Genomic DNA, 57,671 nt, shown 5'->3' with positions numbered 1-57,671 from the left:
GGCGCCGCTCTCGTGGCAGTCGCCTTGCAGCAAGCGCGCGATCGCGCGGCACGCATCGCCGCCGAGGAACGCGCACGGCTCCTGCTGGAGTCGACCGGGGAAGGGGTGTTCGGGCTCGACCCCGAAGGCGTGACCACTTTCATCAACCCCACCGGCGCACGCCTGTTGGGTTACGACCCCAACGACCTGGTCGGCAAACCCTGTCCCGCCGTCACCCATGACGATCCCGAAGAAGGCGACCGCGACGCAACCGCCTGCCGCATGCTCTCGGTGATGCATACCGGCAAAGACATCGTAGTCAGCGACGAGGTCCTGCAGCGACGCGACGGCACGGCGTTTCCCGTCGAGTATCGCGCAACACCGATCCGCGTCGGTGACTCCGCGATGGGTGTCGTCGTCACCTTCCACGATATTACCGAGCGCAAACGCAGCGAGGAGCAGATCCTGCGACTCGCCTACTACGACAGCCTCACCGGACTGCCCAATCGCGCCCTGTTCAAGAGTCAGCTCGCCAAGCGACTGACCTCGGTCCGGCGCGCCGATAAGGGCTTTGCATTGCATTTTCTCGATCTGGACCGTTTCAAGGAGGTCAACGACACCCTGGGTCATCCCGTGGGCGATCTGCTCTTGAAGGAGGTCGCCCAGCGCCTGTCGGCCCTCGTTCGCGGTATGGACACGATCGCGCGATTCGGCGGCGACGAGTTCGCCGTGATTCAACCGGATGCACAAAGTATCTCCGATGCAGCCACCCTGGCCGCAAAGATCGTCGAGCATCTGGCTCGGCCTTATTCGATCGACGGCCATGCCATCAACTGCGGGGCGAGCGTCGGCGTCGTCTTCGTCCCCAAGCCGGATATCGACCTGGAGACCCTCCTCGGCCGTGCCGATGTCGCCCTCTACAAGGCCAAGAACAACGGACGCGGCAGCTACGCATTCCACACCGACGCCATGACACGGCAGGTCCGCCGCGATGCCGCACTGACGGATCGGATCGACAAGGCCGTGCGCAGCGGCGAGCTCTTCCTGCACTACCAGCCGCAGGTCGAGCTCGCGAGCGGGCGAATCACGGCCGTCGAAGCCCTGGTGCGCTGGCAACATCCGGTGGAAGGGCTCCTGCCGCCGGGCGATTTCGTGCATCTCGCCGAGCGCCGCGGACTCTTCCATATCCTCGGCAGCTGGGTGCTGAGCACCGCCGCACGCGAGGCGCAAGGCTGGCATGACCGAGGTCTCGCTTTCGGTCGGGTCAGCATCAATGTCTCGCCTCAGCAGGTCCGCGCCGGCTGTCTCGCCGATGATGTGCTCGCGACGGCCCAGGAGACGGGTCTCGACCCCGCTCGGCTCGAGCTCGAGCTCACCGAGACCGCGATGATGGAATACGGCGAGCATTATCGAACCCAGATTGCCGTGCTCCGCGACCTCGGCGTTCGGCTCGTTCTCGATGACTTCGGCACGGGCTTCTCGTCCTTGACCTATCTGCGTCGCTCCGCGGTCAGCACGCTCAAGATCGACCGACAATTCGTCCGCGAGCTCGACGACAACCCCGAAGCCGTCGAAACCGTTCAGGCGTTGCTTGCCGTCGCGCATGCACTCAAGCTCGACACGGTGGCCGAGGGTGTCGAAACCCGCAAGCAGGCGGAGCGCTTGGCGGCGATGGGCTGTCGGTGCGGGCAGGGGATTTGGTTCGCGCCTCCAATGGAGGCAAAGGCCATCGAAAGGCACCTGGCGGCGGGATTCATTCGTCCCGGCTCCGAGGCGGCCGAATCCGACAACGACCGACTGCCGACATAGCGCCGAGCGGCCGATACGACAGGACAGGACGACTCAGGCGTGCGGTCGGCTACACGGAAGCCGCCGAGAGATCATCCTCGCGCCGAGGCGGCGCCCCTCTGGCGAGCCGCTCGAGGTCGCGGTCGCGCATCCCGAGCAGATAGAGGATCCCGTCGAGCCCGACGTTTGCGATGGCGTGACGCGCTTGCTGGGTCACGATCGGCTTGGCATGAAAGGCGATCCCGAGGCCCGCGATCGCAAGCATCGGCAGATCGTTCGCACCGTCGCCCACGGCGATGACCTGCTCCAGGCGAATCCCTTCACGGGCCGCAATCTCGCGCAGCAGCTCGGCCTTGCGTGCCCCGTCGATGATCTCGCTCGAGACCGTGCCGGTCAGCTTGCCGTCGCGAAACTCCAGTGTATTGGCATAGACGTCGTCGATCCCGAAGCGACGCTTCAGGTGCTCGGCAAAATAGGTAAAGCCGCCCGAGAGGATAGCGATGCGATAGCCGAGCTGCTTGAGGCTCGCAATGAGCCGATCGGCGCCCTCGGTGATGGGCAGGCGCTCAGCGATCTCGCCGAGCACCGACTCGTCGAGCCCTTCGAGCAGCGCGATACGGCGGCGGAAACTCTCCTTGAAGTCGAGCTCGCCGCGCATCGCGGCCTCGGTGATGGCCGCGACCTCGGGCCCGACACCGGCTGCCGCGGCCAGCTCGTCGATCACCTCGGTTTGGATCAGGGTCGAGTCCATGTCGAAACAGACCAGACGTCGGTTGCGTCGAAAGATGTCGTCCTCCTGCACCGCGACGTCCACATCCAGGATCTGTCCGAGCGCAAGCAAACTCGCGTGCAGCTCGGAGAGATCCGCAACCGCGCCGCGGAGCGAAAGCTCGACACAGGCGAGCGGATGGCGCTCCGGCACACGCCGCGAGAGACGGCCCGTCAACCGCGAGATCCGATCGACGTTCAGACCGTATTCGGCGACCACGGCCGACACCCGCGCGATGTGCTCCGAATCGATCTCGCGACCCAGCAGGGTGAGGATATGCCGCGGCTGCCCCTGCTCGGTGACCCAGTCTTCGTAGGCGTCGGGATCGATCGGCGTAAATCGAAGATCCAGCCCCATGCCGTGGGCGGTGAACAGCAGATCGCGAAACACCGGGCAGGATGCGCTGTCGGCCGGAAGCTCGACCAGAAGACCGAGCGCCAAGGCGTTGTGGATGGTCGACTGGCCGATATCCAATATCGGCACCCGATACCGTGCCAGGATTGCGGTCAAGGCTGCGGTGATGCCCGGACGATCCTCGCCCGAGACGTTGATGAGGACGATCTCGCTCATGCGGTTTCCATTGCGCGTCGATTCTACGGAAGGTTCGGATGGAATCGCCCGGCGCAGTCCGACGCCTCGCCGCGGGCAAGGGCGCGGGACTCGCTCGACTGCACGCCAGCTGCGCCACGCGACCGGCCTCAGCCGCGTTGCGGGACCTCGAGGATGGTTTGGGTCAGATCGATGCAGCCCGTCTTGAAGCCGGTCTCGCAATAGGCCAGGTAGTAGTCCCACATCCGGCGGAAACGCGCATCGTATCCGAGCCGAGCCACCTCGCGGTCCACCGCGTGGAAGGCGAGACGCCAACGTCGCAGGGTTTCGGCATAGTCGAGGCCGAACCACGCGGTCTCGCGAATCAGTAGATCCGCATCCTGCGCCTCGCGTGTCATGCGCTCGGGTGTGGGCAGCATCCCGCCCGGGAAGATGTAGAGCTGCACGAAATCCGGTTGCTTGCGATAGACGGGGAAATCGTCCTCGTTGATGGTGATGACCTGCAGGGCGATTCGACCACCCGGCCGCACCAGCCGCCGCAACGCCTGGTAGTAGGTCGGCCAGAAGGCCTCGCCCACCGCCTCCATCATCTCGATCGAGACCGCGTGGTCGAAGCGACCCTCGACGTCGCGATAATCCTGAAGCCGAAGGTCGACGCGATCGGCAAGACCGGCGGCCTCGACGCGCTCGCGCGCATAGGCGAGCTGCTCGCGCGAGAGGGTCACGCCGGTCACGCGCAGGCCGCGCCGTGCAGCCAGCTCCGCGAAACCGCCCCAACCGCAGCCGATCTCCAGGATATGCTCGCCGGGCTTGGCGTCCAGCGCATCGAGCAAGCGCAGATATTTACGCTCCTGGGCCGATTCCAGACTGTCCCGCGCCGGGTCGGCAAAGAGCGCGGACGAGTAGGTCATACTCGGATCGAGCCAGCGCCGGTAGAAGTCGTTGCCCAGGTCATAGTGGTGGGCAATGTTGCGACGACTGTTGATGGGGTGATTCTCGCGCAGCCGATGGCTCAACCGATCCCACAGCCGCGACCAACGCATCCCGCGCGGCCCCACGCCCAGATGCTCCATGTTGTCGTAGAGGACCTCGAGCAACGCGGCGAGGTCGGGCGTCGTCCAATGCCCTTCCACGTAGGATTCGCCGAATCCCACCTCGCCGCGGGTGAGCAGCCGACCCGCCATCTTGAACGGCGACTGCACCTCCATGACACCTCTCGCGCCCAGGAATCGGCCGCGGTGCAGGGTCGCGCTCCCGTCGGGAAAACGCACCAGAAGCTGGCCGAATGCGAGGTGCCGGCAAAACCCGCCGATCAGGCGGCTCGACCAGCTCGATCGGCGGGACAGGGGTTCTTGGATCAACTCCTCTGCGGACATCAGGACACCTCTTCTAGGGGCGGAGCCGGCTTGGAATGGTAGCGCCCGCCTTTGAGCCAGATCTTCAAAGCCTGCCAATGGATCATCAGAACGACCTTCAGCGTCAGGAAGGGATAGGCGAAGGCGGCGCGCAGCAGCTTGGCGTCCGTGATCGTCTCTGCGATCCCCTTCTGGACGGCCACCAACATCAAGGATCCGTCCTGATATTCGCGGATCACGATCGCGTGCCGATCGCCTTGCCGGGTAAACCGGAAGTGATAGTCGGCGTTCATGTCGACGAAGGGCGAGACGTGGAAGTCCTTGCGATGCGCGTGACGGATCGGCCAGTCCATCGGCGCACCCTTCTCGTGCAACAGATAGCTGTGGGCCTCGCCGAAGGTGTTGTTGACCTCGCACAGCACCGCAACCGGCCTGTCCGAACGATCGAAACAGGTCCAGACACTCAGCGGATTGAAGACGAATCCGAGCACACGCGGGAAACACTGCAGCTCGATACGGGCGATCTCCATCTCCTGCCCGCAGGCGCGCAGTTGCTCGAGCAGCCAGGGCTTGAGCCCACGACCGTCGCGCGGACCGTGGTCGCGATCGTGGAACGAGAAGAGGTTGAAGCGGTTGTACGAGAACCAGCGGCAGTCGCGCGCGACTTCATCGACCCGCTCGACATCCAGCAACATGCTGAAAACGCGATAGACGAAGCGATAGCGCACCGGAAAGAGCCGCCGATGCATGACATCGCCGAAGATAATTCGACCGGCGACGGTGCTCACGAGGGCACCGCCGACATTCTGTTCCGGGCAGTCCCGGTGCCGGCACCCTCCCCGATCTCGGGTGCGGTCGAGGGCGCAGCCGTGTCCCAGGGCGGACGGACATCGAGCCCGCGCGCCACATCCACCGCGGCACACAGGCCGTCCTCGTGGAATCCGTATCCCAGATAAGCCCCGCTGAACCAGATTCGGTCGCGGCCCTGGATCTCGCCGATACGCTGCTGAGCATCGGTGGCGCTTGCGTCGAACATGGGATGCTCGTAGGTCATCTCGGCGAGAATCGACTCGCTGTGCGGCGGGACACGCGGATTCAGACTGACGAAGACATCGCGACCGGGCGGCAGATCCTGAAGGCTGTTCATCCAGTAGGTCACCGTCACCGGACGATCGGCCCCCTCCCCCGGCTGCTGAATATAGTTCCACGACGACCAGACCCGGCGGCGTTTCGGCATCAGCGCGGTGTCGGTGTGCAAAAAGACCTGATTGGTCTGATACCGGAAGTCGCCCAGGATGTCGCGCTCGACCGGCGTCGGGGACTCGATCAAAGAGAGCGCCTCGTCGGCATGGCACCCCATCACGACCGCATCGAAGCGCAAACGCTCGCCGGCCGCGGTCTCGACCTCGACACCCTGCTCGAGACGCCGCACCCGCTTGACCGGGGTGTCGGCCAGACAGCGCCCCCGCAAGCGCGCCAGGATCGCCTGCACATAGGCACGACTGCCGCCGCGCACCGTCTCCCAATCCGGGCGATCGACTAGATCGAGCAGACCGTGGTTGGCGAAGAATCGGGCAAAACTCAGGAAGGGAAAGTCGCGCATGTCTTCGGTGGGGCAGGACCAGATGGCCGCCGCCATGGGGAGCAAGTAGTGGTTGGCGAACCGCTCCGAGTAACGACCGCGCTGCAGGAAATCCCCGACCGTCAGGGTATCGCCGGGGTTGGAGTTGATGAAGTTCTTCGCCGCTGCGTTGAACTGCAGAATCTCCTTGACCATCCACAGAAAGCGCCAATCAAACAGATTCGAGCGCGCCCCGAACAGCGTATTCAGACTGTCCCCGCCGTACTCGATACGCCCGCCCTCCAGGCTGGCCGCGAACGACATACTGGTCGGATAGGTCGCAACATCCAGATGCTTGAACATCGCGGTCAACAACGGATAGTTACGCCGATTGAAGACCATGAATCCGGTATCGACCGGAAAGGCCCCGCGCGGATCCGGGACCTCGAGCGTATTGCTGTGACCACCGACGTACGCATTGCGCTCGAGCAGGGTTACCTCGTAACGCGAATCCAGCAGCCAGGCCGCACCCAGTCCACCAATACCGCCGCCGACGATCCCGATTGTTTTGACTGACATCCGAATTGATCCTTCCGTTTGATCCCGAGTACAGGGCCGACAACAGCACGAAAGCTGTTCATGTTTCGTCCAATATTGAAGCACTGCTCGAACAGCTCAAGAGCCCGAGCGACGGGGAGACGAAAACCTTGAATGGCGACAGGAGCCGCCGAGCTCAGATCGAGCGTCGCTTCGTTCCGCGGATCAGGTCGTCCATCCGCGACTTTGCGTCGGTCCAGCGCTGCGTGCCGACCTCGCCCGCAGCCAAGAGCTCCATCAGGCCGTAAGCCAACGGACGATGATCCCCGGGCAGATCGAAGAGCTTGGTCAGCTTGAACAAGCAGCCGGCCTTTTGATGCTCGAGCGTGCAGGCAAGGGCGTAGAGCGTGAGGGCGGAGGCGGACTCGGGCGCCGACGCGATCAGCGCCAAGGTTTCGTCGAGCGGGTCGGGTGTATCCATTATGCGGGTGTGATCGTTGGTGCGGCGGTCGCTCGAATCCTCGGGATGCCGCCGCGATCGGCGCACCGATTGCCGCGGCAGGGGCGACGAGCCCCTGCACGCGGCGTCCTATTCGCCCGCGATCGTCATCTTGTCGATCAGCCAGGAACCGGTGCGTGTGCTGCCTGAATAATCGTAATCGTTGCCGACCGCCAGCAGGCCCGCGTACATGCGCTTGAGGTTGCCTGCGATGGTGATCTCCTCGACCGGGTGTCGGATCTCGCCGCCCTCCACCCAAAAGCCCGCGGCACCGCGCGAGTAGTCGCCCGTCACCGGATTCACGCCGTGCCCCATCAGCTCGGTGACCATCAGCCCGGTCCCCATCTCGCGCAGCAAGGCGGCGCGATCCAGATCACCCATGACGATGCGCAGGTTGCGCACGCCGCCGGCATTGCCCGTCGTCTGCATGCCGAGCCGGCAGCCAGAATAGGCATCCAGAAGATAGGTCTGCAGAACCCCGTCGGTGATCAGGTCCTTGGCGCGCGTCGCAACACCATCCCCGTCGAACGGCGCACTCGAGAGTCCCCGCGGCAGGTGCGGCTCTTCGTGGATCCGCACGAACTCCGGGAAGATGCGCTCGCCGAGGTGGTCGAGCAGGAAGCTGGTGCGCCGGTAGATGCTGCCGCCCTGGATCGCCGAGACTAGGCTGCGGATCAGTCCCGTCGCGACCTCCGAACGAAACAGGACCGGAACCTGACAGGTCGGGATGCGACGCGACCCGAGCCGCGCAACGGTCCGCTCGGCCGCACGCTCGCCCACCATGCGCGCCGAATCCAGATCGGCCGCCGCCCGAGCGCTGGTCCACCAGTGATCGCGTTGCAGGCTCTCGCCCTCCTGGCCGATCACGGCGCAGCTGAGCCCATGCCGACTGGTCGGGTAGCCGGCGACGAATCCGTGACTGTTGCCGTAGACCTGGATCCCGGTGTGCGTGGAGAGGCTCGCGCCCTCCGAGTTGACGATCCGCGGATCATAGCCGCGGGCCGAGTCCTCGCAGGCCGCCGCGATCTCGATCGCGTCCTCGACCCCCAGATGCCAGGGATGATAGAGATCCAGGTCCGGGATCTCGGCGGCCATCAGCGCCGCGTCGGCGAGGTGCGCGCAAGGATCCTCTTGGGTGTGCTCGGCGATGGCACAGGCCGCCTTCACCGCATCGCGCAGCGCGCCGGTACTCAGGTCGGACGTGCTCGCCGAACCCTTGCGGTTTCCGAAATAGACGGTGATCCCCAGCCCGTTGTCGCGTGTGTGCTCGACCGTCTCGACCTCGCCGAGCCGGACCGAGACCTCAAGCCCGGCACTGCTGCCGACCGATGCCTCGGCGGCCGTCGCGCCGCGTCGTTTTGCCTCCTTGAGGAGGTCCTCGATCGTCTGTTTTAAACGCGCGAGGCGTTCCGCGGTGTCATCGGTGGCGGCAATCGACATGGCAAGTCCTTGGGTGAGAGAGGTTCCGGGCACGGCGTCGGTGATCTGGTCGTGTCGTCGAGAGCGGACCTCCCCGTCAGGCGCTCGTCCCGCCGACGGTCAGACCGTCGATCCGCAAGGTCGGCTGGCCGACCCCGACCGGGACGCTCTGACCCTCCTTTCCGCAGGTCCCGACACCTTGGTCGAGTCGCAGATCGTTGCCGATCATGCTCACGCGGGTCAGCACATCCGGCCCGTTGCCGATGAGGGTCGCACCCTTCACGGGGCGTCCGACCTTGCCGTTCTCGATCAGGTAGGCCTCGCTCGCCGAGAAGACGAACTTGCCCGAGGTGATGTCCACCTGGCCACCGCCGAAATTGACCGCATACAAGCCTTTGTCCACCGAGGCGATGATCTCCTCGGGATCACGCTCGCCGGCGAGCATGTAGGTGTTGGTCATGCGCGGCATCGGCAGGTGCGCGTAGGATTCGCGGCGACCGTTGCCCGTGGAGTGCGTCCCGGTCAGACGCGCGTTGAGCTTGTCCTGCATGTAGGCGCAGAGGATGCCGTCTTCGATCAGGACCGTGTTTTGGGTCATGGTCCCTTCGTCGTCAATGTTCAGCGACCCGCGTCGACCCGGCAAGGTGCCGTCGTCCACGACCGTCACGCCCGGTGCGGCCACCCGCTCGCCGATCCGCCCGGCGAAGGCCGAGCTTCCCTTGCGGTTGAAGTCGCCCTCGAGCCCGTGCCCGATCGCCTCGTGCAGCAGCACGCCCGGCCAGCCGGATCCGAGCACGACCGTCATGGTCCCGGCAGGCGCATCGCCCGCTTCGAGGTTGGTGATGGCCAGACGCACGGCTTCGCGCGCGAAGGACAGCGCGCGGTCTTCAAGCAGAAAATAATCCAGATCGGCTCGGGCTCCGCCCCCGCTCGAACCCTGCTCGCGACGCCCGCCGTCCTCGGCGACGACGCTCACGTTCAGCCTGACCAGTGGACGCACATCGGCCGACAAGGCACCGTCGTCGCCCAGCACCAGAACTGTATCCTGCACGGCAACGACACTGGCGACCACCTCGCGCACACGCGGATCGGCACGCCGTGCCTCGGCATCGACCCGTTGCAGAAGCGCGATCTTGTCCGGATCGGGCAGACTGGCGATCGGATTGGTGGGGTCGTAGAGGCTGCGTTTGTTCGCCACCTCGCCGATGCGCACCTGCTCGCCTTGGCCAATCCGCGCGATGGCTCGGGCGGCATCGGCCGCCTGTGCCAGGGCCGGGAAGCGCAGCTCGTCCGAGTACGCGAAGCCGGTCTTCTCCCCGCTGATCGCCCGCAACCCGGCGCCTTGCTCGATGCTGAAGTTGCCGTCCTTGATGATCCCGTCCTCGAGCACCCAGGATTCGAGCCGGCTGGACTGAAAATAGATATCCGCGGCATCCACGGCGGAGCCGGCCAAGATGCCGAGCAGACGGTCGAGGTCGTGCTCGGTCAATCCCGCAGGCTCGAGGATACTCGTGCGGGCAATCGCAATCGGGTCGGTCATCATCGGGTGTCGTCGGGCTCCGTCGGGGAGACAGGGTCGGGCGCGTATGCACCCGCCGAGCTGTCTGAATGCACCAAAACTGCGGTCTCAAGCGCGGCATTTCAAACGACGGTGGTCGATCGTCGGGAAGTTGCGTCTGACCGAATCCTGATAGTCGTCGTCCAGGGCGCAGCAGATGAAGCCCGATCCTCTCGGCACCTGCGCGAGTACCGTGCCCCAGGGATCGACGATCATACTGTGGCCGTGCGTCTCGCGGCCGTTGATATGGAAGCCGCCTTGCGCGGCCGCGATCACGTAGGCCAGATTCTCGATGGCCCGGGCGCGCACCAGGGTTTCCCAATGGGCCTTCCCCGTGATGGCGGTAAAGGACGAGGGGATCGCCAGGATCTCCATGCCGCTGTCGAGCATCCGGCGAAACATCTCCGGGAAGCGCAGATCGTAGCAGACCGCCACACCCATGCGGCCGAAAGGCGTATCCAGGACGACGGTCTCGTCCCCCGGCTCGATCGTCGCCGACTCCTGGTAACGCTCCCCGCCCTCGGGCAGACAGACGTCGAACAGATGCACCTTGTCGTAACGGCCCACCCGCTCACCGCGATCGTCGAACACCAGGCAGGCGGCCCGCACCTTGCCCGCATCGTGGGCGGCCAACGGGATGGTCCCGCCGACGAGCCAGACGCCCTGCTGCTTGGCCACCCTGGCCAGAAACGCCTGCAAGGGGCCGTCGCCGTCCTCTTCGCGCAGCGCCAGTTGATCCTGATCGCGCTTGCCCATGAAGGCGAAGTTCTCGGGAAGCACGACGAGACTCGCACCCTTGTCCTTCGCCGCCTTGATCAGGCGCTCCGCCTCGAAGAGGTTGGCGTTTACGTTTGGACCGGTCGCCATCTGGACCGCTCCGACCTTCGGTTTTGTCTTCATGGTCTCTACCGCAATCACTGCTGCCCCGGCAGGCGAAGGGGCGGGCCAATCCGATTCGGCCTGCGACACGATCCGATCGGCGACTCGGGGAAAGGGTCGTGGACGCGACATCCGCTCGTACATGCCCGAGCGAGCCAAGGCGCCGCGCCGTCACCCTATCGATTCGGAACGATACCACCCCTGCCGGTCAGCCGAAACAATCCCGCTCGGTCAGGCTTAAACCGCGTCCCCGCCGAGGTTGGGGGTGCACTCTACGTTGGACTCACCCGCAGCTCGGCATCCCGCTCCGGACGCGGTTTAATCCAGGAAGTGATTCGGCGGCGTCGGCGCCTCGACGGGCGAAGGCGCATGCGCGGGCGGGGCATCCACACCGACCGCCGGATCCCATCCGACCCGGCTGACATCCGGATTGCTCCAGGGTCCGGTCACCCGATAGCGGTAACGCCCGAGACGATCGATGGCATTACCGGCAATGCGATCGACCAGATAGACGGCAGCCCCCACGACCGGCCCGCCCGCGACCGCGCTGGCCAGCGCAACGCTCGAGCCGATCCGCGGCTCCACGACGACACTCTGCTCGAAACTCTGATTCACCAGATCGCTCGAGCCGCTGACGATCACCTTGCTCGCCGGGCCATCGATCGTGAAGGCGTCGAGGGTCGCCTTGCCCTCGGCGATCCGAACCCGGCCCCGCATCTCCTCGAAGGCAAAACCCTGACCGTAGAGATCGGTGAAGTCCATCGTCAGACGCCGCTTCAAGGCGCTCAGGTTCAGGAACCCCAGCACCCGCCCGACACCGGGTTCGACATCCAACAACCGGCCCGAGCCCACCTCCACGTCCACGAAGCCGAGTGCCTTCGCCAGTTTGAAGTCGCCGAATCCGCCCGGCCAGCCCAGCATGAGCTGTGCCTGCATCGGTGCGTCCTCGAGCCGGTTCTGTGAATCCAGCGCCTCGAGCAAGATACCCGAATCGAGGGACTCCACGCGCATCGAGACCTCGCTGCGACCACCGCTCTCGGAACGCATCCAAGATGCCTCGCCCTCGGCCGAGACCAACCCCTCGCCGAGCAGCCGGATGCTCGGTAGGCGAAGACCCAGCACATCCGGGCGCAGGTCGAGCTGCAGCGTTCCCAGCGAGGCATCGCCCCACCTCAACCGCGCGATTCGCACGTCGATCGGGGGAAGGCCGCGGAACGGCTCCTCGACGGGCAAGGCCGAAGGCTCGGAGTCACCCTGCATCGGCGCATTCTTAAAGGCAAGGAGATCGAGCCGCTCCAGCGCAACATGCACGGGTACCTCGTCCGTCGCCGGGATCTCGATCTCGCCGGCGAGCTCGTTGGCTCGGACAGCAACGTCCCAGCCCTTACGCAACCCCCCGCTGTCGATCGGCGTCAGGCGCACATCGACCTCGGTCAAGCGAGGCCCGCCCAAGGCGAGACGATCGACCTGCAGATCGGCACCGCGGAACCAGGCGTCTGCGCCGGGCGCGCTGGGCGACTCGCCAACCTGTTTGGCGGGCGAGAGCGCGTCCAGGCGCCCCAGCCAGGCGACTAGGTCGAGATCGGCCAAGCGCCCGTCCAAGAACACCCCCTCACCCTTGGGAGACGGCGCGGACTCGTCCCCGAGACGCACATGGGCACGCATCGCGCGTGCGGGAAATCCACCGAGATCGAGCATCAGATCGCCGGCCACCTCGCCCAGATGGCCGGCGACGCGCAGAGAGCGTCCCGGCACCAGCGCACCGACGAGCTCGAGATCGCGCGTCGCCGAGGCGGGCTTGCCCAATGGCGCCGGCAGGTCGATCGCCAGCCCGTTCAGGCGCGAGGCCAGGCGATAGTCGAGCGGCAGCGCTGCGGCGCGGACGTCGCGATTGCGGATGGTCACGTCGAGATCCCAGTCGATCTCGCCGCTCACGAGCCCCCAGGCCGGGCTCGGAAAGCGCCGCCCGAGCTCCGTCACCGAGGTGCGTGCTCGGGCCTTGATTAGGGTCGCCGAGGCGTCCGCGACACCGGGTTCCAGCGTGACGATCGCGAGGCTCAGCGGCCGGTCCCAGAGCACCGCTTCGAGCGCCTCCGAGCTCAGGCTCTTCTCGGTGAAGGTCACCTCGCCGCCGAGGCGCGAAAGCTCGACCGGGGTACCTCGAATCGCCAAGGTCGCCGGCTTCGGCCAGGACAGACGACCGGCAATGCCCAGTTGCCTGCGTTTGGTGAAGGGCAGGTCGATTTCGAGCCGGAGCCGCGAGTCCCCGGTCACCTCCAGACTTCCGGCGAGCCGGCCCAGATCCTTCGCCAAGGGGGTCTCGGTCAAGGTGCGCAGCCCGTCGGAGAAGGGACCCTCGGTCTCGCCGACGATCCTCATGCCCTGCGCACCCCAGAGCTCGGGGATCTCCCCGCGCGCCCCCACCAGTCGACTGTCGAGGATACGGCCGCGGTCCAGCTCGATGCTCAGAGACTGATCGAGGAAGCGAAGCCGGCCGGCCGCCTCGCGGATCGCGGGCCATTCGGGGAGATAATCGAGGACCGTATCCTCGAGCTCGAGCAGCAGCTCGAAGCGCCCCTCGTGCCCGCGGAATGGATAGGCTGCGAGCGGCCCGCGAAAGATCAGATCGGCCTGCGGGATGTGCCCGGCAACGATGGCGCGCTCCAGCCAGCGCACCAGATCCCGGTGCATGATCCCGACCGGGAGATAGGGGCGCACGCGTGAGCCGTCGCCGTCGTAAAAGCTTGCGCGCAGATCCATCAGTGGGCTGGAACCGTCCGCCGGGAGGTCCAGCGCGAGCCTCGCTCGGCCGGCCAGATCCGCATTCTCGAACGTCAGATTGCGCGCCGTGAGCCGAGCCGTGCCGGTCGCGTCGATCCGCCAGTCGAGCCGAGTGGACAGGCGGTCGAGCGCAAGCGGCTCGCTGAAGAGCGGACGCAGATCCAGCCCGAGACCGGCCGAACCCACGCGCGCTTCGCCTCCCTCGGGGTCGGCGCGCAACCGCACGGCAAGTCCGTCGACCCCCGGCAACGCTCCCGCGTGATCCCAACCGAGCCCTTCCCCGTCGGCGCGGACCGCCCAACGCGGCGGCTGCCCCGCAGACCAGTCGACCTGCACGATCGGATCCTCGACACGTCCGCGCGGCTTGGCCGCGATCAACCCGCGGAGCGACTCGGGCAAGGGCCAAGGGGAGGCGGAGAGCACCGAGGCCAAGGCGGCCAGGTCGAGCGGATCGCTCGTCACTCGCAGGCGCTCGGGCCGCCCCGCCGAGGTCAAGCGCAGATCCAGGTCGAGACGGGGTAGATCGGCGTCGGCGATGCGCCCGGCGAGGTCTGCAATCTGCAAATGCCAGCCCTGCGCACGCGGCACGACCCGGGTGATCGCGCCCAAGCGTGCGACCTTCAGCGGCTCGGCCGACCCAATATCCGAGGGACTGTTCGAAGCGCTGCTCGATCCGTGCGCAGGCTCCACCCGCAGGCCGCTCAGATCGACCCGGATCAGCGCGTCCTCCAGATGCCCGGCGCCGATCCGCGACCAGCTCTCGAGCAGGATACGACCGCCGCGCACGGAGACCGCCGAAAACCCGTTGCCGCGGAGGATCTCGTCGAGTTCGCCGGCATCCAGACCGGCGTAAACGCGGCCGCTCCAAGAGGCCGGCTCGGTCGGCGGGCCGTCCAGATCGGCGATCAGGCGCAGCCGATTCGGTTTGGGATCCCGGCGCGACGACGGCGTTGCATCGCCGATCGGGTGAAGGGCCGCAGTTGCGGCCAAGGTATGGCGGTCGCCGTCGTTGAGGAGGCGCAGGTGCAGGTCCGTCAGACGCAACCCGGTGCGTTCCGGGGCCGGTCGATCGTCGCGCATCAGGATCTCGCCCACCACCAGCTCGACACGGGCCTGCGTGAGCAGAAATTCGAGCGCCCTCGGGTCGCGCCCGCTCAGCGCCTCCAGACCATCGAGCTGGAGACGACCCTCCGAGTCGATACGCCCCGCAAGTCGCGATCCGGCCAAGGTCAGCGCCGTGATCTTCGGCACACCCGCCCGAAGAGAGGCGAGCGGATCGATCGTGATCTCGAAGACATCCAGCGCGAGGACGTCCTTCGACCGTTCGGGATTCGGGCCGGGATCGGGAGCGGACAGCCGCAGGTCGCGCACGACGAGGCGCGGGCCGCGCCAGTCGAGATGCAGCGAGGCCGAGCCCAGGCGCACCCGGTAACCGAGCCGCTCGCCGAGCCTATCGGCGACCCAGCGGTTGTCGGCCTCGGTCAGCGGGAGCGCAACGCGTGCAGCCGTGACGACGAGTGCGACCAGCACCAACCCGGTCGCCGCGAGCAAGACGGCGCTCGAGACGAGACGTCGCATGAAGCGGTTTGTGCGGGTTTGCAGGAAAGACATGCCGAACGGTCGAGGGCGAAGCTCAGATCAGAACCACGTCGTACTGTTCTTGGGTGTAGAGCGCCTCGGCCTGGAGGCGAATCGGGCGACCGATGAAGGCCTCGAGCTCGGCGAGATGGGCCGACTCCTCGTCGAGGAGCCGGTCGATGACCTCCTGGGAGGCCAAGACCAAGAGCGTCTCCACGTCGAACTGACGCGACTCGCGCAGGATCTCGCGAAAGATCTCGTAGCAGGTCGTCTGAGCGGTCTTCACCGAGCCGCGCCCGCCGCAATAGGGGCAAGGCTCGGAGAGCACATGCTCGAGCGACTCGCGGGTGCGCTTGCGGGTCATCTCCACCAGACCCAGCGAGGAGACCTCGGTGATGTGGGTCTTGGCGTGATCCCGCGCGAGACATTTCTCCAAGGCACGCAGCACCTGGCGCTTGTGCTCGTCCTCGGACATGTCGATGAAATCGATGATGATGATGCCGCCGAGGTTGCGCAGCCTCAGCTGTCGACAGATCGCCTGGGCCGCCTCCAGATTGGTCTTGAAGATGGTCTCTTCGAGGTTGCGGTGACCGACGAATGCGCCCGTATTGATGTCGATGGTGGTCATGGCCTCGGTCTGGTCGATCACCAGATGGCCGCCCGACTTGAGCTGAACCTTTCGCTGAAGCGCCTTGCGGATCTCCTCCTCGACCCCGTAGAGATCGAACAGCGGACGCTCGCCCTGATAATAGTCGATGCGCTCCTTGATCTCGGGGATGTACTTGGTCGCGAAGGCCATGGCCTTGTCGACCATCGCCCGCGAGTCAATCCGGACGCGCTCAACCTCGGGCGTCACCAGGTCGCGCAGCGCACGCATGGCCAGAGGCAGATCGTCGTGGACCAGACCGATCTCGGTGGCCGCCGCGCAGCGCTCGCGGATCCCGCGCCAGAGTTTGGCGAGAAAGGCCATGTCCCGAAACAACGACTCCTCGGACACGCCGTCGGCCGCGGTGCGTGCGATGAAGCCGCCCTCGCCCTCGTGGGCATCGACGTAGCGCTGCAGGATATCGCGCAGACGGCGCCGCTCGTCCTCGTCCTCGATCTTCTGCGAGACCCCGGTGCTCGCCAGGGCCGGCATGCAGACCAGGTAGCGGGAGGCCACCGAGATATTGGTCGTCAACCGCGCACCCTTGGAGCCCAGCGGATCCTTCACGACCTGCACCACGAGCCGATCGCCCTCGTGCACCAGCTCGTGGATCTGATCGCTGCGCGGCTCGCCTTGGGGTCCCATGATGTCGGAGGCATGGAGGAAGGCAGCTCGATCCAGGCCGATGTCCACGAATGCCGCCTGCATCCCGGGCAGGACCCGACAGACCCGACCCTTATAGATATTGCCGACCAGACCGCAGCGCTCGGCGCGCTCGATGATGATCTCCTGCACCACGCCGTTCTCGACCACGGCGACCCGGGTTTCCGGCGGCGTGACATTGATCAGGATCTCTTCGCTCACGGGAACATCGCTCGTTGGCCTGTCTTGATATCGTTTTGAGCCTACCCGCGTTCGTCCCGGAAAGACAGGCGGCAGTTGTTTTCAGACGCGAGGCGAGACCGCGATCAACCTCCGCCCGGCACTGACCCGAGCAGATGAATCCCCGCCGCGGAGAGCAGTCGACCGGTCTCGAACAGCGGCAACCCCATCACGCCCGAATAACTGCCTTGCAGGTCCGTAATGAAGAGTGCGCCGATGCCCTGAATGGCATAGGCGCCGGCCTTGTCGCACGGCTCGCCGGTGTCCCAGTAGCTCAGGATCTCGGACTCCTGCAAGGCGCGAAAGGTCACCAGGCTGTCGCTCAGATCGGTCAGCTCGCGCTCGCCGGCGATCAGGGCTACCGCGGTCAGAACCCGATGCGATCGACCGGACAAGGTGCTCAACATGCGCGCTGCGTCGGCCCGGTCCGCGGGCTTCCCGAGGGTCATGTCTCCGAGGACAACCGCCGTGTCCGCAGCCAGCACCGGGAACAGTGTGTCCTCGGAGACGGCTGCTCGGCCCGCACGCGCCTTCTCCAAGGCCACACGCCGGACATAGGTCTCGGGCGACTCGCCCGGCCACCGCGTCTCGTCCGTCTCGGCATCGACGAGGGCCACGCGCACCCCGATCTGCTCCAAGAGCGCAAGCCGCCGCGGCGAGCGCGAGGCGAGATAGAGGTGGTGATCGGTTTCGATGTCGGCTCGGGATTGGGGCACGGTGGTTGAGTTCAAAGGTTGCGGTTGGCTTTCTGCCTCCTGCCTCCTGCTTCCTGCTATCAGCTATCAGCTATCAGCTCTTAGACGGCCAAGCTCACCGCTCACAGCTCACAGCTGGCCGCTTCAGTCTCCGCGATGGTACGGATGCCCCTGCACCAGCGTCCAGGCGCGATAGAGCTGCTCGGCGACGATGACCCGCACCAGCGGGTGCGGAAAGGTCAGCCGGGACAGGGACCAGCGCTGATCGGCCCGCTCCAGACAGGGCTCGGCCAAGCCGTCCGGGCCGCCGACCAGCAAGGCCAGATCGCGACCGCCGGCGAGCCAGGCCCGCAGCTGCTCGGCCAGGGCCTCGGTGCTCCAGGGCTCGCCCGCGCCGTCGAGCGCCACGACCCGCGCGCCTTTCGGGATCGCCTTCATCATGCGGGTGCCTTCATCCGCGCGTGCACGCTCCCCGCCGCTGCCCTTGCCGCGCTGACCCGGCTCGATCTCGACCACGGAGAGCGCGCACTCGGAGGGGAGTCGCTTGGCATATTCCGCGTAACCGGTTTCCACCCAAGCGGGCATTCGCCGCCCGACCGCGATCAGACGAACGCGCATCGGCTCGCGACTGCTCGGAATGACCCGCTATACTCGAACGCCATCTTCATCGATTCTCGAATCATTGCCATCATGCCAGACACACGCAGCCGACTCACCGACCTCGCGAACCGACGCATCCTCATCCTCGACGGCGCCATGGGGACCATGATCCAACGCTGTCAACTCGAAGAGGCCGACTATCGCGGCGAGCGGTTCAAGGATTGGCCTTCGGACCTCAAGGGCAACAACGACCTGCTGTCGCTGACCAAGCCCGAGGTCATCCGCGCCATCCACGAGCAGTACCTGGAGGCCGGCGCCGACATCCTGGAGACCAACACCTTCAACGGGAATCGTCTCTCACAGGCCGACTACGGTCTGCAGGACTATACCGCAGAGATCGTCACCGCCGCGGCCCGGCTGGCCCGGGAGGTGGCCGATGCCTGGACCGCCAAGACGCCCGACAAGCCGCGCTTCGTCGCCGGTGTCCTAGGCCCGACCAGCAAGACCGCCAGCATCTCGCCGGACGTCAACGACCCGGGCGCACGCAACACGAATTTCGACGAGCTGGTCGAGGTCTATGCCGAGGCGACCCGAGCGCTCATCGCCGCGGATGTCGACATCATCCTGATCGAGACCATCTTCGACACGCTCAACGCCAAGGCCGCGGCCTTCGCCGTCGATCAGGTCTTCGAGGAAGACGGCATCATCCTGCCCGTCATGATCTCGGGCACCATTACGGACGCCTCCGGGCGCACCCTCTCGGGTCAAACCGTCGAAGCCTTCTACAACAGCCTTCGTCACGTCAAGCCCTTCGCCATCGGACTCAACTGCGCCTTGGGGCCGGATCTCCTTCGACCGCACGTGGAAGATATGGCCCGTGTCGCCGAGTCCTACACCACCTTTCATCCGAACGCCGGGCTACCCAACGAGATGGGCGGCTACGACATGACGCCGGATCAGATGGCCGAGCAGATCCAAGAATGGGCGCAGTCGGGTTTCCTCAACATCATTGGCGGCTGCTGCGGAAGCACGCCCGATCATATCCGCGCCATCGCGCAGGCCGTGGAAGGGAAAACACCGCGCCGCCCGATCGAAGGCGATCACCGGATGCGTCTGTCCGGGCTCGAGGCATTCAACGCTTGAACGGCGTCGCAGGAAGCGTCGTCGACGCGCCGACCTTGCTCGCCGGGATCGAGGATCCGGACCTGCGACTGTTTGACTGTCGCTTCTCGCTGGCCGATCCGGAGGCGGGACATCGAGCCTATGCGGAGGGCCATCTTCCGGGGGCCGCTTACGCCGATCTCGACGCGCATCTGTCCTCCCGGATCGGTCCGACGACCGGACGACATCCATTGCCCGATCCAGCGCGCCTCGCCGCCTGGCTCGGCGACTGCGGGGTCTCGTCGCGGACGCGCGTGGTCGTCTACGACGATGTGGGCGGCGGATTCGCGGCCAGGCTCTGGTGGCTGCTGCGCTGGATCGGGCACGATCGGGTCGCCCTGCTCGACGGAGGGCTTCAAGCCTGGATCGCCTCATGTGGCGCGCTGACGCGCGAGGTCCCTCATCATGAGCCAGGGGAGCTGACCGCAAGGCCCGACGACACCCGATGGATCACCACCGAGGCACTGGCCGCCGAGCTTGCTGCCGATCTCACCGCGGGCCGGCTGACCCTGATTGACGCACGCGCACCCGAGCGCTTTCAGGGTGACCGAGAGCCCATTGACCCGGTGGCGGGTCACATCCCCGGCGCCATCAATCTGCCGCTGACGGACAACCTGGATACGGACGGCCGGTTCCTCTCGGCGGAGCGTCTGCGCGAACGCTTCACCCGAGCGATCGGCCAGGTCCCCGCGTCATCCATCGTCCACAGCTGCGGCTCGGGCGTGAATGCCTGCCACAACCTCTTGGCGATGGAGCTCGCCGGGCTTCATGGCTCACGACTCTATGCGGGGTCCTGGAGCGAATGGATCCGCTCCCCCGAGCGACCGGTGGCGACGGGGCCGGACGAAGGTGATCTCCGGAACAGGAACGACCATGGAGGGGCGACTTAAGTCGCCTCTACGCCCGCACATGCTTCGATAGCGAAGTCATTGGCCCCCTGCTACGCTTGATCCCAGCACGACGAAGCGATCCCCGGCCATCCGCGACAGCCATGACCGGAGCGCTGCGCACCACCTAGACTTGTCCCGACGGCCACGCCTTTCCCGGAGCAAGCCCCGAGCGGTCCAGAAAATCCGGCTTAATACGCGATCGCAACGGACGCGCACCCGACGTTTGCCCGACTCCCCAGCGAGTCCGAGAGTGAGACGAGGAGCCCACCATGAGAGCGCCGTCGATCAAGACCTTTGTCCTTTGGACACTGCTTATTGCACTGTCGCCGACCGGACCGGCGCAGAGCGCCCCGCCGGATCCGAATCCACCCTTCGAGAGGACCGAAGCCCGCGAGCGTTGCGCCAGCTACGAGCCGACCAAGCAGCCGTTCTTCGGGGAAACTCATCTGCATACGGCCTACTCGTTCGACGCCGTGGAGCTCGACACGCGCAATACTCCGGCGGACGCCTACCGGTACGCGAAGGGCGGTCGCGTGGGTTTGCCGCCTTGGGCCGACACGCGCACGGCCGAGCAGGCCCAGCTCCCGCCGCCGCCGAGTATGCGCACCTACGTCACCGAGCATCCCTACTGCATGCCCGGCGAGCACTGCCAGTTCATGGCCACCCGGACCATCCAGTTTCCCGAAGGACGCGCGCTCGACTTCGCCGCGATCACCGACCACTCGGAGCAGCTCGGCGAGAGCAACATCTGCACCTTCGAGGCGACCGAGACCTGCGCAAGCGATCAGGACTGCGATCCGGCCGTCACCGGGCAGGAATGTGCGTCGGACAACATGTGCCGGCCAGAGGGCTACGACAGTCCACTCTGCAGCATCGCCCGCGACGAGATCTCGCGCCTGCGCCAAGGCGCCGCACCCGGCATCTTCGCGGGACTCGAAAACGTCAGCCAGAACCCGGCACGCCCGGCCTTCTGCGGCCCGGACGGGGCGCTCTGCGCGCGTCAGGCCAAACTGGTTTGGGACAAGATCCGCGACGACGCGGAGGCCGCTTACGACCGCACATCCTCCTGCACCTTCACGTCCTTCATCGCCTACGAATACACCGCGATGGCCGCGAACGGCCGATGCGCGGACGCCGACGCCCTGCCCTGCTGGGATCAGGCGCAGGACAACGCAGTCCCAGACGTTTCCGACGCAGGGTGGTCAGCGTCCGCGGATTGCCCGAGCGGCGCCGCCTGCATCAACAACTTCACCGGCAACTCGGGCGCTGACAACCTGCACCGCAACGTCATCTTCCGCAACGACGACGTGATCGACTCGCCGATCAGCAACGTCGAGAGTCCGCTCGGGTGCGGCTTCGGCGCCGACTGCACCTCGACACCGGGCTCGCCGGTAGCCTCCCCCGCGGTGATGCTCCAGAGTCTGAAGGACGCCTGTATCGAGAATCCGGCGAAGCCCCGCTGCGACGTCCTCACCATCCCGCACAATCCCAACATGAGCCGCGGCAGCATGTTCATCCTGCCGGAGAACACCCCGGACGGGCTGGCCGAGGCGTACCTGCGCAACCAACTGGAGCCGCTCGTCGAGCTCACGCAGATCAAGGGCCAGTCGGAATGCCGCTACAACGCCAAGACCGGCATGGCCTGGACCAATCCGCCGGACGAGCTGTGCGACTTCGAGAACGAAGGCTGGGCGCGGCTCGGCGGGGCGGCGGACGGTTATCTCACCGACGAGATGCAGACCACCGAGAGCATTCCGCCGCGCAGCTACGTGCGCAACACGCTCGCGAGCGGCATCGCATACGCGGCCGAGCAAGGGGTGAATCCCTTCCAGCTCGGGTTCGTCGGCGGGCTCGACAACCACAACGGCACGCCCGGACAGTCCGATGCGCAGCAATACGCAAAGAGCGGGGCGCACGGCGTCCAAAGTTTCGCCACCTCGTCGGAGGCCCTGAACGAGCGCTATTTCCTCGGCCTCGAGACCAACGCGGGCGGTCTGACCGTCGCCTGGGCCGAGGAGAACTCGCGCGATGCGATCTTCACCGCGCTCAAGAACCGCGAAACCTACGCGACCAGCGGGACCCGTCCGATCGTACGGGTGTTCGGCGGTTTCGGCCTGCCTTCGGATATCTGCGAGACGGGCGACTTCGCCGCACGCGGTTACGCCGATGGGGTGCCGATGGGCGGCACGCTGACCCGCGACGGATACGGTGGCGGCACCGTCGAGGCCCCGCGCTTCGCGGTCAGCGCCCTCATGGACCCCGGCTGGTCGGGCCACCCCGGCACGCCGCTGCAGCGGGCGCAGATCATCAAGGGCTGGGTTGACGCCGCAGGGCAGACGCACGAAACGGTGTACGACGTCGCGGGCACGACCGACGACAAGGGCAAGGTCGACCTGCGCACCTGCCGACCGACCGGCGGCGGCTTGAAAAACCTCTGCACCCTCTGGACGGATCCCGATTTCGACCCCGCCCGGCATGCCTTCTACTACGTGCGCGTGCTTGAGAACCCGAGCTGTCGCTGGAACCAATACTATTGCAACGCGCGCGGTGTCGACTGCAGCAAGCCCATGGGAATCTGCCGCGGCCAAGTCCAGGCGCTACACGAGCGCGGCTGCAACAGCGACGTCGATTGTGGCGGCGGCGGTGTCTGTACGCTGCCCGACAGCTACGAGGAGTTCGAATACACACAATGCTGCAGCGGCATCGTACCCCAGACCGTGCAGCAACGTGCCTGGACCTCGCCGATCTGGTATACCCCGTGACCGAGATCGATGGGGCTGCGCCGTCCGCCGTCTGCAGCCAGGAACGGATCGGGCCTGGTTGCACGAAGGAGATTGGCGCATGACCCGGCACCGTCTCGGGCGCTGGCTCCGACACCCGGTTCTCCACTTCGTGCTGATCGGGACTGCCCTCTTCGCCGCGAGCGAGCTATGGCCACCGTCCGAGCCCGAACGTCCACCCGTGCGGCGCAATCCGATCGTCATCTCCGCTGAGCAGATCCGCGTCATGCAGGAGGACTTCGTCCGACGCTGGGGGATCGGCGCTACCCCGGAGCAGATGTCCGCCCTGATCGCGCAAACCCTCGAAGAGGAGATGCTCTATCGCGAGGCACGCGTGCTTGCACTCGACTTTCAGGACGGCAGCGTGCACCGCCGGCTTGTCGAGAAGATGCGCGCGCTCGGCGATCGTCCCGGACGCCCGCCCGAGGAGCTGGTCCGCGAGGCGCGCGCGCTCGGACTCGACGAGGACATCGTCATCCGCCGGCTCCTGATCGAAAAGATGCGCATCCTCTTGGCGCAGGATCCGAGCGCGCCGCCGCTCACCGACACGGATCTGCAGGACTATCTCGACCGTCATCGCGAGCGCTTCCTGCAGCCGGCCGAGCTGACTTTCTCGCATCTCTTCCTGGATGAAAGCCTTCAGGGTGAGGACCTCAAGGACGCCGCGCGGGCGAGCCTCGCGCGAGCGCGCACGCTGCCCCCGGCCGACGCCGTCGCATTGTCCGATCCCTTCCTCCTCGGGCTGCGGTTTCGAGCCTACTCCAAGCCCCGCATCACGGCACGGTTCGGCACGGCATTCGCCGAGCAGGTTTTCGCCCTCGAGCCCGGCGTCTGGTCGGACCCCATCGCCTCGCCATACGGACTGCACCTGGTCTTGGTCGAGGAGAAGTGCGAGCCGCGCCTGCCGGAGCTGGCCGCGGTTAGACGACAGCTCGTGGAGGCCGTCGGGACGGAGCGTGCGACGCAGCGCTTAGCGCAGGGCCTGGCACGCCTGCGGGAACGCTACGCGATTCGCGTCGCGGGGCGAGACGACCTCTCCACGCCCGGCGCAGCCCTGGCAGCGCAGCCGTGAGCTCGACCGCCCGGAGCCACATGCCGCCAATGTCCATATCGGCGATCATCCTGTGGGCGGCGCTTTTGTGGATGGGGGGCGCGGCATCGAGCGTCGTCGCTCATCCGCTCGACCCGGCGCTTCTGGAGATTCGGGAATCGCCGACGGGAACGCTGGACGTGCTCTGGCGATTGCCCGTGTCCCGGATCGCCGATGCTCCCCTGCAGACCATCCTCCCCGAGGGCTGCACGCCCGTGTCCGATCCGGTCGCGAGCCGAGCGGGCTCGCGCATCACGCTGCGCTGGAGCGCCCGGTGCGGCGACGGCGACCTGATCGGCTCGGAAATCGGCGTCGACGGCCTGCGCGAGCGCCGCACCGATGCATTACTGCGCGTCCACCTGGCCGACGGGCGTTTGATCCAAGCAGTCCTGCGCGGCGACGCACCCACGTTCACCCTTCCGCAGAGCGCCGGTCGGCTCGACGTCCTACGCGACTATCTCCTCCTCGGCTTCGAGCACATCCTCGGCGGTCCCGACCACCTGCTCTTCGTACTCGGTCTCGTGCTGCTCGTGCAGGGTTATCGGCGGCTGTTCTGGACCATCACCGCTTTCACCGCCGGGCACAGCGTCACACTCGCGCTCGCCGTGCTGGGTGTGGTCAAGGTTCCGTCGCATCCCGTTGAAACCTTGATCGCACTGACCATCCTCGTTGTCGCCGTGGAGCTGACCCGCGCCGGGCGCGGGCACGAGACCTGGATACAGCGTTTCCCGTGGGCGATGGCATTCGCATTCGGCTTGCTGCATGGACTAGGCTTCGCAGGTGCCCTGACCGAGATCGGCCTGCCGGCACACGAGGTCCCGCTCGCACTGGCTGCCTTCAACATCGGCATCGAGGTCGGGCAGCTTCTTTGCGTCGCGGTGATCCTGACGTTGGCGGCCGGTCTGCGCCGCATTCCTGTGCGCTTGCCGACGGCGGTTCGGCATCTCCCGAGCTACGCCATCGGCTCGTTGGCCGTCTTCTGGGTCTTGGAGCGCACGACGGCGATGTTTTGAGCGGCATCGCATCGCGTGCTTGCGACTGCGGCTCGGTCGCTACCACTCCAGCGGCGGCAGGGCGCGGAAGACCTTTCGCGTGCCCTCGAGCCACTGCCGGGTCAGCGCGTCGAAGTAGACGTCACCCTCGCCGAAGCGGCGCTTCATCGTGACCCGCAGGCTGTCTCGGACGTAGCACAGCAGGTCGATCGGCATGCCGACCGAGAGGTTACTGAGCATCGTCGAGTCGAACGACACCAGTACGCATTTGGTGGCGTCCTCCAGCGTCGCGCCGGAGCCCACGCCCAGGTCGAGGATCGGCTTGCCGTACTTGGCCTCTCCGGTTTGCAGGAAGTTGGTGTCGGTACCGGCCTCGATGAAGTTACCCTCGGCATAGATCCGGAACAGCCGCATCTCCTCGCCGGCGATCTGGCCGCCGAGAATGAAGGACGCGTTGAACTTCAGGCCGCCGGTCTCCAGGAAGGGACCGTCGCGGCGTTCGATGTCGCGCATCGCATCCGACACCAGGTTGGCCACATCGCACATGGAGTCGACACTCCAGATATGCGGCGCCTCGCCGGCGGCGCGCCGACGCAGCAGGGTGATCACCGTCTGCGTGGCGGCCAAGCCGCCCGAGCTGAGCAGCACCAGCACCCGGTCGCCCGCACGATCGAACACCGTCATCTTGCAGAACTTTGAGTAGTTATCTACGCCCGCATGCGTGCGCGAGTCGCTGGCGAAGATCAGGCCCTCGTCGAGCTTGACACCGACGCAGTAGGTCATGGCCCGGCGACCTCGTCCGTCCAGACCTGGAAGCCCTCAGGCGTGTTTGGCCCGAAGTCGGACGCCCGCGAATCCTGGATGCAGAGCGCCGAGATCATCGGCGTCGGGCCGGGCGGGACACTGGCATTCCATTCGAAGCCGATACGAAGCTGCATGTTGGTTGCCGCTGAGTTGGTGGCGAACCGGGATGGTTCGAGCAAACCCGTGTATCGATGCCCGTTTCGCTGCGTTTCCACGTCGTAAGATCAGGGCGGTAACCGGGGGCGGGGCACATCATTGCCCCGGGAGCGGAGGGGTGGCGGCCCGGACGATCGTGCAGGCGCCAAAGCAGTCTAGGCCGAAGCAGTCACCGATGTCACGTCCGGATGAGTCCGTCCGCGGCAACCGCCGCTAGGGCGCCTTCATCTCATGGGCGAAGCGAACAGGCGAGGCCGGCCTCTGAGCGTACCTGACGGCATGATCGCTGCCCTCGCGATCGTCAACCGCAGTGACCCGGCGACCCGAAACAGCGGCGACTTCCGGGCGATCCCCGAGCTTGGGCTCTTGAATCCATGGGATTTCCGCTGACCCGGGCACGAACCGCCCGTGCGTCGCCCTGAGGCGGATAGCCGGCTTCAGCACCAGCTGGTCGCACAGCAAGTCCGGCCGAGCCTCCCAGTCCTCGATGTCGACCCTCAGACCCGGCGCCATGCCAGCGCGGAGCGTTTGACCGGGGCTGCTGCACCGAACGCCAAAATAATGCATGACAAGACCTCATCGCCCCGTTCGCCCTACCCCCAAACCTCTGAGGAAAGCGAGAACCTTCAGCTTGAATGCTTCCTGCTATATTCATATTTACTAAAAACGAATATAGGAGGTGTCTCATGGCGACAACATCCCTGAGCCTAGGGGAGCACTGGGAAGTCTTCATCAAGAACGAGATCGCGACCGGTCGTTATGGCTCGGCAAGCGAGGTGGTACGCGATGCGCTGCGTCACATGCTCATGAGCGAGGGTGGAATCGATGTTATCGGCGTCCCTCGTCAGCGCATGGATGTCCTGAACTACTTCATCGGCCAGCATCCCTGGTCGGCAAGCCGATCCATAATGACAATATTTTTCCGTGACTTGACTGCGTCGGCATCACGCATATTCGCGTCGTGTGACGCTAAAACCGCAGCACGGCCCCGTAAAAATCCTAGGTTCCTCATACCAGGGGTCGACCGAAAATGCTGTATTACAAGACCCTAACTTTCGCACCATCTTGCCAGCAGGAGAACTCATCCCTAAGCTGGAGTCTTCCTCGGAACCTCAAGACGACAGGAGCCGATCGATGGCTGAACCGCAACTCTCGGTGCGCAGCGCCAAGGCACGAGAACTGGCCCATCGGCTGGCGCGCTACGAACGCCGCTCGGTGGCCGAAGTGGTCGAACGGGCGCTGGAGATGTACCAGGCACGGCAGCTCGGACACGAGCCTGCACGTGCCTTCTATGAGAGGCTGGCGCGGGATTGCGCGACCGATGTCGATCTCGAGGCGCTGATCCGCGAGGAACGCAAACCCCATACGGGCATCGACCTGTGATCTTCGCAGACACCAAGGTGGTGTCGGAAACGCTGCGCAAGACGCCCGACAAACACGTCCTCGATTGGCTGATCCGTTTCGACGCCGAGATCGCCTTGCCCACCGTGACCATCGCGGAGATCGCGTTCGGCATCCACAAGATCCGTACGGACCAGCGTGCAGCGCGGCTGACCCGAGGGCTGGAGGACTGGCGTACCCGATTCGCCGACCGAATCTATCCGTTCACCGAAGCCGCCGCCCTCGCATATGGAACGTTCATGGGCGAAGCGAGCAGGCGAGGCCGGCCTCTGAGCGTACCTGCGGCATGATCGCTGCGATCTCGATCGTCAACCGCAGCGCCCTGGCGACCCGGAACATCGCCGACTTCCGGGCGATCCCCGAGCTTGAACTCTTGAATCCATGGGATTTCCGCTGACCCGGACAGGAACTGCCCGTGCGTCGCCAGGAGGCGGATAGCCGGCTTCAGGGCTTAAGTACCGGCTGGTCGCACAGCAAGCCCGGCCGAGCCTTCCAGTCCTCGATGTCGACCCTCAGACCCGGCGCGATGCCAGCGCGGAGCCTCCGACCGAGGCCGCTGCACCGAACGCCAAAATATTGCATTACAAGACTTGACCCCGAGCCCGCACTTCTTTGCACTCACGCTGACGCTAATCACCCGGATAGTAAAAATGCCCGCAACGAGTACACATCCTCGTGAGTTTCCATCGCTCCATCCTGCGTTTGTATTCGCTTGCAGGCCAATGCTTCGCTAGCAACAACACAAATCCTATCACAAAGAATCCGTACAAAAAGATCAACCCTAACCCTTCAAAGAAGCTAAAAACACCTGGATCAAGAAAGCTGGATGTATTGTCGATTATAAAAAACACACCGATGGACAAAAGAACTATTGCTAACGCAGAGAAAGGCAAATCTCGAGGATCTTTGGGCGGGCTTGCTGCCTGGGACAATGCAGTTTGGCTGATCCCCTCCATCGACGCGGAACCCAAACCGACACCCAGGCCGCCTCCAGAAAGACCGACAGCTGCGCCAGTTGAGTCGGCACGGATATGGCTCAAACCCTCGCTCCGCACCACGCTTGCCAGCCTCCACTCGGGGCTTCCGCATAGTGGACAAGACGAATTTCTATCTTTATTGGAACTTTTTGAAATCGGATGACCATTGATTTCAGAGACCGATACATACCACTGATTATTCTTTATGCGGCCTTGACAAAACCCCTCTCTAATCATTGAAATGGCTTTTTCCGGGTCAAGATTTTTGTAGCGCGCGAACTCCTCAACAGGGACATATTCTTGCTCCGCTTTGTTCCTAGTTTGCAGCAGTTTATTTTTTTCTTGAGGCCCGCCAACCTCGTCTCTACTTACGAACCATACGTCATCCTTGACTTGACCCGCATAGAACCCGTCCCGAATCATCTCTATAACTTTCATTTCTGGGATTGACTTGATTTTCGAGAATTCTGCGGCAGGCATATAATCAAGCTGAAATTCATCAACGATCTTGTTTTTAAAGAGAGGCTTTTCATCTTCCTTTTTATTAGCTAACTGTTCAACGCGCAACTTTATATACTGGTATTTGGCTTTACCTTGATCGCCCTCAGCCAATGCCATAACCTTTGCCCAAAGCGCGGGATCTTTATTTTCTCCCTCTATTTCATTAGTTGCCTCTAGGTATAGTTTTTCGTCACTCATGTAATTCGTCTCCTCTGTGCATAGCGTGTCCTGGATCACACGAATGATCTCGCGTATCAGGCCGCACCCTCAGGAGCCAGACACCAAAAAGCCGAACCCCTTGATCTCTAAGGGCAGTCCGGCTTTCGCTGTCGTCGTCCGGTCCATGACCTTAGCTTCCCCCGCAACGTGTTCGAGAAATATAGCACGGGATTTCGGAAATGACCGAATTCAAGGCCCCAACGCCAGCTAGAATTTAATAGACACATGACGCCAATGACTTGGCGAAACCATCCAAGCCAGGGAAAAGACTAGCTGGATTGACGTTCATTCTCGAAAGGTCTTTTCTTATATCGTTATGCAGACTTTTATTTAAACAAATCTTTAGCAAGCGCCCTTCGACTGGGAAAGTACCTAGCAGCATATGCGCGTGTTCGTATTGAGTAACAGAAGCGTTCAATTTTTCAACGCCGCTCGCGAGAGTAGAGAAAATATTATTTTCAAATGTTTCTCTGATATTAAATGGGAAAACAAATAGACCCTGCTGTAGAGAAAGCCTCATGCTTTTTCGGAAGGGCTCAACGGGCATGGCCATCGTTTCTTTCAGGTCACCAAAGAGTGCCTCAACAATTATTTTAGCGGCACCAAAGCCTTCTCTCCCAGCCTCTCCCACGTTGAGTGAAACACTAGTTTGCACGGATTTCTCTAGCTTGCTTCTATTGACACACCAGACCGCTGATTCGTCGTCGGCATCTTGCAGTGCAAAATAACATGCGATATAGAAGGAATATGTAAAATCTAGCAGCCTGGTTGGCCCGCCATGGTGCTGTATAATTGACAGCCATTCCAACACTTCATTATCATGCGGCGGCATAGAAAGAAAGTGGTGCGCCTGCCGCTGGAAAGTCTTCAAAATAGATTTTTCATATTCTTCGATTCGTTCGAAACATACTCCGTGGATTCTCGCAGCCCTCTCAATTGATGTCTCTAAACCATAACTCGCTTTCGATTGCCCTCGGAATATCCATTCGGAATAACGGGAAGCGAAATTCTTCGCCTGCTCCCATGATTCAGGATGAAACTCAATATAGGTCTTGTCTATGACAGTCACTTGCATATAACCAGAAGCTAACTTGTACCAAACCGCAAGCAGCGCCTCGGATACTACTCGGGATTCAGTCTAGTACACGAGTAGCCTACGCGTCGCTCAGCGCGATCCATCAAACCAAAGCTCCGCCCATCTCTTGCCTCGGCGAACCCATGGCGTGTGCGGAAACTATATCACAGGATTCCGAATGCGGTCGTCACGACGGGGGACCGCAGCTACCTAAAGGTGTCATCACCCACCCCCGTCCCACTCCCCTGCCCCAAACCCGACAGCCTCAAAGCGTACTAATCGAAACCTCATACACCCCCCCAACCACCACAAATTCATCCTCCCCCTTCAACATCCCCGGCAGCAACCGATTGAAGAAGAAAATCTTCGGCAGCGGCACCTCCGCGATCAGGATGTAGTCCCCGAACTCGTCCGCGCGCTCGCGGCTGCTGGTGAAGCTGTTGAGGTTGTTGAAGAGGACGCGGTAGCGCCCGCTGCCGAGGTTTTCGAGGATCTCGTGCTCGTCGATGCGGTTGATGCCGCGGTAGAGGCTGAGGTGGGTCTCTTCGGGGTGGGCCTGGAGGAGCTCGTATTGGCAATAGGTATAGAGGAGGTCGAGCTGGGCCTCGAGGGCGTTGGTGGCGTAGAGACCGCGGGTGCCCTCGGCGACATAGTGCTGATACGCCTCGCTGTTGCGCCCCTGGAGCGGACCGGCGTGGTGTCGGGCGAGCAGGCCGAAGCGGCTCTCGACCCAGCGTTTGAGGATGGCGCCTTCGCGGCCGTCCGAGTCGAAGGACCAGCCGCGTGCCATGCGCAGATAGTTGGCGTTGACGCGCTTCTTCTTCGTCTTGCCGAGCCCCAAGCCGGCTTCGTCCAGATGATCGAGGAGGAAGTGGGCGCTGACGTAGTCCTGAAAGGCTTGGGCGCGCGCCGCGTGTTGCGCGATCGGCGCCAGCGTGCGGAAGAGGTCCGCATGGAAGTGGCGGATGCCGTCGAGCTCAAGCGGGACCGGGTGGCGTTGGTAGGTGAGGCTGCCCAGGATCACGGCCGGCAGGTTGCAGTGATTGATGGGGAGACGGGCGTTGGCCGGGAGCGTGGCGGGTGGTGGCGGTTGTTCGGTTTGTCGGTTGTTATCCATACATGCCTTGCGGCTTTGTCGGGGATGCCACCAAACCGGGGACATCCGTGAGCGATACAAAACTCCATTTACAACAACATGATGGAGTGCGTTTTCGTGGTTGGCATATGGTTTGCTGTAAGGCTGGTGAGGCAAATTTGTTCAACGCCCGCGAGAGCGGACCTACAGGAGACCACCCCATGGCTATGCGTCAATGTGCCATCTACGGCAAAGGCGGAATCGGCAAGTCCACCACCACTCAGAACCTCGTAGCCGGTCTCGCCGAGCTCGGCAAGAAGGTCATGATCGTCGGTTGTGACCCCAAGGCCGACTCCACGCGCTTGATCCTGCACGCCAAGGCACAGAATACCATCATGGAGATGGCCGCCGAAGCCGGTTCGGTGGAAGACCTCGAGCTGGAAGACGTGATGAAGGTCGGCTACCGCAATATTAAGTGCGTCGAGTCCGGCGGCCCCGAGCCGGGTGTCGGCTGCGCCGGGCGCGGTGTCATCACGGCGATCAACTTCCTCGAAGAGGAAGGCGCTTACGAGGAAGACCTGGATTTCGTGTTTTACGACGTGCTCGGCGACGTGGTGTGCGGCGGGTTCGCCATGCCGATCCGCGAGAACAAGGCGCAGGAAATCTACATCGTCTGCTCCGGCGAGATGATGGCCATGTACGCGGCCAACAATATCTCCAAGGGCATCGTGAAGTACGCCAGCTCCGGCAGCGTGCGTCTGGCCGGGCTGATCTGCAACAGCCGCAACACCGCCCGCGAAGACGAGCTGATCATGGAGCTGGCCCGTCAGTTGGGTACGCAGATGATCCATTTCGTGCCGCGCGACAACGTGGTGCAGCGCGCCGAGATCCGCCGAATGACGGTCATCGAGTACGACCCGAAGGCCAAGCAGGCTCAGGAGTACCGGGATCTGGCCAACAAGATCATCAACAACAAGAACTTCGTGATCCCCACGCCCATCACGATGGAAGCGCTCGAAGACCTGCTGATGGACTTCGGCCTCATGGATGGCGAAGACGAAAGCATCATCGGCAAGACCGCTGAAGAAGAGGCGGTCGCTGCCTGAACCGCGTCTCGGGGTGATCTGCGATGTGTCGGTTGGACTTGACCTTGGTGCTCCCTGCTGCCTTGGCTGGACGCGATTCAGGATGATTGAAAACTTAGGGATGAGTTGGCGCGGGTTGGCGATGAAGGGTGTGGGGCGCGCGGTCTCGCTTCGATGAAGACGACGCAGGTCATGCCGGAACGGGTTTATTACGGGGATTGTTGTTTTGAATGGACGCGGCGGGTCGATGCCGCGCTCCCTTGTTCATCCATTTCTCAACGCGCGACCGTCGGCGGATTGGCCGCGGCGCCGAATCGAGGAAAGCCAGTATGTCAGCATTGACTCGCGAAGAGACCCAGGCCCTCATTCAAGAGGTGCTTGAGGTCTATCCTGAAAAGGCGAAGAAGGATCGCGCCAAGCATTTGGCGGTCAACGACCAGTCGGTCGAGCAATCCAAGAAGTGCATCACCTCCAACCGCAAATCCCTGCCGGGTGTCATGACCGTGCGCGGCTGTGCCTATGCCGGCTCGAAGGGCGTGGTTTGGGGTCCGATCAAGGACATGATCCATATCTCGCACGGCCCGGTCGGCTGCGGTGCCTATTCGCGCGCTGGTCGTCGTAACTATTACGTCGGCCATACCGGCGTGAACACCTTCGGCACCATGAACTTCACCTCGGATTTCCAGGAGAAGGACATCGTCTTCGGCGGCGATAAGAAGCTCGACAAGCTGATCTCCGAGATCGAGGGGCTGTTCCCGCTGAGCAAGGGCATCAGTATCCAGTCCGAGTGTCCGATCGGCCTGATCGGCGACGACATCGAGGCGGTCGCCAAGAAGAAGAGCAAGGAGCTCGACAAGCCGATCGTCCCGGTGCGTTGCGAGGGTTTCCGCGGCGTGTCTCAGTCGCTGGGGCATCACATCGCCAACGACGCGATCCGCGACTGGGTCATCGGCAACCGTGACGGCGACGAGTCCTTCCAGGTCGGCCCTTACGACGTGGCCGTCATCGGCGACTACAACATCGGCGGCGACGCCTGGTCCTCGCGCATCCTGCTCGAAGAGATGGGCCTGCGCGTGGTGGCCCAGTGGTCCGGCGACGGCACCCTGTCGGAGATGGAGCTGACCCCCAAGGTCAAGCTGAACCTGATCCACTGCTACCGCTCCATGAACTACATCTCCCGTCACATGGAAGAGAAGTACGGGGTGCCGTGGATGGAGTACAACTTCTTCGGCCCGACCAAGATCGCCGAGTCGTTGCGTAAGATTGCCGCCTTCTTCGACGAGACCATCCAGGCCAACGCCGAGACGGTCATCGCCAAGTACACGGCCGAGTACGAGGCGATCATCGCCAAGTACCGCCCGCGTCTGGAAGGCAAGCGGGTCATGCTCTATGTCGGCGGGCTGCGTCCGCGCCATGTGATCGGCGCCTACGAAGACCTCGGCATGGAAGTGGTCGGCACCGGTTACGAGTTCGCGCACAACGACGACTACGACCGCACCATCAAAGAGATGGGCAACGCGACCCTGCTCTACGACGACATCACGGGCTACGAGTTCGAAGAGTTCGTCAAGAAGGTCAAGCCCGACCTGATCGGCTCCGGCATCAAGGAGAAGTACATCTTCCAGAAGATGGGCATCCCCTTCCGCCAGATGCATTCCTGGGATTACTCGGGTCCTTATCACGGCTACGACGGCTTCGCTATCTTCGCCCGCGACATGGACATGACGATCAACAACCCCTGCTGGAAGCAGATGCAGGCGCCCTGGCAGCAGTCGGCCGAGCAAGAGGCTGCACCGCTGGCCGCCAGCGCCTGATCGTAAGCCTCCGGCCACCAGCCGCCAGCCACCCGCCTTTTGTCGCCGGCAACCCGCTGGAGGCTGGCGGCTGGAGGCTGGCAGCTCGAAAAAGACACCGAACTCAGTCCCAAGCATGTCGTTGTCCGCGGATTGGCGGCGCGGCAGGAGCACACTCATGAGCCAGACCATCGATAACATCAAACCCAGCTATCCCTTGTTCAGGGATGCCGACTATGTAGAGAACCTTGCCAAGAAGCAGGGCGGCGTGGAAGAGCGTCACTCCGACGAGAAGATCGAAGAGGTCTTCAAGTGGACCACGACGCAGGAGTACCAGGAGCTCAACTTCAAGCGCGAGGCCCTGACCGTCAACCCGGCGAAGGCCTGTCAGCCGCTCGGCGCCGTGCTGTGCGCCCTCGGGTTCGAGAAGACGCTCCCCTACGTGCATGGCTCGCAGGGCTGCGTTGCCTACTTCCGCACCTACTTCAACCGTCACTTCAAGGAGCCGGTCGCCTGCGTGTCCGACTCCATGACGGAAGACGCGGCGGTCTTTGGCGGCCAGAAGAACATGTTCGACGGTCTGGAGAACGCCCGCGCGCTTTACAAGCCCGAGATGATCGCGGTCAGCACCACCTGCATGGCCGAGGTCATCGGCGACGACCTCAACGCCTTCATCGGCAACGCCAAGAAGGAAGGCTACATCCCGAACGAGTTCCCGACCCCGTTTGCCCATACGCCGAGCTTCGTCGGCAGCCACACCACCGGCTGGGACAACATGTTCGAGGGCATTCAGCGCTATTTCACGCTGAATTACATGGAAGACAAGGTCGTCGGCTCCAACGGCAAGATCAACCTCGTCCCGGGTTTCGAGACCTATCTGGGCAACTATCGCGTCATGCATCGCATGATGAAGGAGATGGGCGTCGGCTACAGCCTGCTGTGCGATCCGACCGAGGTGCTGGATACCCCGGCCGACGGGGAGTTCCGCATGTATGCGGGCGGCACCTCCCTCGAGGAGATGAAGGACGCGCCGAACGCGATCGACACCCTCTTGTTGCAGCCCTGGCAGCTGCCGAAGACCAGGAAGTTCGCCGAGATCACCTGGAAGCAGCCGGTCAACCACATCAAGATCCCCATGGGGTTGGAGTGGACCGACGAGTTCCTGATGAAGGTCTCGGAGCTGACCGGCAAGGCGATCCCCGAGTCGCTCACCAAGGAGCGCGGTCGTCTGGTCGACATGATGACCGACAGCCACACCTGGCTGCACGGCAAGAAGTTCGCGCTCTACGGCGATGCCGACTTCGTGCTCGGAATGACCAAGTTCCTGCTCGAGCTGGGTGCCGAGCCGACGCACATCCTTTGCAACCACGCCAACAAGCGTTGGAAGAAGGAAGTGGAAGGCGTGCTCGCCGCCTCGCCCTACGGCAAGGAAGGCAAGGTCTACATCAGCGCAGACCTCTGGCACTTCCGCTCGCTGTGCTTCACCGACAAGCCGGACTTCATGATCGGCAACAGCTACGGCAAGTTCATCCAGCGCGACACCCTGCACAAGGGCAAGGAGCATGAGGTCCCCTTGATCCGGATCGGCTTCCCGATCTTCGATCGGCACCATCTGCATCGCATGACCACGATGGGTTACGAGGGTGCCATGTACATCCTCACGACTTTGGTCAACGCGGTCCTCGAGCGTCTGGACGCAGAGACGAGCGAAATGGGCGTGACGGACTACAACTACGACCTGGTGAGATAGCCTGCTCGGGCGGCGCTCTGCGCCGCCCGAGGATGCTTGGGAAAGCGAACAGCCGTCAGCCGTCAGCTTTGGATTCAAGTGCTATCCCCGAATCAGGCGGTTTACCCGTTGTGCTCGGAGCTGGGTTCCACGGCTACGGCAGCAATCCCCAGCCACTCGATGCTGATCACTGATGGCTGGTGGCTAATAGCTGGTGGCTGGTGGCTAAGAGCTGATAACTGATAGCTGATAGCTCACCAACCGTTCCAGGCCGAACGTTCGGCAGACCCATTCAAGACGACGAGAGGCAACCCACTGATGCCCAATGTGATGATTCGTAAGAACGACGCGGGAGATCTGCTCTTCTACGTCGCGAAAAAGGACATGGAGGAGACGATTGCCTCCGTAGAGCTGGATGACGCCGAACAATGGGGCGGCGCGGTTGAGCTGACCGACGGGTCGCGTTGGTATATCGACCCCATCAGCCCGCCCCCCGCATTTCCGACCACGTTGCGTTTCAAGCGCGGCGACGAATAATCAGGAGAACCGACATGGCACTTAAGATTGTCCGTGAGCTCTGCACCGCTTGTGGTGACTGCGAGCCTTTGTGCCCGACGCAGTCGATCACGGCGTGGAAGGGCGTTTACCGTATCGACGCCAACACCTGCAGCGAATGCGAGGGCGACGGCGAGCCAGGCATGCCGCAGTGTCTCGATGCCTGCATGGAAGATGACTGCATCGTCCCGGCATAAACCGCACTTGGCGTGACGAGCGGGTCGAGAGGGTTGTCGACCGCTCGCTTCATCACGCAACCAATCTTGTACTCAAGCAGACAGGACCGAATCCGATGTCCAACGACACTCTCTCCGACGATATCGCCCTGCGCATCGGACTGGCCGCCCGGACCCTCCCGGAGCCGGACCCGGCGCGCCTGATTCGCGTCCTCGCGGACGCCGTGGGCCTGCCGCCCACCGCAACGACGTTGGACACCCTGCGGGTCAAGGATCTCAAACAGGCCGCCGACGGCGAGCTGGCCGATCTGGATGCGGATCTGCTCAAGTCCATACTGGCCATCCTCAAGGGCGAGACCGGTCAAACCGTTGCCCCGGCTCCGCCGATCAAGCCCTATGTCGAGGGCGACATGCCGGGCTCGGTGCGGGTCGCCTGTGCGTCGAACGGCGGGGATGAGCTCGACGGCCACTTCGGGGCCGCGCGGCATTTCCTGGTATACCAGGTGTCGCCGGACGAGGTCCGCCTGATCGATGTACGCGAGGTCGACGAATCCGGCACGGTCGAGGACAAGAACGGCCAACGCGCCGCCTTGATCGCCGATTGTCAGGTGCTTTACGTAGCGTCGATCGGAGGTCCTGCTGCGGCCAAGGTCGTGAAGGCGGATATTCACCCCATCAAAGACGCGGCCGGCGGAAGCGCGCGCGAGCGCATGGTGGCCTTGCAGCGCATCCTCGGCGAGAAGGCCCCGCCCTGGCTCGCCAAGGCAATGGGTCAGTCGCCGGAGGAGCGGGTGCGGTTCATCCGCTCCGAGGATGCGGCATGATCGCGGAGGAACGCCTCGACCAGATCACGGAGGTAGTGCGCCGCGCGGGTCTCATTGCGGAGACCATCGGCGCCCTGCGCGAGGCGTTCGCGGATCTCCATTTCACCCATTGCAGCGATGACGACATCGGCTTCGGTCAGCCGGTGCGGGCCGCCGACGGCTTCAACCTCTACCTGGTGGACGGGCGGGAGCATTGCCTTGTCCTGACGAACGATCCGGCAAACGCCACCGGTGTCGTCCTTGCAGAGGTCGAAGAGGAGGATTAACCGGCGCGACGCCGGGCGGCATGCTCCTCGCATCACGTGGATCAGACTCGGGTCGGCAGGCAATGGGCAGACGATCGGGCAAATGCTGCAAGCGATATAAGACGGACAAAGCCTGTAAGAAATGTCCGCGGAAACGATCGAGATCCTAGCCGGGAAACACCCCGTATCCCGCCATCTCCCTACACGACGCCGCGCGAGCCCATGCCGTGCCCACCCTGTATCCTTCGGTGTTAAAATCCGCTGGCTACGGTCCGGACCTCATCCTTGCCGGTGACGGTGCCGTCCGAACCGGAATCGATCCTCGCGACACGCTATACCGAGCGCACGTGGGTTTTTCGGAAAGCAGGGTACGTCCCGCGCGTGTCCGGACAAGGCGCGCCGACAAGGCATAGCGGTCACTACGGCGAGAAGGCGCAACGCCGGCCCGGCGGGCGCGGGGCGTGCAATGCGGCAAAAAATCCGCGTGCGCTCGGTGTATTCATTTCGCCCGGCTTGGGCGATCAATCTGGTGGAGAAGCCCCATGAAATGCGCAATGTTGGTGACCGGCAACGGTCCGATCGTCATCGTCACCTCTTACAACTCCCTTGAGAACCCCGATCTTCTGGAGCGCCTCAAGGATAAGGGTATCCCGAAGTTCCTGGCCTACGAGATTCCGATGGAGCTGGCCCAAGAGCGTTACAAGGGCCATTTCAAGAAGGTCATGAACGGGTTTACGGAGTCGGACAGCCTCCGAGTGCTCGATCACAACGGACATCGCGCATTCAATCTCTTCACCTGGGCAGAGCTCGGCACCCCCCTCGCCCACGAAAGCCCGCTCGACGACCTTTATCACCAGCACTGAGGCAATTTTCGGGAATCCGTATCCCGACGGCACGTGCCTGCAAGACGGCAGGGGCGACTTCAGTCGCCCCGATACCACGATCGTTCCTCCCCGGGAAATCGCCTGCTCAGCTGTCCCGAGCCGGAGTCAGAGCAGGCTGTAGGTCACGGTCACCCCGGCCATGACGATCGCCATGATGCTCATCAGCTTGACCAAGATATTCAGGCTCGGTCCCGAGGTGTCCTTGAAGGGGTCGCCCACGGTATCGCCGATCACGGATGCCCGGTGTGCACGCGAATTCTTGCCGCCGTGATAACCGGACTCGATGTACTTCTTGGCATTGTCCCAAGCCCCGCCGGCATTCGAGAGAAAAACCGCAAGCACGAAGCCGCTCGCAAGACCGCCCATCAGCAGCCCGATCACGCCCGCAACACCCAGCACCAGACCCACCACGACCGGCGCGATCACGGCCAGCAAGGCCGGGAGCACCATCTCGCGCTGCGCTCCGACGGTGGAGATGGCGACACAGCGTTCATAGTCCGGCTGCGAGGTCCCCTGCAGGATGCCCGGATCTTCGCGAAACTGCCGGCGCACCTCTTCGACCATCATGATGGCCGCGCGCCCGACCGCCTGCACCGTCAAGCCGCTGAAGACAAAGGCGACCATCGAGCCGATCAGGAGGCCCACGAGGACGGTCGGATTGAGCAGGGTCACGTTGAAGAAGGTCATGAAATCGGTCAGGGTCGCCTGAGCGGTCGCGACCGTCGCGCCGTTGCCGAGCGTCAAGACCGTCTGCCCGATATTGACCAACTCGATGCGGATCACCTCGATATAGGAGGCGATGAGCGCGAGCGCCGTCAAGGCTGCGGAGCCGATCGCAAAACCCTTGCCGGTCGCAGCCGTGGTGTTGCCCAGTGAGTCCAGCGCATCGGTGCGCGCTCGCACCTCGGCCCCCAGTCCACTCATCTCCGCGTTTCCGCCGGCATTGTCGGCAATCGGGCCGTAGGCATCGCTGGCCAACGTGATGCCCAGCGTGGAAAGCATCCCGACCGCCGCGATGGCCACGCCATAGAGACCCAGGTTCATCTGGTTCAGATCGAAACCGGACGCGAAGAGGAAGGACAACATGGTCCCGGCGCCGACCGACAAAACCGGGATGGCGGTCGAGAGCATGCCCACGCCGACACCCGCGATGATGAGGGTCGCCGGCCCGCCTTCGGCCTGTGCGGCGATGAGCCGGGTTGGTCCATAGCTGGGCGAGGTCGAATACTCGGTCGAGCGGCCGACGATGATGCCCGTGATCAAGCCGGTCACCACCGCACCCCAGATCCCCCAGACGTTGGGAATGCCGAGCAGCAGCAGCAACCCTGCGGAAGCAACCACGATCATGAGCGCACTGGCATTAATGCCGCGCGAGAGCGATCCGAGCAGATCCTTTTGCGTCGCACCCTCCTTGGTCTTGACCAGATAGACCCCGACGATCGACAACAGGATGCCGATGCCGGCAATGGCGATGGGGGCAACCACGGCCTTCATCTGAAGCGTGGGATCCAGGACATAGGCGGCTGCCCCGAGCGCGCTGGCCGCCAGGATGGCACCGCAATAGGACTCGAAGAGGTCGGCACCCATGCCGGCGACATCCCCGACGTTGTCCCCGACGTTGTCCGCGATCACGGCCGGATTGCGTGGGTCGTCCTCCGGGATGCCGGACTCGACCTTGCCGACCAGATCGGCACCCACGTCCGCGGCCTTTGTGAAGATACCGCCGCCGACACGCGCGAACATGGCCTGCATCGAAGCACCCACGCCGAAGGTCAGGATGGTCGTGGTGACCAACACCATGCGGACCCCCTCACCGGCCGCGCTGTGGGGGATCAGCAGGTCGGCCAGGATGAACCAGACAACGATGTTGCCGAGCCCGAGCCCGACCACCACCAACCCCATGACGGCACCGCTTCGGAATGCGATCTTCAGCGCATCCGGGAGCGAAGTCCGGGCGGCGGCAGCCGTGCGCGTGGAGGCACGGGTCGCGGTCTGCATGCCGAAATAGCCGGCGAGCGCCGAGAAGAAGCCTCCGAAGACGAAGGTGAAGGGCAGCCAGGGGTTTTGAACATGGAAGTAGTAAGCGAGGACACCGAAGACGATCGTCAGGACCGCAAACACCAGAAACATGATCTTGTACTGCTGGCGCAGGTACGCCATTGCGCCGTGGCGCACATGGTCTCCGATCTCCTGCATCAAAGCGGTTCCCTGGTCCTGCAGGAGCATCTCCTTGAAAAACTTCCGGGCATAGATCATCGCCAACAGCGCGGCGATCGGTGCGATCCAAAAAACGGGCTCGTTCATGGGTATTCCAATGGACGTGGGAGGCCAAAAGAACCCGCCGCCGGAGATGCGTCGGGCAGGACCTGAGTCCGTGACTCAGGAGGATCGAGTACCGCGGATTACTCGAGCGCAGTCACCAGGGCAGAGCGCCACCAGCCTCGATGACGATTCTCCAGCTCCTCGATATCCGGGAAGCGGTAGAAGGCAAAGTCGGTCTGGTCGCCGACGTAGAAACCGCCTTGGACCATGCGGTAGAGCACGCCCTCCTTGACCTGCTTGAGCACCAGCTTGCTCGGCTTGGTGTCGTTGTACTTCAGCTCGTAGAGCACATCGCGCAGATGTGCGAGGTTGGGGTAGGGGAGGTCGTCGGCCGCGCCGTTCTCGGGGTCGGTCGCAAGCGCGCCGAGGCGAAGCTCGGAGAAGACCAGACGAGGCACGTGAACGGTGTGTGACGGATCGGTGATGGCATTGCAGAAATCGTGCGGGTCCGAACGGCTGGCGACCATCGGGGTGATGGGACAAAACTCTTGGTAGAGATGCAGGCGACCGCCCGGCTCCGGGAGATAAACCGAGCGCGGCAGCTCCAGGGTCTTGCCGTCGTTCGTCACCAGATAGAGGCTCCCGAGTGCGGAGACCGGGATACGCGACAAGACCCGGTAGATCGAGAGATAGACCGATCGCTTAGGCGCACCGTCGGGCTGGGTGATGCACCGCTCGTCCATCAGATGAAACGGGAAATCGTCGGAGCGGAATGCGGGATCGACCTCGAAAAAGATCGCCTCGCCTTTGACATGGGCCTTGGAGCCGACCGCGTAATAGCTGCCGAATGCCTCCGGCTCGAGCATCGACGCGATCAGGGCCTGCGGGATCAAGGACAGATACAGATGCTTTTCAGCCATGCCGAGCCTCGCCGTGATGTGCCCGGATCTCCGAACGGACCCGGTGTTTCTCAATTATCACCATAAATGCAGGCAATGTGGAGAGCAGATCAGGATAACGAATAAGAAAGGGACATCGAGCGGGCGGTGCGTGCGCGTGCGCGCGCGGTCGGATCGAAGCAGCGACGGAAAAATGCCGGAGAGCGAGGGATGTTTGGAGCGCACATCGGTCGAGAACGTCGAGCGCGCGCGAGGGGCGGGCCGTGCGGAAGGTGGGTTGGATACGTCCCTGTATCCGAGTCGACTCGGGGCTCGGCCTGCGCCGAAGCCCCTAGGCGACCAGATCGTTCTTATTGCGCGGGAGCAGCCGGAGGTGCCATCGGGGCAGGCATCGCGCCGCCGTAAGGGGCACCGTAGCCTGGCGCGCCGTAAGGGGCACCATAGCCGGGCGCGCCGTAAGGGGCGCCGTAGCCGTAAGGGGCGCCATAGCCGTAAGGAGCGCCGTAGCCGTATTGGTCGCCGTAGCCGTAACCGCGACCGTAGCCACGGCCCTGACCCCGTCCGTAGCCGCGGCCGCTGCCGCTCATGTTCATGTTGAAGTCGCCGGTGCCGTCACCGAACATGTCACCCATGTTGTCCCACATGCCGCTGCCGTTGTTGCCGTAACCACCCGGGCCACCCCACCAAGCGCTGGCCGAGAAGGAAGCACCGGCCAAAGCGACAACGGCTGCAAGACCTGCAAACTTGATCGTTTTATTCATGTTCGTCCTACCTCTAATCAGGAAACGTTGAGCGCGGGCGTGCCCGCAATGAGGTCTCCGAAGCCGGGGATGCTTTGTCTCCGACTGCGGGCTTGACGTGGAGCCAGCGGTCGAACCCCGAGGGGTTCGGGCTCAGCCCCGAAGTGAACCGTATGAAGGCGCAAACAGCCGACCGGCGCGATTTGCCGTGTTGCACAAATCCGAGCAGTAGGGGAGGTTGCAGGCTCGACGGCCCATCGGAGTAACGGCTAACCCTGCGAAGAAGCCCGGGCCGCTCATTACCGGTAGAAGCGGGTCGAGTATAGGCGTCGATGGCGTGAAGACGCAACGCATTAAACAGCACCCTGCGGGTCGACCGGGCCACGATCAGAACAGCCCGACGATGCCGGAGCGCTCTTGCTTCGAGGAAATCGAGCCGATGCCGAGGACGGCAATCGAGCTGAAACAGGGCCTTCCGTCACAAGGATGGCCCATGTCCCCGCCGGGGCCGGGACATGAGCCGGAGCGACAAACCTTATTTATTACGTTGGTTAAACCGGCATGCATCCGGACGGAGCAAGGTCGTTGCGCCGCGGATGCCTCCGGTCCGTTTGAGCTCAGGCCGGACGCGGAAGCGCGAGATCCTGCCATAGGCGCAGCGTCGGACCCGACTGGTTCATCGTGTAGAAGTGCAGACCCGGCGCACCGCCGTCGATCAGCCGACGGCAGAGTTTGAGCACGACCTCGTGCCCGAAGGCCCGCAGACTCTCCACGTCGTCGCCGTAGGCTTCGAGTCGACGCCGAACCCAGCGGGGGATCTCGGCACCGCAGGCGTCTGAGAAACGCGCGAGCTGCGTGTAATTGGTGATGGGCATGATGCCGGGGATGATCGGCAGGGTGACGCCGACCCGGTCGCAACTCTCGACGAAGGCGAAGTAGGCATCCGGGTTGTAGAAATACTGGGTGATGGCCGCGTCCGCGCCGGCCTCGACCTTGCGCTTGAAGTTGGCGAGATCGCGCTCGGGGCTGCCCGATTGCGGGTGATACTCGGGATAGGCGGCGACCTCGATCTTGAAGGTATCCCCGAATTCGTCGCGAATGAAGGTGACCAGCTCGTTGGCGTAGCGAAAATCCCCGCCGGTGCCTCCGCCCATGCCGGACGGAAGATCCCCGCGCAGGGCCACCAGACGCCGGATCCCCTGCTCCCGGTAACGGCCGAGGATCTCGCGGATCTCGGTCCTCGCAGAACCGACACAGGCGATGTGCGGGGCGGTCTCGATGTGGTGACCACGCAGCCAGTCAACGGTCTCGAATGTGCGGTCGCGCGTGGATCCCCCGGCCCCGTAGGTCACCGAGACATAGCTGGGCGAAACGCTGTTGAGCTCGGCGATCTCATGCTTGAGCTTCTCCATCCCCTCCGGGGTCTTCGGCGGGAAGAGCTCGACACTGTAGGTCGGGGTTTGCTGTGATTGGAGCGGCATGGCTTGAAAGCCTCCGGCCTCCGGCCTCCGGCCTCCCGCGCGTTGAACGACAGCGCGATCGGCGGCTTCGATCCGGCGGCGAATGGGTGGAGATAAAAGGCACCGCGACATGACTCGAACGCCGAGCCGACGCTGCGCGCACGGAGTGCGAAGCGCCCGACAGAGGCGCGACACCGCAGAGCGGTGTCACGAGCACTGACGGCGTGAACCGCGAGAAGCGACATGCAGGATCGCCGTCTTCAATCGACCCTGCATGCACCCGAGGCGACGGAAGCCGGCACGCGTTAAGCCTGTCCTCAATGACTTAAACCGCGCCAACTCCAACGCATCGAAGTACCCGCGAGGTCGCGAAACCCGCAACCTCGATCGGATCGCGAAGGGCGCGGTTTAATACCTGTAGTTCTCGGCCTTGTACGGCCCCTCGACCGCCACGCCGATATAGTCGGCCTGGGCTTTGGACAGGGTCGTCAGCTTCGCGCCGATCTTGCCCAGATGCAGACGCGCGACGTCCTCGTCCAGATGCTTGGGCAGCACGTAGACGCCGACGGGATACTCCTGCGGCTTGGTGAAGATCTCGATCTGGGCCAGGACCTGATTGGTGAAGCTCGCGGACATCACGAAGCTCGGATGCCCGGTCGCGCAGCCCAGGTTGACCAACCGCCCTTCAGCCAGCAGGGTGATGCGATGACCATCCGGAAAGACGATCTGATCGACCTGCGGCTTGATGTTGACCCACTCGTACTGCTTGAGCGCGTAGACCTGGATCTCGTTGTCGAAATGACCGATGTTGCAGACGATCGCCTGGTCCTTCATCGCGGCCATGTGATCGTGGGTGATGATGTCGGTGTTGCCGGTGGCGCTGACGAAGATGTCGACCATGCCGACCACATCCTCGATGGCGACGACCCGATAGCCTTCCATTGCGGCCTGCAAGGCACAGATGGGATCGACCTCGGTCACCCAGACGGTCGCACCCAACCCGCGCAGCGAGGCCGCCGAGCCTTTGCCCACATCGCCGAAGCCGCAGACCAGGGCGATCTTGCCGGCGATCATGACATCGGTCGCCCGCTTGATGGCGTCCACCAACGATTCGCGACAGCCGTAGAGGTTGTCGAACTTGGACTTGGTGACCGAGTCGTTGACGTTCATCGCGGGGAACAGCAACTGCCCGTCGCGATGCATCTGGTACAGACGCTTGACCCCGGTGGTCGTCTCCTCGGTCACCCCGCGGATGCCCTCGGCGATGCCGTGCCAATGCTTCGGATTACGCGCGAAGGTGCGCGCGAGCAGGCCCAGGATGGACTGCCACTCTTCGTTGTCGTCGGCCTTGGGCGCGGGGATGGCGCCGGCCTTCTCGTACTCGACGCCCTTGTGCACGATCAGGGTCGCGTCGCCGCCGTCGTCCAGGATCATGTTCGGGCCGCCGCCGTCGGGCCAGTTCAGGACCTGCTCGGTGCACCACCAGTACTCGTCCAGGGTCTCGCCCTTCCAGGCATAGACCGGGATGCCGGCCGCGGCGATAGCGGCGGCAGCATGGTCCTGGGTCGAGAAGATGTTGCATGAGCACCAACGGATCTCGGCACCGAGCGTGACCAGCGTCTCGATCAGCACCGCAGTCTGGATCGTCATGTGCAGACTGCCGGTGATGCGCGCGCCGGCGAGCGGCTTGCTCTTGCCGAACTGCTCGCGCAGGGCCATCAGGCCCGGCATCTCGGTCTCGGCGATGTCCATCTCTTTGCGGCCGAAATCGGCCAGGGAGATATCGGCAACCTTGTAATCGGTAAACTCACTCATGGTTATCAGCTCCTGATGAAACGTGAGTGAGCGCCGTTGTCGTGTCGACCCCGCCGCCGAGCCTGGCCCGGGCTCCAATGGCTCGGGTCGCAACGCTCCTCGGTCGCGAGGTATCAAAGAAATTCAATCAGAGTCGTTTATGAATCGTCACGCCCGTGCGACAAGCCCACAAAGAGACCAAGACGTCGGGGCAAGATGCTCAAATGCAGACCGCAACGGACGCGATTCAAAGGCGTTTTTACTCCTCAACCGCGTCTCACCATGGTGCCGGTTGCTGCCAAGAACGAGTGCACCCGCGACATCAAGTCGCACCGGACGCGGTTGAGCCCTAGATGCCGGCAGCTTCACGCAACAATTCGGCCTTATCCGTGCGCTCCCAGGTGAAGCCCGGCTCCGAACGCCCGAAATGGCCGTAGGCCGCGGTATCACGGTACTTGATCAGATCGCGGTTGGTGAGATCCAGCATCCGAGTGATGCCGTAGGGACGCAGGTCGAAGTGCGCACGGATCAGCTCGATGATGCGATGCTCGCTGATGCTCGCGGTCCCGAAGGTATCGATGGACAGGGACGTCGGCTCGGCGACACCGATCGCGTAGGACACCTGAACCTCGCACTTCTCCGCAAGACCCGCGGCGACGATGTTCTTGGCGACATAGCGCCCGGCATAGGCGGCAGAGCGGTCGACCTTCGAGGGATCCTTGCCGGAGAAGGCACCGCCGCCGTGGCGCGCCATGCCGCCGTAGGTGTCGACGATGATCTTGCGTCCGGTCAGACCGCAGTCGCCGACCGGGCCGCCGATGATGAACTGGCCGGTCGGGTTGATGTGATATTTGGTATCGCCGTTCATCCAGCCGGTGCCGCCGAGCACCGGCTTGATGATCTCCTCCATCACCGCCTCGTGCAGCACGCCTTGACTGACATCGGGGCTGTGCTGGGTCGAGAGCACCACGGCCTCCACGGCAGCCGGCTTCCCGTCGATATAGCGGAAGGTGACCTGCGATTTGGCATCCGGACGCAGCCAGGGCAAGGTACCGTTCTTACGGACCTCGGCCTGACGCTTGACCAAGCGGTGCGCGTAGTCGATCGCCGCCGGCATGAGCTGATCGGTTTCGTTGGTGGCATACCCGAACATCATCCCCTGGTCGCCGGCACCCTGGGATTCCTCGTCCTCGCGGTCGACGCCTTGGTTGATGTCCTTGGATTGCTCGCCGAGCGCGACCAGAACGCCGCAGGTCTGACCGTCGAAACCGACCTCGGAGCCGTCGTAGCCGATATCGGTGACGACCTTACGTACGATACTCTCGTAGTCGATCTTGAGGTTGCCGTCGGTGAGCGTGATCTCCCCCGCCAGCACCACGAACCCGGTCTTGACCAAGGTCTCGCAGGCGACACGCGCCTTGGCGTGATTCGGATCGCGGCGGAAGATCTCGTCGAGGACGGCGTCCGAGATCTGATCCGCCATCTTGTCCGGGTGGCCCTCGGAGACGGATTCGGAGGTGAAGATGTAGTCCTTGCTCATAGGTCGATGGCCTGCCTTTTGCCCCAAGAGGTGCGTGTCTGGATCCGATATGATAGCGATTCGGCGGAAAACCGCAAAATCCACCCGCGGGTTGCGCGTCCGGGCGCTGCCCGGGCGGCGCATCGCCGCAAAGGATTTTGAAACCGCCGACCTTCCGGTAACATGCGGGCACATCCGATCCGACCCAGGCGTTCACTCGGAGATCTCTGATGGCATCGCTTGAAACCCCCGTTTGCGACTTCGGGCGCCCTGCTCCGGATTTCGCGCTCCCCGGCACCGACGGCAAGATCTGGACGCGCGACGCCTGCGCAGGCGAGCGCGGCTTGCTCGTCATGTTCATCTGCAACCATTGCCCCTACGTCAAAGCCGTCAGGGAGCGCATCGTCAGAGACACCCGCGAGCTGATCGACCTCGGAATCGGCTGTGTTGCCGTCATGTCCAACGATCCGCACGACTACCCGGAAGACTCCTTCGAGAACATGCGACGGGTCGCCGAGGAGTATCACTTCCCTTTTCCCTACCTGCTCGACGAGAGCCAAGCCGTCGCGAAGGCTTACGGAGCGGTCTGCACGCCGGACTTCTTCGGATACAGCGCCGCGCTCGAGCTCCAGTACCGCGGACGCCTCGATGCCAGCCGCAAAGACACGGCTCCGGACGATGCGAAACGCGATCTTTTCGAAGCCATGGAGCGGGTTGCACGGACCGGAACCGGTCCCGACCGGCAGATCCCCAGCATCGGCTGCTCGATCAAATGGAAGACAACGTGACCGTCGCGAAGGGCGGGAAGCCCTCGATCCCTACGAAAATCCTGGCCATTTCCTCGCGCAATTCTTAATATTAGGATCTGATAACTTCCTTTTTGACGGTATAAGTTTGTTTTGATTTTCGGGTCGGCACTCTTCGTCCACAATGACGGACCTTCGAAAGGGTTTCGATACCGGCCATCGTGTCTGCGCACGCGAAGCTCCGCCGATCGAAACCCCGATCGCTCCGGCCGCTAGCCCTGCATACTGCATTCCGACGCCGTGCCACCTTGCCGTCACGCGCCCGACGCCGATCGATCGGCAGATGTGACTCGCGGCACGCATGACCGACTGACCATTGCTTCTGAACTTAGGAGGGACTGATGTCCTCACGTAAAGATCTTGCCAATGCCGTACGAGCGCTCGCGATGGATGCGGTCCAGAAGGCCAATTCGGGTCACCCGGGCGCGCCGATGGGCATGGCCGATATCGCCGAGGTGCTCTGGAACGACTTCATGACGCACAACCCGGCGAACCCGAGCTGGCCCGACCGGGACCGCTTCGTGTTGTCGAACGGCCACGGCTCGATGCTGATCTACGCCCTGCTCCACCTTACGGGATATGATCTCGGGATCGAGGACCTCAAGCAGTTCCGCCAGCTTCACTCCCGGACCCCCGGACATCCCGAGTACGGCTACGCCCCGGGCGTGGAAACCACCACCGGCCCCCTCGGTCAGGGCATCACCAATGCCGTCGGCATGGCCTTGGCGGAGAAGGCGCTGGCCGCGCAGTTCAACAAGCCCGGCCACGACATCGTCGACCACTTCACCTATGTCTTCCTGGGCGACGGCTGCCTCATGGAAGGCATCTCGCACGAGGCCTGCTCGTTGGCCGGCGCCTTGGGCCTGGGCAAGCTGATCGCGGTCTACGACGACAACAACATCTCGATCGACGGCGAGGTCCGCGGTCATGGCGACACGCCGGCCTGGTTCCTCGACAACACCCCGAAGCGCTTCGAAGCCTATGGCTGGCATGTCATCCCCAAGGTCGACGGGCACGATGCGGAGGCCGTGAAGGCCGCCATCGAAACCGCCCGCGAGATCACCGACCGCCCGAGCCTCATCTGCTGCCAGACCATCATCGGCTACGGCTCCCCGAACAAGCAGGGCAAGGAAGAGTGTCACGGCGCGGCGCTCGGCGAGGACGAGATCGCCTTGACCCGCGAGGCGTTGGGCTGGAGCCATCCGCCCTTCGTCATCCCGGACGCCGTCTATCAAGGTTGGGACGCCAAGGAGCGAGGCGCCGCGGCCGAGTCCGCGTGGAACGACCGTTTTGCCGCGTACGCTGCGAAATTCCCGGCGGAGGCCGCCGAGTTCAAGCGTCGCATGGCCGGCGAGCTGCCGATCGACTGGGCCACGCAGGCCGAGGCCTTCGTGACCTCGGTCGTCGAGAAGGGCGAGACCATCGCCTCGCGCAAGGCCTCGCAGAACGCGCTCAACGGCTTCGGCCCGCTGCTGCCCGAGCTGCTCGGCGGCTCGGCGGACCTCGCCGGCTCCAACCTGACCCTCTGGAAGGGCTGCAAGGGCATCGGCAAGGGCGACGCGCCCGGCAACTATGTCTATTACGGGGTGCGCGAGTTCGGCATGTCCGCCATCATGAACGGCATCGCACTGCACGGCGGTTTCGTGCCCTACGGCGCCACCTTCCTGATGTTCTCCGAGTACGCCCGCAATGCACTGCGCATGGCGGCACTCATGAAGATCCAGTCGATCTTCGTCTACACCCATGATTCCATCGGCTTGGGCGAGGACGGCCCGACCCATCAGCCGGTCGAGCAGATCCCGACGCTGCGCATGATCCCGAACATGAGCGTCTGGCGTCCGTGCGACGCGGTCGAGTCGGCGGTGTCCTGGAAGCTCGCCATCGAGCGGCGGACCGGTCCGAGCTGTCTGATCTTCTCGCGCCAGAACCTCGCACACATGAGTCGGACCCCGGAGCAGCTCGCCGCCATCACGCGCGGCGGTTATGTGCTGCGCGACTGTGCCGGCACCCCGGATGCGATCATCATCGCCACAGGCTCCGAGGTCGAGCTGGCCATGAAGGCCGCCGAGGCGATGTCCGACAAGGCGATCCGCGTGGTGTCGATGCCCTCGACCGACACCTTCGATGCGCAGGATGCCGCCTATCGCGAATCGGTGCTGCCCAAGGCCGTCACCGCGCGGGTTGCGGTCGAGGCAGCGGTCACGGACGGCTGGTGGAAGTATGTCGGTCACCAGGGCGCGATCCTGGGTGTCGACCGGTTCGGTGAATCGGCGCCTGCCGGCCCGCTCTTCAAGGAGTTCGGGTTTACCGTCGAGAACCTGGTCGCCAAGGTCAGGGGCGTACTCTGATTTAACCGGCTGTCTCGCGCATGGGCCGCCGGACAATCGAGCGTTCGGCGGCCGGCGTTGCATCGTTTCGGCATCCAAGCGCGGCAGCCTACGCGCCCACCGATCGTTTGTTTTTGGGCTCGCACCTTCGGTCACCCGACCATCCTGCGCCGGGAGGCCGAGGTTCGAGCACCGAAGGTTTTTATTCGCTAAGAGGAGTCTCTCTCAATGACACTTAAAGTCGGCATCAATGGTTTCGGTCGCATCGGTCGTATGGCATTTCGCGCGATCGCGAAGGATTTCCCCGGGATCGAGGTCGTTGCCATCAACGACCTGCTCGACCCCGAGTATCTGGCCTATATGCTCAAGTACGACTCCGTCCACGGTAATTTCCAAGGCGATATCGCCGTCGACGGCCACACCATGATCGTCAACGGCAAGAGCATCCGTCTGACCGCCGAGCGCGATCCGGCCAATCTGAAGTGGGGCGAGGTCGGTGCGGAGCTGGTCATCGAGTGCACCGGTTTCTTCCTCGACGACGCCTCCTGCCGCAAGCACATCGAAGCCGGCGCCAAGAAGGTCGTGCAGAGCGCGCCCTCCAAGGACGCCACCCCGATGTTCGTCTACGGCGTCAACCACAAGACCTATGCCGGACAGGAGATCATCTCCGCCGCGTCCTGCACCACCAACTGCCTGGCGCCGGTCGCCAAGGTGCTGCACGACAACTGGGGCATCAAGCGCGGCCTCATGACCACCGTGCATGCCGCCACCGCGACCCAGAAGACGGTCGACGGTCCTTCCATGAAGGACTGGCGCGGCGGTCGCGGCATCCTGGAGAACATCATCCCCTCCTCCACCGGCGCCGCCAAAGCGGCCGGCAAGGTGCTGCCCGAGCTCAACGGCAAGCTGACCGGCATGGCCTTCCGCGTGCCCACCTCCGACGTCTCCGTGGTCGACCTGACCGTCGAGCTGACCAAAGAGGCGACCTATGCCGACATCTGCGCGGCCATGAAGAAGGCGTCAGAGTCCGGCGATCTGGCCGGCGTGCTGGGCTACACGGACGAGAAGGTGGTCTCCACCGATTTCCGCGGCTGCCCCACGCCCTCGGTCTTCGACTCCGAGGCCGGTATCGCGCTCGACCCGACCTTCGTGAAGGTCGTCGCCTGGTACGACAACGAGTACGGCTACACCTGCAACATGCTGCGTATGGTGGAGCACGTTTCGAAGTAGTCCGAGGATCGCGCTCGCGAAGCGCGATGATGTCGGGAGCGCGGGCGTTTCGCCCGCGCGGCCTGGCTTAATGACCCGTGAAGAACCCGAAATCGCCGAGGAGGCACGACCCAATGGAGCTCAAGCGTCGATACGTGATTGACGACGAGAATCGCAAGGTGGCCGTGCAGATCGACATCGACACCTTCGAAAAGCTAGAGGAGATTCTCGAAAACTACGGACTTGCCGAGCTCATAGCCGAGGATTCGGATGATGGTCTGGATTTGACCCATGCTCGTGAGTACTACGCGACGCTGACGAAGGCCGAATGAAGGTCGCCTACCGGAAGGCATTCCTTAAACAGCTCGCGAAGATTCCATCAAGCAAAAGGGGCATCGATCGAGCAGTTCGCATTTGAAGACTTGCCTCGCGCCGAGACGATTGCCTCGACCGGAAAGATCGAGAAGATGAAAGGGTACGACGCCTGTTACAAAGCACGCTTCGGCGCTTATCGGGTGGGAATGACATTCGACGGCGAGATTTTGGTCCTGGCCATCGTCGCGGATCGAAAGGAGATTTACCGATTTTTTCCGTAGTTTGATCTTCGTCTCCGCGCGGCACAGGAGGACGCAAGGTTTAGAGGCTGGTAGCCGTATTCTCGGCACCGGTCGTGCGGTCTACGAGAGTTTTCAGGCAAGGCACACCTTGGGCCTGAACGCTTTCCATCTCAATTCGATACAGAGGCTTCGCTATGTCCTTCATCAAGCTCACCGATCTCGATCTCGCCGGGAAGCGGGTGCTGATCCGCTCCGACCTCAATGTCCCCGTGAAGGGCGGCAAGGTCACCTCCGATGCGCGCATCACCGCCTCCATGCCGACCTTCGAGCATTGCATGAAGGCCGGTGCCAAGGTGATGGTGATGTCGCATCTGGGCCGCCCCGAGGAAGGCGTCTTTTCCGAGGCCGATTCGCTCAAGCCCGTCGCCGATACACTCGGCGCCAAGCTGGGCCGCGAAGTCCGGGTCGTGCGTGATTATCTCGAGCAGGCCCCCGAGGTTGCCGACGGCGAGTTGGTCCTGCTGGAAAACGTCCGCTTCAACAAAGGCGAAGGCAAGGACAATGCAGACCTCGCCAAGCAGTATGCCGCACTCTGCGACGTCTTCGTCATGGACGCCTTCGGCACGGCCCATCGCGCCCAGGCATCCACGCACGGCGTCGGCCAACAGGCACCGGTCGCCTGCGCGGGACTGCTGCTTGCCGAGGAGCTCGACGCGCTCCAGAAGGCGCTCGCCGCTCCGGCGCGCCCGATGGTTGCAATCGTCGGCGGCTCCAAGGTCTCGACCAAGCTGACCGTGCTGGAGGCCCTCTCCGAGAAGGTCGATCAGCTCGTGGTCGGCGGCGGCATCGCCAACACCTTCCTCGCCGCAGCCGGGTTTCCGGTCGGCAAGTCGCTCTGCGAGCATGACCTGATCCCCACCGCCAAGGCGCTGATGGAGAAGATGACGGCGCGCGGCGCGAGCATCCCGATCGCGGTCGACGTGGTCTGCGGCAAGAAGTTCGACGAGAACGAGCCGGCCGTCACCAAGGACGTCGCCGATGTTACCGAAGACGACATGATCTTCGATATCGGCCCCAGGTCGGCGCAGGAGCTGGCCGAGGTCATCGCCAAGGCGGGGACCATCGTCTGGAACGGCCCGGTCGGCGTGTTCGAGTTCGATCAGTTCGGCGGCGGGACCAAGACGGTCTCGATGGCCATCGCCGAGGCACCGGGCTTCAGCCTGGCCGGCGGCGGCGACACCATCGCGGCGATCCAGAAGTACGACATCTACGACAAGGTCTCCTACATCTCCACCGCCGGAGGCGCCTTCCTGGAATACCTGGAGGGTAAGACGCTGCCTGCGGTGGCCATGCTCGAGGCCCGGGCGAAGGACTGATCAGCGCAACTCGCCTCCTGCCACCAGCCTCCAGCCTCCGGCGATTTGCTCGGAAGCCGGGACTGGAGGCCTGAGGCCGGCAGCCGGAGGCTATACATGCCAAGACGCACGAAGATCGTTGCCACGCTCGGCCCCGCGACCGACCCCGTATCGGTGATGGACGAGATCATCGCCGCCGGGGTGGACGTGGTCCGTCTCAATCTGTCGCACGACACCCACGACCGGCATCGCGAGCGTGCCGAGCGGATCCGCGAACGTGCGGCCGCGGCCGGGCGCGAGATCGCGGTCCTCATGGATCTGCAGGGACCCAAGATCCGCATCGGCAAGTTCGCCGACGGCCCGATACTGCTCGTGCGGGGCGAGGGCTTCGCCATCGACGCCGACTGCCCTCTGGATGCCGGCGATCGCAATCGGGTCGGAACCACCTACCCCGAGCTGGTCGACGACGTTCGGCACGGCGACACGCTCCTGCTCGACGACGGTGCGATCGAGCTGTGGGTGGACGCGGTGAGCGGCGGGCGGATCGACTGCAAGGTGGTCGTCGGCGGCGCCCTGTCCAACAACAAGGGCATCAACAAGAAGGGCGGCGGTCTGTCGGCCCCAGCCTTGACCGAGAAGGACCAGGAAGACATCCGGTTCGCGGCCGAGATCGACGCGGACTATCTGGCCGTCTCCTTCGTGCGCAACGGCGACGACGTCCGGCTGGCTCGCGAACTCTTCTACGAGGCCGGCGGTCACGGCGGCATCGTCGCCAAGATCGAGCGCGCCGAGTCACTCCGGGCGATCGACGACATCATCAACGCAGCCGACGTCATCATGGTCGCGCGTGGGGATCTGGGCGTGGAGATCGGCGACGCGGAGCTGCCGGCCGCGCAGAAGATGCTGATCAACCGCGCCCGCGAGCTCAACAGCGTCGTCATCACCGCGACCCAGATGATGCAGTCCATGATCGAGAACCCCATCCCGACTCGGGCCGAGGTCTTCGATGTCGCCAATGCAGTGCTGGACGGCACGGATGCGGTCATGCTCTCCGCAGAGAGCTCGATCGGAAAGAACCCGGCCAAGGTGGTCGAGGCGCTGGACCGCATCTGTCTCGAAGCGGAGAAGCATGTCACGCGCTCGGGACACCGGATCGATTCGGTCTTCGGCCGCGTCGACGAGGCCATCGCCATGGCCGCCATGTACACCGCCAACCATCTGGGCGTCAAGGCGATCGCCGCTTTGACCGAGACCGGCTCGACGGTGAAATGGATGTCGCGCATCCGCTCCGGGATCCCGATCTACGCCATCACCCGCTCCGCCCCAACCCGTCGAAAAGTCAGGGTTCTTCGCGGTGTCTATCCGGTAAGCTTCGATGTCGCCAGCACGGACATCCACGAGGTGAATTGCGAGGTGATCGAGGAGCTGATGCGACGCGGCACGGTCCGCGACGGCGACCTGGTGATCATCACCAAGGGCGATCGCTCGGGGGTTGAAGGTCAAACCAATATCATGAAGATCATGCGGGTCGGCGAGCACAAGCTCCTGACGAAGGATTGAGTCCGGGGTTTTGTTGCCCCACCGCCCGTTTTTAGCTGTCAGTCCGATACGAGGAGAATCCACATGGCCCTGATTTCGCTGCGTCAATTGCTCGACCATGCCGCCGAGCACCAATACGGCGTCCCCGCCTACAACGTCAACAACCTCGAGCAGATGCGCGCCATCATGGAGGCCGCCGACGAGACGGATTCTCCCGTGATCGTGCAGGCCTCCGCCGGTGCGCGCAAATATGCCGGCGCCCCCTTCCTGCGCCACCTGATCCTAGCCGCCATCGAGGAATGGCCGCACATCCCCGTGTGCATGCATCAGGACCACGGCACCTCGCCGGCGGTCTGCCAGCGCTCGATCCAACTCGGCTTTTCGTCCGTCATGATGGACGGCTCGCTCGGTGAAGACGGCAAGACCCCGACCTCCTACGAGTACAACGTCGAGGTCACCCGTCGCGTCGTCGAGATGGCTCATGCCTGCGGCGTCTCGGTCGAAGGCGAGCTGGGCTGCTTGGGATCTTTGGAGACCGGTCAAGCCGGTGAAGAAGACGGCATCGGCGCCGAGGGCACGCTCGATCACAGCCAGCTCCTGACCGATCCGGAAGAGGCCGCGGACTTCGTGAAGAAGACCGGTGTGGACGCACTCGCCATCGCCATCGGCACCTCGCACGGCGCCTACAAGTTCACCCGTCCGCCCACCGGCGACATCCTCGCCATCGAGCGCGTGCGCGAGATCCACAAGCGCATCCCCAACACCCATCTGGTGATGCACGGCTCCTCCTCGGTCCCGCAGGATTGGTTGGCCATCATCAATCAGTACGGCGGCGACATGGGCGAGACCTACGGCGTGCCGGTCGAGGAGATCGTCGAAGGCATCAAGAACGGCGTGCGCAAGGTCAACATCGATACCGACCTGCGCATGTCCTCCACCGGCGCCATCCGCAAGTTCCTGGCCGAAAACCCCAAGGAATTCGATCCGCGCAAATACTTCATCGCCGCCACCAAGGCCATGAAGGGCATCTGCAAGGCACGCTACGAAGCCTTCGGCACCGCCGGCAATGCCAGCAAGATCACGCCCATGTCTCTGGAGGCCATGACCGATCGGTATGCCAAGGGCGAGCTCGAGCCTAAGGTCAACTAAACCGCGTCTTGGTGCGATATGCGCTGTTTTCGCTTGAGGCTTGGTCTCGGGGCATCAGTAAGCGTCGGAGCGGACGCGGTTTAGGATGGTTTCGGGATCCGGCTTCGTCGCCGATCGCATCGAGGGCCAACAAGCATCCCGGGGTGGACACGCGCTGTAGGCTGCACAAGCACTGTAGGTTAAGCGCAGCGCAGTCCACCAACGCCGGCGCAGGTCTCGGTGGACGTCGCTCTCGCTCGTCCACCCTACCCGCGACTGTTATCACCGAGGTCGCATGTCAGATCGGACAGGGCTTAGGCGCCGCTCCGAGGGTATGGAAGAAAACGAAGGGGCGCTTGCGCCCCTTTTTCGTTGGGCGTCACGCCGTCGCGAGGCCAGTGTTCCGGTGGCTTGCGGCTGAAAGCTCAGAGCTGATGGCTGGAGGCTGGAGGCTGAAAGCTGGAGCCTGAAGCATGCGCCACCCCGACTCACACGGAGATCGTATTGACCGACGAGACCAAATTCCCCTGCCCCTGCTGCGGCTACCGCGTCCATGATCGCGAACCGGGCTTCCACCAGGTCTGCCCGATCTGCGGCTGGGAGGACGATCTGACCCAATTGCGCTTCGCCCGAATGCCGGGCAGCAGCAACACCGTGAGCCTGGAAGAGGCTCAACAGAATTTTCGCGACTACGGCGCGTCCGAGCGCCGGAGCATCGGCAACACCCGCGCCCCGGTCGACGGCGAAACCATCGACGACGGCTGGCGACCCCTTGATCCCTTGCGCGACAACATCGAGCAACCCATGCGCGGAACCCCGTACGCCGACTCCTATCCCTGGCCGGACACCACCGTCCTCTATTACTGGCGCATGAGCTATTGGCGTCGGGTGGTGGGGTAATGAGGCGGCGACGGACCCGATGTCCTGATCCCGATGCGGGACGCGTGAGCGAGATGCCCCATCGCGTTCTGATCCTTGCGTTGACCGTGCTGCTGCTCGTCGGCTGCAGCCGCGCGCCCGATCTGCCGCGGTTGCCGAGCGACGCGGTCATCCTGGCCTTCGGCGACAGCCTCACACGCGGTACCGGGGCAGGCGACGGCGAGGGTTTCGCCGAGATCCTGGCGCTATCGAGCGGCCGCGAGGTGGTAAACGCCGGTGTACCGGGGGAGGAGAGCGATGCCGGTCTCGCACGGCTGCCGAGCGTGCTCGACGCCGTGCAACCGAGTCTGGTGATCCTCGGTCACGGCGGCAACGACATGCTGCGCAGGCGCGACCTGGAGCTGACCAAGGCCAATCTCCGGCAGATGGTGTTGCTCGCGCGCGACCGGGGCGCATCGGTCGTGCTGCTCGGCATCCCTAAGCCTGCGTTGTTGCTCGGCACCCATCCGCTCTATCGAGAGCTGGCGGACGAGCTCGAGGTCCCGCTCGAGGACGAGGTGCTGGCCGATGTCGTCGCAGACCGTGATCTGAAGGCCGATCAAATCCATCCGAACGCGGCCGGTTATCGGCAGGTCGCAGAGGCCGTTCACCGGCTCTTGACGGACGCCGGAGCGCTTTGAGCCGAGGTGGCCCGAATCGCCGCAGCCGCT

48 protein-coding genes, 1 pseudogene and 1 riboswitch (1 of these 50 cut by a window edge) are annotated in these 57,671 nt (G+C 63.8%); of the genes and pseudogenes, 26 read left to right on the top strand and 23 right to left on the bottom strand.

Annotated elements, in window-relative coordinates:
• Positions 1-1,788 carry the 3' portion of a bifunctional diguanylate cyclase/phosphodiesterase gene (locus BLV04_RS13270; protein WP_245731872.1) on the top strand. The gene continues 996 nt to the left of window position 1, outside the view, so the window shows 1,788 of its 2,784 coding nt (coding positions 997-2,784); its start codon lies off the left edge, out of view; it ends in the stop codon at positions 1,786-1,788.
• A gap of 49 nt (positions 1,789-1,837) precedes the next feature.
• Here BLV04_RS13270 and serB read toward each other — a convergent pair whose 3' ends face one another.
• The 12 genes from serB to rlmH all read right to left on the bottom strand — a co-directional run bounded on the left by serB (position 1,838) and on the right by rlmH (position 18,093).
• On the bottom strand, positions 1,838-3,106 hold the full coding sequence (gene serB, locus BLV04_RS13265; protein WP_093032715.1) for a phosphoserine phosphatase SerB: 1,269 nt from the start codon (positions 3,104-3,106) through the stop codon (positions 1,838-1,840).
• Between the two features lie 128 nt (positions 3,107-3,234).
• Entirely contained in the window at positions 3,235-4,461 is a 1,227-nt protein-coding gene (locus BLV04_RS13260) for an SAM-dependent methyltransferase (RefSeq protein ID WP_093032712.1), read from the bottom strand.
• The gene (locus BLV04_RS13255; protein ID WP_093032709.1) at positions 4,461-5,228 is read right to left on the bottom strand and encodes a DUF1365 domain-containing protein; all 768 of its coding nucleotides are present in this window, start codon (positions 5,226-5,228) and stop codon (positions 4,461-4,463) included. The genes BLV04_RS13260 and BLV04_RS13255 overlap by 1 nt, the downstream gene beginning before the upstream one ends.
• Positions 5,225-6,580, bottom strand: a complete 1,356-nt coding sequence (locus tag BLV04_RS13250; RefSeq protein WP_093032706.1) for an NAD(P)/FAD-dependent oxidoreductase — start codon at positions 6,578-6,580, stop codon at positions 5,225-5,227. Before BLV04_RS13250 ends, BLV04_RS13255 begins: the two co-directional genes overlap by 4 nt.
• Before the next feature lie 154 nt (positions 6,581-6,734).
• Positions 6,735-7,019, bottom strand: a complete 285-nt coding sequence (locus tag BLV04_RS13245) for a hypothetical protein (protein ID WP_093032703.1) — start codon at positions 7,017-7,019, stop codon at positions 6,735-6,737.
• A gap of 108 nt (positions 7,020-7,127) precedes the next feature.
• The gene (gene pmbA, locus BLV04_RS13240; RefSeq protein WP_093032700.1) at positions 7,128-8,477 is read right to left on the bottom strand and encodes a metalloprotease PmbA; all 1,350 of its coding nucleotides are present in this window, start codon (positions 8,475-8,477) and stop codon (positions 7,128-7,130) included.
• Positions 8,478-8,553: 76 nt separating this feature from the next.
• Positions 8,554-9,996 carry a metalloprotease TldD gene (gene tldD / locus BLV04_RS13235; RefSeq protein ID WP_093032791.1) on the bottom strand — a complete coding sequence of 481 codons (1,443 nt, stop codon included), beginning with the start codon at positions 9,994-9,996 and terminating at the stop codon, positions 8,554-8,556.
• 87 nt (positions 9,997-10,083) lie between these two features.
• Positions 10,084-10,914 carry a carbon-nitrogen hydrolase family protein gene (locus BLV04_RS13230; RefSeq protein ID WP_093032788.1) on the bottom strand — a complete coding sequence of 277 codons (831 nt, stop codon included), beginning with the start codon at positions 10,912-10,914 and terminating at the stop codon, positions 10,084-10,086.
• A 297-nt stretch (positions 10,915-11,211) separates the two neighbouring features.
• Positions 11,212-15,285: a YhdP family protein gene (locus BLV04_RS13225; protein WP_093032697.1), complete on the bottom strand. Its 4,074-nt coding sequence runs from the start codon at positions 15,283-15,285 to the stop codon at positions 11,212-11,214.
• A 22-nt stretch (positions 15,286-15,307) separates the two neighbouring features.
• Complete coding sequence (gene rng / locus BLV04_RS13220) at positions 15,308-16,762, bottom strand: ribonuclease G (protein ID WP_093032695.1); 1,455 nt, start codon at positions 16,760-16,762, stop codon at positions 15,308-15,310.
• Positions 16,763-16,866: 104 nt separating this feature from the next.
• Positions 16,867-17,496 (bottom strand): Maf family protein, encoded by a 630-nt coding sequence (locus BLV04_RS13215; RefSeq protein ID WP_093032785.1) that lies wholly within the window; start codon positions 17,494-17,496, stop codon positions 16,867-16,869.
• A 123-nt stretch (positions 17,497-17,619) separates the two neighbouring features.
• Positions 17,620-18,093 (bottom strand): 23S rRNA (pseudouridine(1915)-N(3))-methyltransferase RlmH, encoded by a 474-nt coding sequence (gene rlmH, locus BLV04_RS13210; RefSeq protein WP_093032694.1) that lies wholly within the window; start codon positions 18,091-18,093, stop codon positions 17,620-17,622.
• A 72-nt stretch (positions 18,094-18,165) separates the two neighbouring features.
• On the opposite strand from rlmH, the pseudogene BLV04_RS13205 reads away from it, so the two are divergent.
• From BLV04_RS13205 to BLV04_RS13185, 5 genes and pseudogenes are all read left to right on the top strand, one after another.
• Positions 18,166-19,212 (top strand): annotated as a pseudogene (locus BLV04_RS13205) (homocysteine S-methyltransferase family protein); the annotation flags it as partial.
• A 2-nt stretch (positions 19,213-19,214) separates the two neighbouring features.
• A complete protein-coding gene (locus tag BLV04_RS13200) occupies positions 19,215-20,126 on the top strand; it encodes a sulfurtransferase (RefSeq protein WP_093032690.1) in 912 nt (303 codons plus the stop codon).
• 269 nt (positions 20,127-20,395) lie between these two features.
• A complete protein-coding gene (locus BLV04_RS13195) occupies positions 20,396-22,888 on the top strand; it encodes a DUF3604 domain-containing protein (RefSeq protein WP_093032688.1) in 2,493 nt (830 codons plus the stop codon).
• A 79-nt stretch (positions 22,889-22,967) separates the two neighbouring features.
• The gene (locus BLV04_RS13190; RefSeq protein ID WP_175534622.1) at positions 22,968-23,978 is read left to right on the top strand and encodes a peptidylprolyl isomerase; all 1,011 of its coding nucleotides are present in this window, start codon (positions 22,968-22,970) and stop codon (positions 23,976-23,978) included.
• 29 nt (positions 23,979-24,007) lie between these two features.
• On the top strand, positions 24,008-25,009 hold the full coding sequence (locus BLV04_RS13185) for a HupE/UreJ family protein (RefSeq protein WP_175534621.1): 1,002 nt from the start codon (positions 24,008-24,010) through the stop codon (positions 25,007-25,009).
• A 39-nt stretch (positions 25,010-25,048) separates the two neighbouring features.
• Here BLV04_RS13185 and BLV04_RS13180 read toward each other — a convergent pair whose 3' ends face one another.
• Together BLV04_RS13180 and BLV04_RS24965 are read right to left on the bottom strand one after the other, a co-directional pair.
• On the bottom strand, positions 25,049-25,771 hold the full coding sequence (locus BLV04_RS13180; protein WP_093032680.1) for a proteasome-type protease: 723 nt from the start codon (positions 25,769-25,771) through the stop codon (positions 25,049-25,051).
• A complete protein-coding gene (locus tag BLV04_RS24965) occupies positions 25,768-25,926 on the bottom strand; it encodes a hypothetical protein (RefSeq protein WP_175534620.1) in 159 nt (52 codons plus the stop codon). The genes BLV04_RS13180 and BLV04_RS24965 overlap by 4 nt, the downstream gene beginning before the upstream one ends.
• Positions 25,927-26,583: 657 nt before the next feature.
• On the opposite strand from BLV04_RS24965, the gene BLV04_RS25895 reads away from it, so the two are divergent.
• From BLV04_RS25895 to BLV04_RS13155, 3 genes are all read left to right on the top strand, one after another.
• The gene (locus BLV04_RS25895) at positions 26,584-27,000 is read left to right on the top strand and encodes a type II toxin-antitoxin system ParD family antitoxin (protein ID WP_342721912.1); all 417 of its coding nucleotides are present in this window, start codon (positions 26,584-26,586) and stop codon (positions 26,998-27,000) included.
• An 82-nt stretch (positions 27,001-27,082) separates the two neighbouring features.
• Positions 27,083-27,331 carry a type II toxin-antitoxin system VapB family antitoxin gene (locus BLV04_RS13160; RefSeq protein WP_093032672.1) on the top strand — a complete coding sequence of 83 codons (249 nt, stop codon included), beginning with the start codon at positions 27,083-27,085 and terminating at the stop codon, positions 27,329-27,331.
• Complete coding sequence (locus BLV04_RS13155) at positions 27,328-27,639, top strand: PIN domain-containing protein (protein ID WP_217633696.1); 312 nt, start codon at positions 27,328-27,330, stop codon at positions 27,637-27,639. The genes BLV04_RS13160 and BLV04_RS13155 overlap by 4 nt, the downstream gene beginning before the upstream one ends.
• A gap of 339 nt (positions 27,640-27,978) precedes the next feature.
• On the opposite strand, the gene BLV04_RS13150 is transcribed toward BLV04_RS13155, so the two are convergent.
• The 3 genes from BLV04_RS13150 to BLV04_RS13140 all read right to left on the bottom strand — a co-directional run bounded on the left by BLV04_RS13150 (position 27,979) and on the right by BLV04_RS13140 (position 31,238).
• Positions 27,979-29,025: a calcium:cation antiporter gene (locus tag BLV04_RS13150; RefSeq protein WP_139191927.1), complete on the bottom strand. Its 1,047-nt coding sequence runs from the start codon at positions 29,023-29,025 to the stop codon at positions 27,979-27,981.
• 235 nt (positions 29,026-29,260) lie between these two features.
• Positions 29,261-30,115, bottom strand: a complete 855-nt coding sequence (locus BLV04_RS13145; RefSeq protein ID WP_175534619.1) for an FRG domain-containing protein — start codon at positions 30,113-30,115, stop codon at positions 29,261-29,263.
• 271 nt (positions 30,116-30,386) lie between these two features.
• Positions 30,387-31,238, bottom strand: coding sequence for an NAD(+)--dinitrogen-reductase ADP-D-ribosyltransferase (locus tag BLV04_RS13140; protein WP_093032664.1), 852 nt, complete (start codon positions 31,236-31,238; stop codon positions 30,387-30,389).
• A 179-nt stretch (positions 31,239-31,417) separates the two neighbouring features.
• On the opposite strand from BLV04_RS13140, the gene nifH reads away from it, so the two are divergent.
• The 8 genes from nifH (at position 31,418) to BLV04_RS13100 (ending at position 38,466) form a co-directional block, all read left to right on the top strand.
• Positions 31,418-32,302 carry a nitrogenase iron protein gene (gene nifH, locus BLV04_RS13135; protein WP_093032661.1) on the top strand — a complete coding sequence of 295 codons (885 nt, stop codon included), beginning with the start codon at positions 31,418-31,420 and terminating at the stop codon, positions 32,300-32,302.
• 308 nt (positions 32,303-32,610) lie between these two features.
• Positions 32,611-34,095: a nitrogenase molybdenum-iron protein alpha chain gene (gene nifD / locus BLV04_RS13130; RefSeq protein ID WP_093032659.1), complete on the top strand. Its 1,485-nt coding sequence runs from the start codon at positions 32,611-32,613 to the stop codon at positions 34,093-34,095.
• A 157-nt stretch (positions 34,096-34,252) separates the two neighbouring features.
• Positions 34,253-35,824, top strand: a complete 1,572-nt coding sequence (gene nifK, locus BLV04_RS13125; protein WP_093032656.1) for a nitrogenase molybdenum-iron protein subunit beta — start codon at positions 34,253-34,255, stop codon at positions 35,822-35,824.
• 297 nt (positions 35,825-36,121) lie between these two features.
• Positions 36,122-36,340: a putative nitrogen fixation protein NifT gene (gene nifT / locus BLV04_RS13120; RefSeq protein ID WP_093032654.1), complete on the top strand. Its 219-nt coding sequence runs from the start codon at positions 36,122-36,124 to the stop codon at positions 36,338-36,340.
• A 14-nt stretch (positions 36,341-36,354) separates the two neighbouring features.
• The gene (locus BLV04_RS13115) at positions 36,355-36,555 is read left to right on the top strand and encodes a 4Fe-4S binding protein (RefSeq protein WP_093032651.1); all 201 of its coding nucleotides are present in this window, start codon (positions 36,355-36,357) and stop codon (positions 36,553-36,555) included.
• A gap of 95 nt (positions 36,556-36,650) precedes the next feature.
• Positions 36,651-37,358, top strand: a complete 708-nt coding sequence (locus tag BLV04_RS13110; protein WP_093032649.1) for a dinitrogenase iron-molybdenum cofactor biosynthesis protein — start codon at positions 36,651-36,653, stop codon at positions 37,356-37,358.
• A complete protein-coding gene (locus BLV04_RS13105) occupies positions 37,355-37,624 on the top strand; it encodes a DUF6129 family protein (RefSeq protein ID WP_093032648.1) in 270 nt (89 codons plus the stop codon). Before BLV04_RS13110 ends, BLV04_RS13105 begins: the two co-directional genes overlap by 4 nt.
• A gap of 521 nt (positions 37,625-38,145) precedes the next feature.
• Positions 38,146-38,466 (top strand): hypothetical protein, encoded by a 321-nt coding sequence (locus BLV04_RS13100; protein WP_093032647.1) that lies wholly within the window; start codon positions 38,146-38,148, stop codon positions 38,464-38,466.
• Positions 38,467-38,592: 126 nt separating this feature from the next.
• On the opposite strand, the gene BLV04_RS13095 is transcribed toward BLV04_RS13100, so the two are convergent.
• The 6 genes from BLV04_RS13095 to metK form a co-directional block, all read right to left on the bottom strand.
• Positions 38,593-40,791, bottom strand: a complete 2,199-nt coding sequence (locus BLV04_RS13095) for a sodium-translocating pyrophosphatase (RefSeq protein ID WP_093032646.1) — start codon at positions 40,789-40,791, stop codon at positions 38,593-38,595.
• Between the two features lie 98 nt (positions 40,792-40,889).
• Positions 40,890-41,669 (bottom strand): hypothetical protein, encoded by a 780-nt coding sequence (locus tag BLV04_RS13090; protein WP_093032645.1) that lies wholly within the window; start codon positions 41,667-41,669, stop codon positions 40,890-40,892.
• 329 nt (positions 41,670-41,998) lie between these two features.
• On the bottom strand, positions 41,999-42,409 hold the full coding sequence (locus BLV04_RS13085; protein ID WP_093032643.1) for a sulfur globule family protein: 411 nt from the start codon (positions 42,407-42,409) through the stop codon (positions 41,999-42,001).
• 596 nt (positions 42,410-43,005) lie between these two features.
• Complete coding sequence (gene metF / locus BLV04_RS13080; protein ID WP_093032641.1) at positions 43,006-43,869, bottom strand: methylenetetrahydrofolate reductase [NAD(P)H]; 864 nt, start codon at positions 43,867-43,869, stop codon at positions 43,006-43,008.
• A gap of 387 nt (positions 43,870-44,256) precedes the next feature.
• Positions 44,257-45,663 carry an adenosylhomocysteinase gene (ahcY, locus tag BLV04_RS13075; protein ID WP_093032782.1) on the bottom strand — a complete coding sequence of 469 codons (1,407 nt, stop codon included), beginning with the start codon at positions 45,661-45,663 and terminating at the stop codon, positions 44,257-44,259.
• A 21-nt stretch (positions 45,664-45,684) separates the two neighbouring features.
• Positions 45,685-45,770, bottom strand: a riboswitch (S-adenosyl-L-homocysteine riboswitch).
• A gap of 221 nt (positions 45,771-45,991) precedes the next feature.
• Positions 45,992-47,182, bottom strand: coding sequence for a methionine adenosyltransferase (metK, locus tag BLV04_RS13070; protein WP_093032639.1), 1,191 nt, complete (start codon positions 47,180-47,182; stop codon positions 45,992-45,994).
• 209 nt (positions 47,183-47,391) lie between these two features.
• Between metK and BLV04_RS13065 the strand changes: the two genes are divergently transcribed.
• From BLV04_RS13065 to BLV04_RS13025, 9 genes are all read left to right on the top strand, one after another.
• Positions 47,392-47,949, top strand: a complete 558-nt coding sequence (locus tag BLV04_RS13065) for a thioredoxin family protein (RefSeq protein ID WP_093032637.1) — start codon at positions 47,392-47,394, stop codon at positions 47,947-47,949.
• A gap of 359 nt (positions 47,950-48,308) precedes the next feature.
• On the top strand, positions 48,309-50,315 hold the full coding sequence (gene tkt / locus BLV04_RS13060) for a transketolase (protein WP_093032634.1): 2,007 nt from the start codon (positions 48,309-48,311) through the stop codon (positions 50,313-50,315).
• A 207-nt stretch (positions 50,316-50,522) separates the two neighbouring features.
• The gene (gap, locus tag BLV04_RS13055; protein WP_093032629.1) at positions 50,523-51,524 is read left to right on the top strand and encodes a type I glyceraldehyde-3-phosphate dehydrogenase; all 1,002 of its coding nucleotides are present in this window, start codon (positions 50,523-50,525) and stop codon (positions 51,522-51,524) included.
• 113 nt (positions 51,525-51,637) lie between these two features.
• A complete protein-coding gene (locus BLV04_RS13050; RefSeq protein ID WP_093032627.1) occupies positions 51,638-51,835 on the top strand; it encodes a RelB antitoxin-like protein in 198 nt (65 codons plus the stop codon).
• A 419-nt stretch (positions 51,836-52,254) separates the two neighbouring features.
• The gene (locus BLV04_RS13045; RefSeq protein WP_093032624.1) at positions 52,255-53,436 is read left to right on the top strand and encodes a phosphoglycerate kinase; all 1,182 of its coding nucleotides are present in this window, start codon (positions 52,255-52,257) and stop codon (positions 53,434-53,436) included.
• 96 nt (positions 53,437-53,532) lie between these two features.
• A complete protein-coding gene (gene pyk / locus BLV04_RS13040; protein WP_093032614.1) occupies positions 53,533-54,975 on the top strand; it encodes a pyruvate kinase in 1,443 nt (480 codons plus the stop codon).
• Between the two features lie 63 nt (positions 54,976-55,038).
• Positions 55,039-56,103 carry a class II fructose-bisphosphate aldolase gene (fba, locus tag BLV04_RS13035; protein WP_093032611.1) on the top strand — a complete coding sequence of 355 codons (1,065 nt, stop codon included), beginning with the start codon at positions 55,039-55,041 and terminating at the stop codon, positions 56,101-56,103.
• Between the two features lie 483 nt (positions 56,104-56,586).
• On the top strand, positions 56,587-56,982 hold the full coding sequence (locus BLV04_RS13030; protein ID WP_093032608.1) for a CPCC family cysteine-rich protein: 396 nt from the start codon (positions 56,587-56,589) through the stop codon (positions 56,980-56,982).
• A gap of 53 nt (positions 56,983-57,035) precedes the next feature.
• A complete protein-coding gene (locus BLV04_RS13025) occupies positions 57,036-57,641 on the top strand; it encodes an arylesterase (protein ID WP_245731875.1) in 606 nt (201 codons plus the stop codon).
• Positions 57,642-57,671: the final 30 nt, after the last annotated feature.

The sequence above is a fragment of the Thiocapsa roseopersicina genome, assembly GCF_900106925.1.
GTDB lineage: Bacteria > Pseudomonadota > Gammaproteobacteria > Chromatiales > Chromatiaceae > Thiocapsa > Thiocapsa roseopersicina.
Note: the sequence above shows the minus strand (reverse complement) of the source record. Positions and strands in the feature narration are given on the sequence as shown.

Bases quoted from the DNA above. Each gene is read 5' to 3' on its own strand.
- BLV04_RS13095 (WP_093032646.1), bottom strand. From the start codon at position 40,791: ATGAACGAGCCCGTTTTTTGGATCGCACCGATCGCCGCGCTGTTGGCG.
- BLV04_RS13160 (WP_093032672.1), top strand. From the start codon at position 27,083: ATGGCTGAACCGCAACTCTCGGTGCGCAGCGCCAAGGCACGAGAACTG.
- metF (WP_093032641.1), bottom strand. From the start codon at position 43,869: ATGCCGCTCCAATCACAGCAAACCCCGACCTACAGTGTCGAGCTCTTC.
- BLV04_RS13025 (WP_245731875.1), top strand. From the start codon at position 57,036: ATGCCCCATCGCGTTCTGATCCTTGCGTTGACCGTGCTGCTGCTCGTC.
- BLV04_RS13260 (WP_093032712.1), bottom strand. From the start codon at position 4,461: ATGTCCGCAGAGGAGTTGATCCAAGAACCCCTGTCCCGCCGATCGAGC.
- BLV04_RS25895 (WP_342721912.1), top strand. From the start codon at position 26,584: ATGCTTCCTGCTATATTCATATTTACTAAAAACGAATATAGGAGGTGT.
- nifK (WP_093032656.1), top strand. From the start codon at position 34,253: ATGAGCCAGACCATCGATAACATCAAACCCAGCTATCCCTTGTTCAGG.
- BLV04_RS13110 (WP_093032649.1), top strand. From the start codon at position 36,651: ATGTCCAACGACACTCTCTCCGACGATATCGCCCTGCGCATCGGACTG.
- fba (WP_093032611.1), top strand. From the start codon at position 55,039: ATGGCCCTGATTTCGCTGCGTCAATTGCTCGACCATGCCGCCGAGCAC.
- rlmH (WP_093032694.1), bottom strand. From the start codon at position 18,093: ATGCGCGTTCGTCTGATCGCGGTCGGGCGGCGAATGCCCGCTTGGGTG.
- tkt (WP_093032634.1), top strand. From the start codon at position 48,309: ATGTCCTCACGTAAAGATCTTGCCAATGCCGTACGAGCGCTCGCGATG.
- BLV04_RS13105 (WP_093032648.1), top strand. From the start codon at position 37,355: ATGATCGCGGAGGAACGCCTCGACCAGATCACGGAGGTAGTGCGCCGC.
- BLV04_RS13090 (WP_093032645.1), bottom strand. From the start codon at position 41,669: ATGGCTGAAAAGCATCTGTATCTGTCCTTGATCCCGCAGGCCCTGATC.
- BLV04_RS13100 (WP_093032647.1), top strand. From the start codon at position 38,146: ATGAAATGCGCAATGTTGGTGACCGGCAACGGTCCGATCGTCATCGTC.
- gap (WP_093032629.1), top strand. From the start codon at position 50,523: ATGACACTTAAAGTCGGCATCAATGGTTTCGGTCGCATCGGTCGTATG.
- BLV04_RS13250 (WP_093032706.1), bottom strand. From the start codon at position 6,580: ATGTCAGTCAAAACAATCGGGATCGTCGGCGGCGGTATTGGTGGACTG.
- nifD (WP_093032659.1), top strand. From the start codon at position 32,611: ATGTCAGCATTGACTCGCGAAGAGACCCAGGCCCTCATTCAAGAGGTG.
- ahcY (WP_093032782.1), bottom strand. From the start codon at position 45,663: ATGAGTGAGTTTACCGATTACAAGGTTGCCGATATCTCCCTGGCCGAT.
- BLV04_RS13190 (WP_175534622.1), top strand. From the start codon at position 22,968: ATGACCCGGCACCGTCTCGGGCGCTGGCTCCGACACCCGGTTCTCCAC.
- BLV04_RS13045 (WP_093032624.1), top strand. From the start codon at position 52,255: ATGTCCTTCATCAAGCTCACCGATCTCGATCTCGCCGGGAAGCGGGTG.
- pmbA (WP_093032700.1), bottom strand. From the start codon at position 8,477: ATGTCGATTGCCGCCACCGATGACACCGCGGAACGCCTCGCGCGTTTA.
- BLV04_RS13180 (WP_093032680.1), bottom strand. From the start codon at position 25,771: ATGACCTACTGCGTCGGTGTCAAGCTCGACGAGGGCCTGATCTTCGCC.
- nifH (WP_093032661.1), top strand. From the start codon at position 31,418: ATGGCTATGCGTCAATGTGCCATCTACGGCAAAGGCGGAATCGGCAAG.
- BLV04_RS13065 (WP_093032637.1), top strand. From the start codon at position 47,392: ATGGCATCGCTTGAAACCCCCGTTTGCGACTTCGGGCGCCCTGCTCCG.
- BLV04_RS13140 (WP_093032664.1), bottom strand. From the start codon at position 31,238: ATGGATAACAACCGACAAACCGAACAACCGCCACCACCCGCCACGCTC.
- BLV04_RS24965 (WP_175534620.1), bottom strand. From the start codon at position 25,926: ATGCAGCTTCGTATCGGCTTCGAATGGAATGCCAGTGTCCCGCCCGGC.
- BLV04_RS13225 (WP_093032697.1), bottom strand. From the start codon at position 15,285: ATGTCTTTCCTGCAAACCCGCACAAACCGCTTCATGCGACGTCTCGTC.
- nifT (WP_093032654.1), top strand. From the start codon at position 36,122: ATGCCCAATGTGATGATTCGTAAGAACGACGCGGGAGATCTGCTCTTC.
- tldD (WP_093032791.1), bottom strand. From the start codon at position 9,996: ATGACCGACCCGATTGCGATTGCCCGCACGAGTATCCTCGAGCCTGCG.
- BLV04_RS13050 (WP_093032627.1), top strand. From the start codon at position 51,638: ATGGAGCTCAAGCGTCGATACGTGATTGACGACGAGAATCGCAAGGTG.
- metK (WP_093032639.1), bottom strand. From the start codon at position 47,182: ATGAGCAAGGACTACATCTTCACCTCCGAATCCGTCTCCGAGGGCCAC.
- BLV04_RS13150 (WP_139191927.1), bottom strand. From the start codon at position 29,025: ATGAGTGACGAAAAACTATACCTAGAGGCAACTAATGAAATAGAGGGA.
- BLV04_RS13085 (WP_093032643.1), bottom strand. From the start codon at position 42,409: ATGAATAAAACGATCAAGTTTGCAGGTCTTGCAGCCGTTGTCGCTTTG.
- BLV04_RS13230 (WP_093032788.1), bottom strand. From the start codon at position 10,914: ATGAAGACAAAACCGAAGGTCGGAGCGGTCCAGATGGCGACCGGTCCA.
- BLV04_RS13245 (WP_093032703.1), bottom strand. From the start codon at position 7,019: ATGGATACACCCGACCCGCTCGACGAAACCTTGGCGCTGATCGCGTCG.
- BLV04_RS13185 (WP_175534621.1), top strand. From the start codon at position 24,008: ATGTCCATATCGGCGATCATCCTGTGGGCGGCGCTTTTGTGGATGGGG.
- serB (WP_093032715.1), bottom strand. From the start codon at position 3,106: ATGAGCGAGATCGTCCTCATCAACGTCTCGGGCGAGGATCGTCCGGGC.
- BLV04_RS13195 (WP_093032688.1), top strand. From the start codon at position 20,396: ATGAGAGCGCCGTCGATCAAGACCTTTGTCCTTTGGACACTGCTTATT.
- pyk (WP_093032614.1), top strand. From the start codon at position 53,533: ATGCCAAGACGCACGAAGATCGTTGCCACGCTCGGCCCCGCGACCGAC.
- BLV04_RS13115 (WP_093032651.1), top strand. From the start codon at position 36,355: ATGGCACTTAAGATTGTCCGTGAGCTCTGCACCGCTTGTGGTGACTGC.